Here is a 55,712-nt window from a genome sequence, read left to right on the forward strand (position 1 = left end):
CGCACAGCCTTGCGCAACGTACTGGCGCACAAGCTGCGCCTCCTGATGACCATGCTGGCGGTGCTCCTCGGCGTCGCCTTCGTGGCCTCGTCGTCAGGTCCGTGCCGCTGTCGCGGCTACGCGGACTTGCGCGCGTCGCGCGGATGCACCGCGAGGTTCATGCCGCCCGAGCGAAGGACCGCCAGGCGCTCGGCGAGCACCTCCTCCAGCTCCTCGCGCGTACGCCGTTCCATCAGCATGTCCCAATGCGTACGGGCCGGCTTGGTCTTCTTCTCCTCCGGCTCCTCGCCGTCGATCAGCAGCGCCTCGCTGCCGCAGAACCGGCATTCCCACACGTGGGGGATCTCGGCCTCCACGGAGAACGGCACCTCGAAGCGGTGTCCGTTCTGGCATGCGTACTCGACGGTCTGGCGGGGCGCCAGATCGATACCGCGGTCGGTCTCGTAGCTGGTCGCCCCGAGTCGCGTGCCGCGGAGAGCTCGCTCACTCATGAATCGTGCCTCCCGGGCTCTTGGCCCACAGGACTGGATGTCGCTGTCTTCGTCGATCCGTACAACGCGCGGCAATCGTCGAAGATTCCCGCGGTAAGCGCGCAAAACGCGCGACCTTCGCCGCACACCCGCACCGCACCTGTTTGTACCCATCGGCGTCCGATTTGTCACATCTGCAGGCAGATATCACCCTCTGTTGGCCCGCAGTTCCCATCCGTCACGAATCCGCAAGGACATCCGCAACGACATCCGTGTGGTGGCCGTCACATCCTCACGAAATTGACGGCACCGGATTGCCGACCGCCTCGATCGCCCGGCGTACCGGAACGCGCAACAACAGCAGGAAACCGATCGCGAAGAAGACGAGCAGCGAGATGATGGCGATCCGATAGCTTCCGGTCAGCTGGTAGGCGAGCCCGAAGACGAGCGGGCCCATCCAGCTCGTGCCGCGGTCGCTGATCTTGTAGAGGCTGAAGTACTCCGCCTCGTGCCCGGCGGGGATCAGGTGGGAGAAGAGCGAGCGCGACAGCGCCTGGCTGCCGCCCAGGACCAGCCCGATGGCGGCGGCGAGGGCGTAGAACCAGACAGGCTGGTGCCCGGGCATCACGTAGCCGAAGGCGAGCGTCACCACCCAGGCGACCAGCGAGCCGAGGATGGTCTTCTTCGCCCCGTACCGCCGCGCGATCCGCCCGAGCAGCAGTGCGCCGCCGATGGCGACGATCTGGACCAGCAGCACGCCCGCGATCAGCGTGGTCTGGCTCATGCCCAGCTCCTGGCTGCCGTAGAGGGAGGCCTGGGAGATGACTGTCTGGATGCCGTCGTTGTAGCAGAGGAACGCGATCAGGAAGAGCAGCGTCAGCGGGTAGCGCCGCATCGAGCGCAGGGTGCCGACCAGTTCGCGCAGGGTGCCCCCGGCGTGCTCGTCGACCGGGCGGGCGACGGGGGCCGTGGCCGGGCGCTGCGGCAGGCGCAGCATCGGGAAGAGGGTGAACGTCGCCCACCACGCGCCCGCCGAGGCCAGGCAGAGCCGGACCGCCGTACCGGACGACAGGCCGAGCGCGCTGTGGCCGAGGAAGAGGCCGAGGTTGACGATCAGCAGCAGCCCGCCGCCCCCGTAACCGAACGCCCAGCCCTTGGACGAGACGGCGTCGCGGTCGTCGGGCGCGGCCAGGCCCGGCAGGAACGAGTTGGCCAGGGCCGCCGAGACGGCGTAGCAGATGTTGGCCACGACCAGCAGGCCACCGCCGAGCAGGTAGTGCGAGCCGCCGAGGAAGAACATCCCGAGCGTCGCGGCGGCGCCCACGTAGGCGAAGGTGCCGAGCAGCGTCTTGTGCCGCCCGGTCCGGTCGGCCGCCGCGCCGGCCAGCAGCATCACGGCGACGGAGATCAACACCGAGAACGAGACGGTGTAGGGGAAGAACGACCCCGCCTTGACGGGGATGGCGAAGGGGTGCACGTCGCCGTGGGCGTCGGCGGCCTTCTTGGCGATGTCGGTGAGGTACGGCCCGAGGAAGACGGTCAGCACGGTGGCCGAGAAGGCCGCGTTGGCCCAGTCGTTCATGTACCAGCCGAACTGGGTGCGTTTCAGGGCGGCGGGGTCGGCTGTCGCCGGAGAGGTGGCGGCAGTGGGAGAAGAGATCAAAACCAGGCTCCGCGCTCGATCAGGACATCGCGAAGGACATCGATGTGATCCGCCATGATGCCATCCACGCCCAGATCGAGAAGATCACGAATGCGTGACGGTTCGTCCACCGTCCAGACGTGCACCTGGAGGCCCATCCGGTGCGCGGTGGTCACGAACGCCCGGTCCACCAGGCGCAGTTCGGTGCCCGGCACGGTCTCCGGCACCTGGACGCAGACCGCCTGCCGCCGGACGGCGCGGGCGATCGGCGCGTGTCCGCCGGTCAGCGAGCGCAGCTTCAGCGCCATTACGCCGCGCGGCCCGGCGGAGGTGGCCAGGCGCGGCCCGGCGACCTGCCGCAGGGCGCGCATCCGCGCGTCGGAGAAGGAGCCGACGCAGACCCGGTCCCAGGCGTTGGTGCGGCGTATCACGTCGACCAGCGGGCGGATCGCTCCCGGGGCCTTGACGTCGATGTTGAAGCGCGTGGTCGGGAAGGCGTCGAGCAGTTCGGCCAGCGTGGGGATCGGCTCCCGCCCCGCGATCCGGGCTGCGGAGACGGTCCGCCACGGCAGTTGGGCCACCGCCCCGGTGCCGTCGGTGACCCGGTCCAGCTGGGTGTCGTGAAAGGCGATCAGGACGTTGTCGGACGTGACGTGGACGTCGGTCTCCAGATAGCGGTACCCGAGTCTGACCGCGCGTTCGAACGCGGCCAGCGAGTTCTCCGGTCCGCCCAGGCTCCCGCCCCGGTGGGCGAAGGCCAGCGGACCGGGGTGGTCGAGGTAGGGGTGGCGGACGAGTCGGCTGGTCAGGCTGCGGGTCACGCGGAGAAGTATGCCCTGTGGCGGCTGTGGCGCGAAGGGACGTGTGTGGCGCCAATTCACGGCAATCGGTTGACTGGCATAGTCCGAAAGGCTGAAATGAATGCCACTGGTCCGCGTCAGGGGGTTGTCGGCCAGGCGTTCCGTCCTGTCGTCGACGCGTATTTCGCATGCCGTTTTTTAGGACGGCTCTGCGCATCGTCTGATCGAAAATGATAGGTAAATGTCAGATCGAGAGCATGAATCCCGGGCGCCGGCGAGTGCGGTCGCCGTCGGGAGTCCGGGCACGTCGGGGGTGTCGGCGCGGCAGCCGGGAGGCGGCCCGACGGCCACGGGGGAAGCGGACGCTATTGTTCCGCCGGTGGTCCCGTCGATGCCACGCGGGGTTCCGCGCGCGAGCGGCGCATGAGTTCCGCTCCGTCGGGCGCGGTGGTGGCGCCCGGGGCACTGGAGAGTGCGATGCGGATTCCCGGTGCGGTGGCCGTGGAATTCGGCGACCTGGTCACCGGTCGCGTGCTCGGTTCCACCGCCCGACCGGCACTGGCCTCGCAATTTCCGCAGCTCTGCGGAAAAGCGGCGGTCGCGCTCGGTGCGGGCTCGTGGGAGGAATTCGCGGAATCCGGCGAACGGCAGACCGTCGAAGAGGTCATCATCACCGGCCGGAGATATTTCTGCATGCTCCAGGCCGTCCGTCCGCCCGGCGGGATCTCGCACGCCTTCATCCAGGTCTCGCTCGACCGCTCGCTGGCCAACCTCGCGATGGCCCGGCTGGACCTGCGCGCGATCGCGGAGTGCCTGCCGGGCGTCGTCGAGCACGAGTGCCGGACCGCCGCCGCGCGGGAGTCGGCGGACGCGGACGCGACGGAGGACTGCCTGCCGCAGGGCGACGTGGTCGAGCCGGAGCTACTGCCCCAGCGACTCCCCGGGCAGCAGCTCCCGGGATCCATGGCCGCCCGTCCGGCGGTGATGGTGGGGGAGCCGCTGCTGCGTCAGATTCTCGCCGCGCTGCACCGCTACCGCTGATCGTCCGTGCTCAGAAGCGGGTGTCGGCCCCCAGCGCCAGGCCCTTCCCGGCCAGGGCCAGGCGGAGCAGGCGCAGGGCCTTCGGCCCGACGCCCGGCAGGTGGCGCAGGGACGCCTCGGGGATGCCGTCCAAATCCTCGAGACAACGGTAGCCGGCCCGGTCGAGCGCCTCGCGGGCCGGGGCGGCGAGGCCGGTGGGGAGCGGGGTCATGCGGGTCCTTCCGGCGGGAGCGGGCGTCGCGGGGAGGTGTCCCCGCAGCGGTTGGTACCCGCTCCCGCCGGTCGGGTCACGCGCCGCCGAGCTCGCGCTCGACCGCCGCGAGTTCCTCCACCGAGCCCTGGACCTTGGGCCCGACGAACCACCTGCGCGCGGACAGCAGCCACCAGCCGCCCGCGAAGCCCAGCACCACCAGTACCGCGATCGGCGCGTAGTTGAAGGTGTCCCGGGTGATCGGGTTGGCGGTCGGCAGCATGAACAGCACGGTGATGATCGCGACCCAGACCACGGCCACCGTCCCCACCGGGCGGCTCCAGCGCCCGAGTTGCCACGGACCCGGCCGGAACGCCGAGCCCAGCCGCAGCCGCAGGAAGGTGGGGATGACGTAGGCGATGTAGAGCCCGATGACCGAGATCGACGTCACCGCCGTGTACGCGGTGTTGTTCCACAGCGCCGGCAGCCCCAGCACGAACGCGCCGCCCGCGGCCAGCCAGACGCCGTTGGTGGGCGTCCTGGTCCGCGGGTTGATCCGGTGCCACAGGGCCGAGCCCGGCAGCGCGCCGTCACGCGAGAAGGCGTAGATCATGCGGGAGTTGGCGGTGACGGAGCTCATCCCGCAGAACAGCTGCGCGCCGATGGCGATGAGCAGCAGCAGCTTGCCGCCGGTCGAGCCGACCGCGTCGATGAAGATCTGCGCGGGTGCGACGTGGGTGGGGGTGTTCATCTCGCCGTTGTAGTCCTGGATGGCGAAGGTGATGCCGATCAGCAGCACCCAGCCCGCGACGAGCGACACCAGGATCGAGATGATGATCCCGCGCGGCCCGGTCCGAGCGGCGTCGCGGGTCTCCTCCGTCATGTGCGCGGAGGCGTCGTACCCGGTGAAGGTGTACTGGGCGAGCAGCAGCCCCAGCGCGGCGACGTAGAGGGAGCTGCCCCAGCCGGTGGTGTTGACGAAGTGTCCGAAGACGAAGCCCGCCGACTCGTGCTTGGACGGCACGATGCCGAGGACCGCGACGATCACCACCACGCCCAGCACGTGCCACCAGACGCTGACGTTGTTGAGCATCGCGACCAGCCGCACGCCGAAGGTGTTGAGCGCGCCGTGGAGCAGCAGGATCAGCCCGAAGATGATCACGGTGTGGGCCTGCGTCGCCGAGAACCAACCCTGCAGGTCCAGCAGCGCGTTGATGAACTGCGCCGCGCCGAAGTCGATCCCGGCGGTCACGGCGACCTGGCCGAGGAAGTTGAACCAGCCCGTGAACCAGGAGAACAGCGGGCCGTTGCGCGGGGAGAGCTTGGCCGCCCAGTAGTAGAGGCCGCCCGCCGTCGGATAGCTGGAACAGACCTCGGCCATGGCCAGGCCGACCAGCAGCGTCATCAGGCCGACCACCGGCCAGCCCCAGACGATGACGGCCGGGCCGCCGGTGCCCATGCCCGTCCCGTAGAGCGTCAGGCAGCCGGACAGGATGGAGATGATGGTGAAGGAGACAGCGAAATTGGAGAAGCCCGACATGGTGCGGGCCAACTCCTGTGCATAGCCGAGCTCGTGGAGGCGTTGCTCGTCACTGGTCGATCCCGGAGCGGTTGCGTCCGGGGCGAGGGCTGAGGGCTCTGGGGACGACATGCGCACCTCTGGTGTGTGGGTGCGGACCGCTCAATGGTATGAAGGCAGTCCATTGGCGCACCATTGAGCACTGGTTCCGGTGGTGCCGTCAAGGGGTCGTCAGGAATGCGGACACGACGACGCCCCCTGCCTGTTCGGACAGGGGGCGTGCGGTCGGCTTGCGCGGCGACGGTTCCCGAAGCAACGGTTCAGCAAGCAAGGGCTCAGCAAGGAAGGGCTCAGGAGAAGCGGGGGGCCTCGGTCGGCAGCGGGGGCAGCGTCGGCATCGGCGGGAGGTCCGGCGGCAGTTCGACCGGGGGCAGGTCGACGGGGGCCATGTCCCTGGAGTGGCTGTTGGAGCGGTCCTTGCTCAACAGGTCCTTGCCGAGCAGGTCCGTGCCGAGGTTCAGCTCCGTCGTCGTCTCGGTGCGGGTGTCCGCGTGGGGGAGCAGGGCGATGACCGCGTCGCGCTGGTCGGTCGGCGCGTCCTCGTCCAGCGGGTCGGGCGTCGCCGGGACCTGGAGCCGGATCGGTGCGGAGTTGCCGAGCCGGGCGTAGCCGCGGCCGGGCGGGGTGTGGCTGGACGGGGTGATGTCCAGCGGCGCGCCCAGCGCCTCCAGCGCCGTCTCCTGGCCGATCGGACCGAGCACGACCCGTGCCCGGCACGCGGTCCTGACCCCGGGCCGGATCCGGTCCAGCGCCTCCAGTCGGTCGACGACCACCACCGTCACGTGCGCGGTGCGGCCGTGACGCAGTGGCACCTCCAGCAGCTCCTGCGGGTCGGTGCGTCCCTCCGCCTGGGCCAGCTCGGTCAGCTCCGAGGGGTGGTCGAGCAGCAGCCAGAGCGGACGCAGGGTGTCCGCGGGTGGGACGCCGCCGGAGCGCTTGGCCAGGTTGTGCGCGTCGAGACGGCGCTGCGTCTCGTTGGCCGCCCACTCCAGCGCGGCGAGCGCGCCGTGCAGGCTGGTCTCCACCGTGTGCACGCCCGGACGGCCCACCAGGCAGGCGTGTTCCCCAGTGCCCGCGCCGTCGATGACGGCGATGTCGCCGTACTGCAGCGCCTGGAGCGCGAGCGAGCGCAGCAGCGTCGAGGTGCCGTAGCCGTGCGCGCCCAGAGCCAGCAGGTGCGGCTCGGCGGAGCGCGGACCGGTGCGCCAGAGCACCGGCGGCTGGTGCGCCTGACCGCCGGCCTGACGGACCGGGATCATCCGGTTGGTACTGGTGGTGTCGGTGAACCCCAGCACCAGTTCGCCTGCGGCGGTGACGAAGGTCTGTGCGGCGATGTCACCCGGCAGCGGCGGCAGCGCGCTGACCTGGAGGCGGTTGACCTCCTGGTCCCAGGTGAACCGGTACTCGCGGCTGCGGCCGACCTTGCCGTGGATCACCTGCTCGATCCGGGCCCGCGAGTGGGGCTCGGTGTCGGTGAAGTAGGCGGGGTAGCGCAGGTCCAGCGAGGTCAGCCGGCCCTCCTCGTCGAACTCCCAGCCGGTGAACGCGTCCTTGAAGTCGCCGCCGTGCGCGTAGAGCGGGCTCGGGTCCGACTCGTGGACCAGATACGGCGTCAGCGCGGTGTACACGGCGGCGAGTTTGAGCTGGCTGGTGTCGGGCGCGGGCGGCGCGGGCTCGGTGCGCGAACGTCCCGCCCAGGCGGCGCTGCCCATCAGGGCGAGCAGGGCCAGCAGCGGGCCGTAGGGCAGCAGGGCCACGGCGGCCACGACGGCCACCACCAGGAAGAGCGCGGGCCCGCGCTTGTCCTTGGGGGTGTTCGCCCACCAGTTCTTCGTCCACTGTGCGTGGGCGCGCAGACCACGGCCGATGGTGATCAGCGGGCCGAACATGTCGGCCGCGTGGTCACTCGCGGTACGTGCCAGGTCGCGCCCTCGGGTCAGGTGCTCGGTGAAGGTCATCGATGTGCTCCGGGGCAGGTTCGGGGGCGTCAGAACTTGATGCCGCCGAGCAGGCTGGCGAGGCTCGCGCCACCGGCCTTGATGCTGGGGGCGATCGCGGTTCCGGCGAGATAGAAACCGAACAGCGCGCAGACCAGAGCATGGGAGAGCTTCAGGCCGTCCTTGCGGAAGAACAGGAACACGATGATTCCCAGCAGGACGACTCCGGAGACGGAGAGGATCACGAGGGTCTCCTCGTAGTAGGGACAGCGGGCTGTGGTGGGCCTGGTGGGACAGGCCTTCCTTACTTACTCGTCACGCAATGTTGAACCATCGTGACAAAAAGTAATAACCAATGAATAGCAGCAAATGGGTGGTTTTGCCGGGTGCGCACCCGCCTCGCCCGTGATCGTGTCTCCGATGGCCCGCCACCACGCGGCGGCGCGCGGGTGATTCGCCCGGATGGCTGACACCCGGTCGGGGACGGGTGTCGCACCCGTCAGGGCGACCTGAGGGACCGTCCGGGGAGCTGTCCGGGGACCTGTCCGGGGAGTGGAACGCTGCCGCGTCACCCTTCGTGCGGGTGGCCCGACGGCGTACGCTCGCGCTCGCCGACCCCAGTCGGGTCGGCGCGGCCGTCGAGAAAGCGAACGAAGACACCTATGACTGATCAGAACGACGCCACGGGCGGCGCCGACGCCGTCGACCCCGAGGTCGCCGCGCTCGCGGGCAAGGTCTTCGACCTCGCCCGCGCGGGCGACGCCGCCGGGCTCGCCGCCTATATCGACGCGGGCGTTCCGGCGAACCTGACCAACGAGAAGGGCGACACGCTGCTCATGCTGGCCGCGTACCACGGCCACGCCGAGGCCGTCCGCACCCTCGTCGAACGCGGCGCGGACGCCGACCGCCCCAACGACCGGGGTCAGACCCCGCTGGCGGGCGCGGTCTTCAAGGGCTCTGCCGACGTGATCACCGCCCTCCTCGCCGCCGGCGCCGACCCCGACGCGGGCCAGCCCTCGGCCCGCCAGACGGCCCAGATGTTCGGCCGCACGGAGCTGCTCGGGCAGTAGCCCGGCCTTGGTCCCATGCCTCCGCCGTCGGCCGGGTCTTCCCGCCGGCGGCGGAGGCGCGTCCGGGGGTGGCTGCGGACGTGGCTCCGGGCGCCCGTCCGGAAGGGCGCGGGCGCTGCGTAGACTCGAAGGCTGCCGTCGCCGCTGCCGTCGCAGGTCAGGCCGGTGGCGGAGGCGTTCGGAAGAGCAGATCGGTCAGAGCGGAGGCGGAGCACGCGTGGAGCGGATACGAGTCGTCGGGTACGGGCACCCGGACGCGCAGCTGTTGATGGCCGAGGTCCAGCAGGAGTACGTGCGGCGCTACGGCGGCCCCGACGAGACGGACCTCGTCGAGGACGATTTCGCGCCGCCGCTGGGGGCCTTCGCCGTGCTCTACGACCTGGACGGGTCGCCGGTGGGGACCGGCGCGTGGCGGGCGCAGGAGTCAGGCGAGATCGGCCTGGCCGACGGGGACGCCGAGATCAAGCGGATGTACACGCGTGCCGCCGCGCGCGGACGCGGCCTGGCCCGGCGGATGCTCCGGTTCCTGGAGGAGGACGCCCGGCGGGCGGGACGCCGCCGGATGATCCTGGAGACCGGTGACCAGCAGCCGGAGGCCCTGGCGCTGTACAAGTCCGAGGGCTACGAGCCAGTCCCGAAGTTCGGCTTCTACCGCGAGTACGACTCCTCGATCTGCCTGGGCAAGGCCCTGGCCTGAGGCCTCCGGGAGCGCTGCGGTGACGTCGCGCGCCGGTCAGTTCGCGCCTCGCCCAGGTCGCGCGCCGCACCGCTCCCACGGGTGGGCTAACCAGGAGGGGCCGGGCCAGGGGTTTCGGCGAAGACTGGTGCTGGACGAACTGGACGAACGCTCCCTCGCCGGAAGGACTTCCTCATGCCGTGCCTGCCTCGCAAGGATCTGGGACTGCTGGTGCTGCGCGTCGGGACCGGCGGCGTGCTCTTCGCGCACGGCGCCCAGAAGCTGTTCGGGTGGTTCGGCGGCGCCGGTCTGGACCGGACCGCGCAGGCGATGGAGGCGATGGGCTTCCACCCCGGCCGCCAGAGCGCGCTCGCGGCCGGGCTCGGTGAGGCCGGTGGCGGGGTGCTGCTGGCCCTCGGCGTGGCCACTCCGGCCGCCGGTGCGGCTGCGGCGGGTGCCATGGCGGGCGCGGTCGCGGTGCACCGGCCCGCCGGTTTCTTCGCCCAGTCGGGCGGCTACGAGTACCCGGCCTACCTCGGGTATGTGGCGGCGGGCCTCGGTCTCGCCGGGCCGGGAGTCTTCTCGTTCGACCACATCAGCGGCAACTGCCTGAACCGTCCGGGCATGGTCGTGCTGGCCTTCGGCGCTGCGGCCGCAGCCGCCGCTGCCGTCGTCAGCAAGCGCGAGGCGGCGGTCGCCGCGGCGCAGCTGGCCAAGGACGAGGCGGAGCGGGGCCAGGGGCGGCAGGAGCCGGACGGCACGGCGGGCTCCGCCTGATACCGACCCGTCGTTGGCAACGAAGCTACTGGCGAGTAATATCCGGTCCATGACCAACGCCATGCCGTCGATCGCCGAACTGCTCCCCCAGACCGTTCCCATGGTCCGGACCCTCAACCTCACCTTCGACGAGTGCACCGCGACCCGCGCGGTGCTGCGCCTGCCCGATCAGGCCGAGTTCCACAACCACGTCGGCGGCCCGCACGCCGGCGCGATGTTCACCCTCGCCGAGTCGGCGAGCGGCGCGATCGTCCTGTCCGCCTTCGGTGACCAGCTGACGCGCGCCGTGCCGCTCGCGGTCGACGCGAAGATCGCCTACCGCAAGCTCGCCATGGGCGAGGTCACCGCGACCGCCGAGCTCGGCCGTCCCGCCGCCGACGTCGTCGCCGAGCTGGACGCCGGGCAGCGTCCCGAGTTCCCGGTCGAGGTGACCATCCGACGCGCCGACGGCGCAATCACCGGTGAGATGACCATCACGTGGACCCTGCGCCCCAATCGCTGACGCCCTGACCGCTGACCCACAGTCAGGGACGCGGCGGCGCCTGGTGGTCGACTGTCGTCGAACACGCCTCGTTGATGGACGGTGACCATCCGTCACTGTCCGGATCGGGGCCGATCGGCTTCGACCACGTGGAGATCCTGTGACCCGCCCAGCACGGTTCGCGCGCGCGTGGATATGATCTGCCAGCGCACTATCCGGGGCGGGGACGGTCCACCAACAGCTCGTCGCCTTGGCGTGCCGAGACAAGGCCCCTTTGGGGGCCTACTTCGACGCAGACCATCGCGGGAGGGCGAGCGGGCGTGTCAGCACCCATAGTCGATGCCGTCGCGCCGCCGGATGCGCGCGTGGTGTCACCCAGATCAGGAGAGCAGTCGGCGACGCGGGACGGCGTCGCCGACAGCCGGAGCGGTTCCGACGGCTCGGGAGGCTCCGGCAGTACCGGGGCCGCCGAGGCCACAGCGACACCCTGGGGGGCCATAAGCCTCTCCGTCGCGGGTGTCCTGCTGATGGCCTTCGTGGCCTTCGCCGCCCCCAACGACCACACCCTCGACATCGCCGTCAGCTCGCTACGGCTGCCGAAGCTGCCCGGTCCCGCCTCGACCTACCTGACCTGTGCGGCCATAGCTGCTCAGGGCGCGGGGCTGATACGGATGCTGGCCGCCAACAGGCGCGGCTGGTCGCCGTCGCCGAAGCGGCTGGTGGGGCTGGGCGCGTTCGGCGCGCTGCTCCTCGCCGTCGGGACCCCGGTCGGTTCGGCCGACACCGCCAGTTACGCGGCGTACGGGCGGATCGCGTCCCTCGGGCTGGACCCCTACCGCACGCTGCCGGGTGAGCTCGGCGGCTCGTACGCGCACCTGGTCGGCAACAACTGGCTCTTCACGCCGTCCGTCTACGGACCGCTCGCCACGTTCGTCCAGCAGCTGGCCGCCGACATCGGCGGCAGCCGCCTCACGCTCACCATCACCGTGCTGATGCTCGCCAACGCGGCGGCCTATGTGCTGACCGGGCTGGTCCTGGTCCGGATGGCGCGCGACCGCAGCCGGGCGGCGCTGCTCTGGGCGGCCAACCCGCTGCTGCTGTGCCTGCTCGTCGGCGGCGGACACCTGGACACCTACATCGCCCTGTTCAGCGCCTGCGCCGCGTACGCCGCGCTGCGGGTGCGCGAGTCGCCGGCCAGCCACGAGATGGTGGTCGGCGCGCTCCTCGGCATGGCCTGCGGCGTCAAGATCAGCGCCGCACTGGTCGCCGTCGGCCTCTCCTGGCCGCTGCTGCGCGAGCGCGAGTGGAAGCGGCTGATCGTCCGCACGGTCAGCTGCCTGGTGCCGCTGGCGGTGATGTACGTACCGATCGGCATCCACGGGCTGGACCCGCTCTCCCAGGCCTCACAGCTCGTCTCGTCCCCGTCGGTCTGGGCGCTGGTCGACCTGCTCGGCCGCGTGACCGTGGGCCAGGGCGTCACCGAGGCCGTCATCACCCTGGCCTGGCCGGTGGCCATGCTGGCGATGGGCTGGATCTTCTACCGCCGCACGGTCGGCCACCCGGCCGAGCTCGGCCTGGAACAGCCGCGCGGCGCCTACGCGCTGGCCCTGGGCTGGCTGCTGGCCGCGCCCTGGTGCATGCCCTGGTACGCCGCGCTGGTCTGGCCCCTGGCCGCGGTCCTGCCGTCGCGCCGCCGCGCGGACCTGCTGCTGACGTGGTTCACCCTGGGGCTGGCCCTCTTCCACAACACCGGCGGGCACGGCTGGAGCTGGTGAGCCGGGCGACTCCGCCGTGGCAGGGGTGCCCGGTGGTCAGTCGTCCCAGTTGACGTGGCCGTCGGTGACCTCGAGCACGTGCGGCAGCAGCTCCTCGTGGAACCGGAAGTAGCCCATCCAGACCGCACCGTCCGTGAGGCGGTGGTGGGCTTCGAGGCGGTCGGCCAGCCAGCAGAGCAGCTCGCCGGCCTTCTCGAACTCGTCCGGATGTATCTCCCGGCGGGACGTCAGCGCCCAGCTGGGCCGTCGGTCGTCGTCGCGACGCTCCAGCGCCGCGCAGAGCGCGCCGCCCACGTCCTGGGCCGGGCCGTGCCCGGCCAGCAGCGGCTCGGGCGCGTTCTCGACGGCGGGGTTCCCCGCGTCGTCGAGGACCACGACGGGGAACTCGCGGACGATGGTCAGCTGCTCCGGTTGCGGGCCGAGGCCGAGATGCCAGCGCAGCTCGGCCAGCTCCGGTTCGGAGAGTTCGTCGCGCAGGTCGGCGGTGACGATGAGTTCGAAGGTGTCGCTCATGTGCGGCAACGTAGCGGGCCGCACTGACAGCGTTCGGTGCGGCTACGTCGTCAGGGGGCGCTCACGGGTGGTCGCGCGGGGTTGCGGCGCAGGTGGGCGCCGATCCAGCCGCCGATCACGCCTGCCAGTGCGCCCCAGAGGGCGCCCAGGAGGACGCCGCGGAGGAGGTCGGGGATCAGGGTGACGCTGCCGGTCAGGGCCTTGGGGATGCCGGTGCCGCCGATCAGGTTGCCGAGCAGGCCGGAGATTCCGCCGGTGCCGCCGACGCCGAGGAGGGAGAGGCCGTAGGCGGCCGAGACCCGGGTGAGCAGGCCGACCAGCAGCATCGTCAGCGCCGTCGTCAGCCCCAGACCGACCGCGTGCCGCCACGCCGTCGTCCTGCCGCCGGTCCGGCCCATGGCGATGCCGCAGCAGAGCAGGGCAAGGCCCGCGAGGACCGGTAGCCACCAGACGCGGCCGTCCTGCTGGGCGAGCGTGCCGAGGCTGACCGTCCGGTCCTGGGTGCCCGCGGACCGGAGCACCTCCGACAGGACCTTCGGCATCGGCAGCCCGATCGTGGCGTTCAGGTGCCCGTGCCAGGTCGCCCCGAGGCCCAGGCCGAAGGCCAGCCAGGCGAGGTTGGGCAGGGCCAGCAGGATCACGGCGAAGGTGTCCCTGGCCGGGCCGTGCACCACGGCCGTCACGACCCCCGCGACCAGTGCGACCAGCACGTACCCGACCAGCAGCACCACCATCGCCGACACCGGCGGACGCACCGCGCCCTGGATCCGCAGCAGCCGCGCGGGCAGCGGCGCGGCGCGGGAGACCGCGAACGCGAGCAGCAGGACGACGGCCAGCCAGAGCAGCCCGTACCCGATGGCCGACCCGAAGTCGACCCGGAACCCGACCGTGGGCGAGGCCCCGAGCGCGCCGGTGATCTGGTCGGTGATCGAGTTCCCGGTCGAGACCACGAAGCTGTGCCGGGCGGCCCACGCCAGCAGCGCGACCGCGCCCGCCCACAGCGCGGCGGTCAACAGCACCCGGCCGAGCAGCTCCCGCCCCTGCACGGCGGCCTGCCGGTCCTGCCGGTCCTGCCCGTTCTGGTCGGCACGCCGGCGCAGCGGCCGTAGGAAGGCGTACCCCGCGACCAGGGCTCCGGCCAGGCTGAGCGACAGCGGCATCGCCGCCACGCCCGCGCTGCCGCTCGCGATGAACCCGGCCGACCCTTGCACGCTCGCCGGCGCGCCCAACGCCATCAGCATGGTCGCCGCGAGCACCGACCCGAACGAGTCCCCGGGCAGCGTGTTCGCCTTGGCCAGCCAGAGACCGAGTGCCCCGAGCACCCCCATGGCAAGCAGCGCGCAGACCACCACGCCGATGGCCGCGTTCCAGTTCCGCAGCAGGAGGAGGCCCAGGCCGGGCCTCGCTTCGTCGGAACGTCCGCCCGAACCCGGATGCATCGCGCCTCCCGGGACGCAGTGAAGCCGACCCCTCCTCCAGCCTCCGCCTCCCTCGTGGCGGGCGCGAGCGGTGACCGGCGCGGCGGGCCGCGGCCCGCGACCGAGAGCCGCTCGTGCCGGACCGCGCGCGCCGCTTCGTGCCGGATCGCGATCTCGTCGCCGAGCCCGGCGGCCGGGGTGCTGGACGGCGTCCAGGCACATGATCCGGCCGATGTTCCGGGCGGGGGCACGGGGAGGGCGGACTGACGCTGACGTGCCGTCAGGCTAGGCGACGGGTTCAGCCGCGCGGGTGGCGTCCTCGGGCTCCGACGGGTGGGTGTGCTGTTGGAGGCGCTCGCCCTCGATGTCGAGGTCGGGCAGGGTGCGGGCGAGCCACTTGGGGAGCCACCATGCGGCACGGCCGGTCAGGGCAAGGACCGCTGGGACGAAGGTCATCCGGATCACGAAGGCGTCGATCAGGACCCCGACCGCCAGGGCGAACGCGATCTGCTTGAGGATCATGCTGTCGGTGCCGAGGAAGGACGCGAACACCGAGATCATGATCAGTGCGGCGGCGGTGACGACTCGTCCGCTGTGCCGCGCGCCGCTGTGCACCGAACCGAGTGGGTCACGGCTGCGGACGTAGGCCTCGCGCATCCGGGAGACCAGGAAGACCTCGTAGTCCATCGCGAGCCCGAACAGCACCGCGAGCAGCAGGATCGGCAGGAAGCTGCTCACCGGGCCCGTCGTGTCCAGGCCGAAGAGGCCGCCCAGATGGCCGAGTTGGAAGACGCCGACGACCGCGCCGAGGGTCGCCCCGATCGACAGCAGGAAGCCCGCCGCGGCCTTGAGCGGCACCACCAACGAGCGGAACACGAGCAGCAGCAGGAGCAGCGAGAGTCCGACCACGACGGCCGTGAACGGCACCAGCGCGGCGTTGAGCTTGGCGGCGACGTCGATGCTGACGGCGGTGCTGCCGGTGACCTGGATGCTCGCGCCGGTCTGCTGCTGGATCGTGCCCTTGTCCGCGCGGATGGTGTTGACCAGCGTCTTCGTCGCCTCGTCGCTGGGCGCGCTCTTGGGGATCACCTGGATCAGGGAGGTGTGCGTCGCCGGGTTCGTGACCGGCTTGCCGACCGCGGCGACGTCGGGGAGCGTGCGCAGCGTCGTGGCGATCTGCTGGGTCGCGGCGGTCGGGTCGCTGCTCGCGCCGGTGTCGGCCAGGACGAGCAGTGGGCCGTTGAAGCCGGGGCCGAAGGCGGAGCTGATCTCGTCGTAGGCGACGCGCTGCGAAGAGCCCGCCGGGGCGGTGGAGTTGTCCGGCAGGGCCAGCCGCATGCTGTGCGCGGGCCAGGCCAGCGCGCCAAGTGCCGCGACGACGACGAGCAGGGTCAACAGCGGCTTGCGGGTGACCAGTCGGAACCAACGCTCGGCGGCGTTGGCCGACTTGGCCGACTTGGCGGGGGTGCCGGGGGTGCCGAGGTTGGCGGACGCGGTGTCGCGCTCGGCCGCGGCGATGGCCTGGTCGCGGCGGACCGCGCGCGAGCCAGGCTTCGGGGTGAGGCGGCGGCCGGCGAAGCCGAGGATCGCGGGCAGCAGGGTCGTCGCCACCAGCACGGCGGTGAGCACGGCGCCTGCGGCGGCCAGGCCCATCGCGGTCAGGAAGGGTATGCCGATCACGGTCAGCCCGGCCATGGCGATGACCACGGTCAGCCCGGCGAAGACCACGGCGCTGCCGGCCGTGCCGACGGCCAGTGCGGCCGACTCCTCCGGGTCCATGCCGTGGGCGAGTTGGGCACGGTGACGGCTGACGATGAAGAGCGCGTAGTCGATGCCGACGGCCAGCCCGATCATCAGGGCCAGGCTCTGCGCGGTGGACGAGATCGAGGCGACGCCGGTCAGCGAGAGCAGCCCGAAGATGGCGGTCGCCACCCCGAAGATCGCGGTCACCATCGGCACTCCGGCTGTCAGCAGCGAGCCGAAGGTGAGCGTGAGGATGAGCAGCGCGACGCCGACGCCGATCACGTCGGAGTTCGACTTCGACGGCGCGTTGCCGAACGCCGAGCCGCCGACGACGACATCGACGCTGCTGGCACCTGTGGCCGGGTTCGGGGAGGCGTGTGCGACCGCGGCGTCGACGGACGACTGGAGGCTGGTCAGCGCGTCCGACTGGAGGCCGCTCTGGGGCACCTCGTACTGGACCTGGGCCACGGCGGTGCTGCCGTCCGGCGAGACCGTGTGCGCCGCGAACGGGCTGATCACCTTGGCGACCTGCGGTGCGGACTGAGCGGCGGTCACCGCCGCGTCGATGGCGGCGGCGTCAGTGGGGTCGGTGACCTTCTGCCCGTTCGGCGCGGTGAAGACGAGTTGGGCGCTGGTGCCCGAGGAGGCCGGGAAGTCGGTCTTCATCCGGTCCAGCGCCTGCTGCGACTCGGAGCCCGGGATGGTGAAGGTGTTGTCGAACTTCCCGGACCCGCCGAAGGCCACGGTGCAGGCGACGACGGCGGCGACCGCCGCCAGCCAGAGCGCCAGCACGCTTCGTCGGTGCCGGAAGGCGAACCTGCCGAGACGGTGCAGGTAGGTGGGCATGAGGGTGCTCCGTGGTGCGTGCGTGCGTGTGGGCGCAGGCGGCGAGGGCACATGGGGCACCTTGGCCTGCCGACCTGGGCTGCCGAAGAAGTGGCAGTCCTGCCAAAATAGCAAAGTGGCAGAACTGCCAGAATCATCCCTGAGGCTGAGATGCCCGAGGCTGGGATACTCGTCCCGTGGACACGGCAGCGACCGCGCACGCGGCGGAGGAGACGGCGACCGAAGCGACGGCCGAAGTGACGACAGAGGCGACGACCGAGGCGACGTCCGAGCCCTTGGGCCGACGCGAGGAGAACAAGCGGCGCACCCACGAGGCGCTCGTCGAGGCCGCTGCGCAGCTGTTCCAGGAGCGCGGCTTCGCGGCGACGACGGTCCGCGACATCGCGGCGGCGGCCGGGGTGGGGGAGCGGACCTTCTTCCGCTACTTCCCCAGCAAGGAGAGCCTGGTCCTGCAGCAGGTCGTGGACCTGATCCCGCTGCTCGGGGCCGGGGTCCGCGCCCGCCCGGCGGACGAGCCCCCGCTGGTCGCGCTGCGTGAGGCACTGCTGGAGCTGGCCCGGCGGCACGAGACCAATCCGGCGATTCTGCTCGCCGTTCCCGGCCCGTTGCAGTTGGAGGCGCAGGGGCGCCTCGACGTCCCCGGCCGTGGCGACCGGTTCCTGCTCTACGACCTCGAAGAGGCCGTGGCCGCCGCGTTCCGGGAGCGGCTGGGGGCAGCGGAGGGAACGGGTACCGGGGTCGAGGGGGCTGCGTTTCGGGCGAGCGTGCTGAGCCGCGCGGGTGTGGGGGTGCTGCGGGCCGTGCGGCTCGCCTACGGGCGGCTCTCGGAGGCGGAGCGGGAGGCGGTCGACCCGGTCGAGTTGCTCCGGACCGGATTCGCCGCGCTGGAGGGCTGAACGGCTCGGGCGCTGATCGTCGGAGGCCGTCGGCGTGCGAAGCGTCCGATCCGGTAGGTCGCCCCCGCCCGGGGAGCGCCCAGGAAGCGCGCGTATGCTCGCTGGGACAGCGCGGTGTCCAGCAGCGCGGCGTACAGCAGGAGGATGTGCCGGTGGCCGGGGAGATGGTGATCCGGGCGGAGGCGCCTCCGCTGCGGACTGCGAGCGTGCTCGGGGTTCTCGTCGACGGCGAACGCGTGGGCGAGGTCAAGCAGGGCAGTCTGGCCCGCTTCCCGCTCGACGCCGGATCGCACACCGTGCGCGTCACGGCCAAGGGCGGTCGGTCCAACGACGTCGTGATCGAGATGCCCGAGGAGGGCGCGTACCGGGTGCAGGTCACCAGCACGGGCATGTCGCTGCTGGTCGGCATCCTGCCGTTCCTGTATGTGGTGTTCGGCTTCGTGCCGGGCCTGCTGATGCGCGTCGTCGCCCAGGGCGTCGTGGCCGAGGGAACTCCGTCGCAGGCTGCGGCCGAGGCCGTCGATCCGGGCGAGGCGGCTCCGAACGGCCTCTGGTGGCAGGCCGACCCAAAGCTGGCCAAGCGCTTCCAGAGCTGACGGCCGTCCCGACGGTGAGCCCGTAGCATCGGCGTATGGATCAGCGCCGGATGGATCACCGGGACGTCGACGCTGCGGTCGCCGAGATGCTGCGTGTGCTGGGGCCGCACACGTCCGAGGACTGGTCCGGCCCGGCGGGCACGCTCAGCTGGAGCTGCCGCGAGACGGCCGCGCATGTGGCACATGATCTGTTCGCCTACGCCTGCCAGTTGACGGCTCGTCCGGACGACGCCTACCTGCCGCTCGATCTGACGGTCCGTCCGTCCGCCTCCCTGACGGAGGTGTTGCAGGCGGTCTCGGCCTGCGGCGGGCTGCTGTCCGCCGCGTTGGCCGCAGCCCCGCCGGAGGCGCGGGCCTGGCACTGGGGTCCGACGGACCCGACCGGCTTCGCGGCCATGGGCGTGACCGAGACCCTGGTCCACACCCACGACATCACCACCGGTCTCGGCCTGGTCTGGGAGCCGCCCGCCGATGCCGCCGCAGCGGCCCTGATCAGGCTGTTCCCGGACGCGCCGAGCACCGCCGAGGGCGCGGTCACGCCGGGGCAGGCGCTGCTCTGGTGCACCGGGCGCACGACCCTTCCTGGCTTGCCGCGCCGGACCTCCTGGACCTGGCGGGCCGCCGTCGCGGAGGAGTGAGTGCCGTGACGGACTTCCGCGTACGCGCCGCCGGTGCGGGGGACCGCGCGTGGATCGCCGAGTTGCTCGGTGCGTGGTTGGTGACCACCAATGACAACCTCGACGCGCTGCGGTTCTACCAGCGACGTGGCCTGCGGATCGTCGGCGTTGCGCCGGGTGCGGTGGACGCGGCGCGGCGCTTCAAGCCGTCCATCCCGGTGACCGGCGAGTACGGCATCCCGCTGCGCGACGAGCTGACGCTCGAACTGCGCTGGTAGCGACCGCTCCTGGGGCTCACTGTGCCGCCGCCGCGTCGGTGGTACGGCCGCTGGTGCCTCCGCCGCTGGAAGGGTGGAACTGCGCGTACAGGACGGTCGCGTCGTCGTGGCGCTTGCCGCGGAACGAGCCTTCGGCCAGGTCGAGTTCGTGCTTGCGGACGGCGTCGACGAGATGGGACGGGCCGTCCGTGCCGAGCGCGTCGAGGAGTCCGGGCCAGGTCCAGCCGAAGCGGTCCACCAGGCGGCCGATGCCGTCGGAGAGCGCGGCCACGTCACGGACGCGGGAGAGGGAGTGGGAGGCGGTGACCGCCTGCTCCGCCGCCTCGGGGCGGGCCGAGGCGACCCAGAAGCCGCCGGGGGCGTTGCGCAGGCGGCTCACCGACTCCCGGTCGTAGGCGGGCAGATGGTCGATCCGGTCGTCGGCGTGGACCTCGACGCGGCCGTCCACGCCGCGGACCACGATCGGGGAGTCGGCCAGCACCAGGCAGTCCAGCCGGTCCGCGTCCGGGGCGACGCGGAGCAGTGCCACCGTCGCTGACGGACTGTCAGGGTTGTCGAGGTCGCACTGCGGATGCAGGTCCCGGGTGCGCAGGATCGCCTGGCGCAGCACCTCCGGCAGCGGCTCGTCCGGATGCGACAGCAGGAAGCCCGCCAGCTCCGCGCCCAGCCGCTGGACGAACCACGCCACGTCGTGGACGCAGCCGGTCGGCAGGCCACTGGCGGTTGCCCCGTCCAGCACGAGCGCGAACAGTGGTCCGGCGATGACGAAGTCCTCGTTGGCGGCGGTGTCCGGGCTCGGCTCGCAGGCGTAGCTGATCTGCACGGCGCTGGGGCTCCTTCAGGCTCTCTGTTGCGCGATCTCCGTCGGTGCTCTTCCCCGATCATGCCCGTCCTCACGTGTCCCGGCCCAGCGACACGGGCGCTGTGCCTAGGCTGTCGTGCATGGACCGCGACTTGGAGCACGGGCACGCGCACGGCACGCCGGCGAGCACCGCAGACCCCGGCGTCGACGGCATCGGGCCGAAGCGCCTCGACCCGCCCGCAGCCGCCGCGTTGCTGCGCCTGGCGGCGCGGGTGGAACGCGATCTGTTGGCCGCCGGTCTGGAGGCCAAGCCGTACGAGGTGACGCCCTCCACCCGCGCCGGGGCCGAGGTCGAGGTCGACGCGTTCGACGACGCGGTGGGTGGCGTGTGGCTGCACTGGCGGGTGCACCCGGACGTCGACGCGGAGACGGAGGCGGGCGGATCGGTCCGGATCGTCATGGCCGAGGCGCTGGTCCGCACGCTCGCCGCCCTCGGGTACCGCAGTGAGCACGGGCAGGACAGCCTGCGGCCGTACGCGGTCCGCGTGCTGTCGGGACCGCCGGAGGGGCAGGCCGGGGCCGGCCGGTAACGCGTTGCCGGAGTCGTGGGGCGTGTACTAACGTCGGTTCTGTGACTGCCGGGTCGGCCATGGGCCATGCACGAGACAGGCGCCCGGCAAGGGCGTGAGCGCAGGGTGGGCCAGGGGCCCACCGCTTCTTCGAGATCCCGTCCTTCGGGGCCCCTTTCTTCGGGCCCGTCCGAACTTCGATCCGGAGAGCACACTCTGATGACTGATCAATTCCCTGGCACCACCAGCACTGGCACCACCACGGTCCAGCTCAACCACACTGCGGTCCTGGCCAAGGACCGGCAGGTGTCCGCCGAGTTCCTGGCCGAGATCCTCGGCCTCACCGTCGGCGCGCCGTTCGGCCCGTTCCTGCCGATCGAGCTCGGCAACGGCGTCACGCTCGACTACTACGAGCTGCGCGACCAGCCCGTCCAGAGCCAGCACTACGCCTTCCTGGTGCCGGACGAGGCGTTCGACGGCATGATCGCCCGCCTGGAGGCGGCGCACGTGACCTACTACGGCGACCCCCAGCACACCCGGCCGGGCGAGCTCAGCGCCTACTTCGGCGGCCGTGGGGCGTACTTCGAGGACCCCGACGGCCACAACATGGAGATCCTGACCCGCCCCTACACCCGCTGAATCAGCCGGCCTCTCAGGCGGGAGCGACGACGCGCAGTCGCCTCACGCCGGGGTCCTCGGCCCCGCGCACGTGGCCGCCCGGCGTGGCGGCGGTGTCCCGCAGGAAGGCGACCAGTTCGGCGGTGACCACCTCGCCGGGCAGGACGTTGGGGATGCCGGGCGGGTAGGCGGCGAGGGTGGCCGCCGAGACCCGCCCGACGGCCTCGTCGGCCGGGACGGCGCGGCTGGGCGCGAAGAACGCCTCGCGCGGTGTCATCCGCATCTCGCCGGGAGCGGGGAGCTTGAGATGCTCACGCTCCTGGCGGGGTGCCGGCTGGGGCGGCAGCGCGTGCAACGCGTCGACGAAGCGGAGCGCGTCCGGAGCCGCGCCGGCCCCGACCACGGCGACGATCGCGGAGTCGGTGGCGACCTCGACCAGGACCTGATGGTCCGTCATGAGAAGCTGCTGCGCCTCGTGACCGGTGATGCCGCCGATGCGGGTGTCGACGGCCACGCGCAGCGGGTCGGCGGCGGCGATGTCGGGGAACTGGCCGAAGCCGTCGCCGACCACGGCGAAGCGTCCGCGCGCCCGTATCTGATCGCGCATCAGATCGGCCGCCCGCAGCGACGTCTCGACGAGTCCGGGGTCGGTCGCCAGGCGGCGGCGGGTCAGGTCCAGGGAGCCGATCAGCAGGGCGCTCTCGCTGGTGGACTGGGTGAGGTGGAACGCCCGGTCCAGCACGGGTTCGAGGGCGTCGGCGAACGGTCCGTCGCCGAGGTGGAGCATGGCCGACTGGGTCAGGCTGCCGCCGAGCTTGTGGGTGCTGGAGATCACCAGATCCGCGCCCAGGGCGAGGGCGTTCTGCGGGAGCGACGGATGGAATCCGAAGTGGGCTCCCCAGGCCTCGTCCACCACCAGCGGCACGCCGGCCGCGTGGGCGGCGTCGGCCAGGGCGCGGACGTCGGCCACCGCGCCGAAGTAACTGGGCGTCACCACATAGGCCGCAGCCGCGTCCGGGTGCTCGGCGAGGGCGACGGCCAGGTCGTGGGCGGTGACGCCGTGGGCGATGCCGAGGTCGTGGTCCACGCTCGGCTGGACGAAGGCGGCCCGGAAGCCGGACAGCACCAGCCCGTCCACGACGCTGGAGTGCACGCTGCGCTGCACGACCAGCGGCGCGTCCTCGGTGTGGCGGCTCAGCGCGCGGAGGGCGAGCACGGCGATGCGGTTGCCCTGGGACGCGCCGTTGGTGAGGAACCAGGTCCGTCGCGCGCCCCAGGCCTCGGCGGCGAGCCGCAGCGCCTGGCTGCGCGGGTTGTCCGCGCCCTTGTCGATCCCGTCGAGCAGCGGTGGGACGTCCAGGCGCAGTGGGGCGTCGCCGGTGAAGGCGGCGAGTTGCGCGAAGGCGTCCGGGTCGGCGGCGTGGCCGGGGACGTTGAGCCGGAGCCAGGGCGTGCGCGCGTGGGCGGTCAACGCGTCGGCGTACGGCGCGGCGGACTGGGCCAGGGGCTGGGCGAGGAGCTGGGCGATGGACAGGGTGCGGGCGCGGTTCTCGGTGGACACGGGTCGAGAATGACACCGAGTCATCGGCAGAGGAATACTGGAAAGATCTGCCTCCCTCCATAGAGAGTATGGTGATCGACGTGCTGGAACTGCGCCAGTTCCAGGTGCTGCGGGCGATCGCCCGCGAGGGCTCGCTCGCGGCGGCGGCACGGTCGCTGCACTACAGCCAGCCGACGATCGCGCACCATCTGGCGGCCATCGAGTCGCACTTCGGCGCCCCGCTGGTGCACCGAGGCCCGCGCGGCGTGCGGCTCACCGAGGCCGGACGGCTGGTACTGCCGCACGCGGAGGCCGTGCTCGGCCGGGTGGGGTTGGTCGAGCGGGAGGTGCGGGCCTTGGTCGAGCAGGGCGCGAGGTCGCTGCACGTCGGCACGTTCCCGACCGCAGGCGCACTCCTGCTGCCGCCCGCCGTACGGGAGTTGGCCCAGGAGGGCGTCAGGGTCCAGCTCGTGGAGGGGGAACTGCCCACGGTGGTCGAGGCGTTGCGCACCGGGGCCGTGCAGATCGCGCTGGTCTACTCCCAGCCGGGCGAACCGCTCGACCTGGGCGAGGAGTTCGCGCTGCACCACCTCCTCGACGACCCGCTGCTGCTCGCCCTGCCCGCGGACCATCCGCTGGCCGCTCTGGACCGCGTCCCGCTGGGGGAGCTGCGGGACGAGGGCTGGATCATGGGCGCGAGCGACTGGGATCCGTGCGACCGGGTGCTCAGCTGGGCCTGTGCGCAGGAGGGCTTCGAGCCCGTCCGGGTCATGCGCACCGACGACTACGGCATGCTCAAGGGCTTCGTCGCGGCGGGCACGGCGGTCGCCCTGATCCCGCGACTCGCGCTGACCGGACAGGAGTCGGCGCTGGACCTGGCCGTCCGCCCCGTCGCCGGGCCGGCGCTGGCGAGGCGGGTCAGCGTGGCGATGCTCCGCGCCACGGTCTCCGACGCCGCCGAGACGCTGCGCGAGGCCTTGAGCGTGCAGGCGCGGACGATCGAGGCGGCCTGGCGCGCGCATCCCCTCCGAACTCCGAACAGAGCGGTAGGGCGGTAACAGGGGGCGTCAGCCGCGCTTGTCGGCGGTGACCAGGTAGTAGTCGAGAATGCCCTGCTCGTAGGCGGCCAGGAAGTTGCGCGGCCAGGTGCCCGGGTCCCACCACCGCGAGAGCCAGCGGTCCCAGCCGGGCCAGACGTCCGCGCCGATCGACGTGGCGCGCACGTCGGTGAGCCCGGCCGCGGTGGCGGCGTCGGTGAGGGCGGTGACCGGGTGGGCGATGTCCAGGCCGTTGGCGAAGGTGTCCAGCAGCGCGGCGAGCTCCGCCGGGCGGCCGGGGGCGGCGTCGGTGGTGAAGAAGCTGGTCACGGCCATCCGACCGCCTGGTCGAAGCACCCGTGCGGTCTCCCGCGCGAACGCGGTGAGGTCCGGGAAGTGCTGGGCGGCCTCGACGCTGACGACGGCGTCGAACCCGCCGTCCGGTAGCGGCATGCGCTCCGCTGCTCCCTGGACGAACCGCAGCGGTCGGGGCCCGTCATGCCGGGGATTGCCGTCGAGCGGCTCGCCCCGCAGCAGCTCGGCCTGTGCGGCGCGGGCGCGGGTCAGCTGGTCGGGGTGGATGTCCATCCCGGTGACCGTTGCGCCGTCGTGTTCACGCACGGTCAGCGCGCAGCCCGTGCCGAGCCCGCAGCCGACCTCGAGGACCGTCGGCGCCTTGGGCAGCGCGGCGGCGTCGAGGACGAGTCGGTAGAGGTCTTTCTGGCTGCGGATCCGGTCGGTCTCGGTGAGCGGGCGGTCGGGGGTGAGGTTGATGCCGTGCCAGTGGCCGAAGTTGATGAAGCCTCCCGCGAAGATCGGGAGATTGCCCAGGTCGACGGGGCCGTAGGTCTCGCGTACCGCCGGACGCATGGAGGGAGCGTCCTGCTGCGTGTCGGTGGCTGCGTCCGCTGCGTCTGTCATGGACACCGACTGTACGCCCGGCGTCGCTCAGTGTGGCGCAGGCGAGGGGCGTGCGCGGCGGCGCGCGTCATTGGAGGAAGCAATATTAAACAAAGTGTTGACGCAAGGTTCTTTGGAGGCTTAGCTAGGCGACAAGCAAAAGCAGCGAAGCCGGTCGTGCCACCCACACACGGTTTTTGCTGCGCGGGCACTGACGCACCGTCAGCCGCATTTCGGCCCGGCCTCTGCCGCCGAGGCCGTTTCGCACCACCATCATCGCACCGCGCCGCCCTTCCGCTCCTGTGTGCCGGAAGGCACGCCGAGCCTGGAGGGTGAATTCCGCATGCCCGCACAACCCCGGTCGCACGACCCACAGCCAGGGAAGAGTCCGGAAATCGGACAAGGTAAAGAGGACGGGCAGGCCGAGGAAAACAATTCTCACCTCGATATCGCCGTCCATCCGGTCGACGAGAGGCTTTCCTTCCGGAAGATGGTCCCCGCCGCGTTGCAGCACATCGCGGCCATGTACGCCGGAGTTGTCGCGCCGCCGCTGATCGTCGGCCCGGCCTGCGGTCTGAACGCGCGGGACGAGACCTTCCTGATCGCGGCGAGTCTGCTGATCGCGGGTGCGGCCACGCTGTTGCAGACGCTCGGGGTGAAGAACCTGGTGGGCAACCGCCTGCCGTTCGTCAACGCAGCGTCCTCGGCCGGGATCGGGCCGATGCTGGCGATCGCCGAGCAGAACCACGGCGCCCACCGGCTGCCCAGCATCCTGGGCGCGGTCATGATCGCGGGTGTCTTCTGCCTGCTGGTCGGACCGTTCTTCGGGCGGCTGATGCGGTTCTTCCCGCACCAGGTCATCGGCGTGGTGATCACGCTGATCGGCGTCACGCTGATGCCGGTCCCGGTGGAGTGGGCGCGCGGCGGCAGCGCGAGCGTGCCCGGCTTCAACTCGCCGAGCAATCTGGCGCTGGCCGCGTTCACGCTGATCGTCATCGTCACCATGCAGCGGTTCTTCACCGGCTTCCTCAAGCAGATCGCGCTGCTGCTCGGCATGGTGATCGGCACGCTCGCCGCGATCCCGCTCGGCAAGGTGGACACCCACTCGTTCACCACGGCCGCCACCTTCGCGCTGCCGACGCCGTTCCGCTTCGGGACACCCGAGTTCCAGCCCGCGGCGATCGTCTCCATGATCATCGTCATGCTGGTCCTGATGACCGAGAGCTCCGCCGGCATGCTCGCCATCGGGGAGATCTGCGACCGCCCGGTCGACCGCGCCACCATCACCCGCGGGCTGCGCACCGACGGTGTGGCCACCTTCCTCGGCTCGATGTTCGGCTCCTGCGCGACCAGTGCGTTCGCCCAGAACGTGGGAGTCGTGTCGCTGACGCGCGTGCGCAGCCGTTACGTCGTCGCCATGGCGGGCGCGGTGCTGGTCACGCTCGGGCTGTTCCCCAAGCTGGGCGCGGCGGTCTCGCTGGTGCCGATGCCGGTGCTGGGCGGTGCGGGGATCGTGCTCTTCGGGACGATCGCGGTCAGCGGCATCCGTGCGCTCGTCAAGATCAACCTGGACGACGCGCCCAACATCGTCATCATCGCGGTCTCCCTGGCCGTCGGCGTCATTCCCTTGGCCGCGCCGGACGTCTACGACGCCCAGGGGCACCTGGTCACCCCGGGGATCTACCACGACTTCCCGTCGTGGGCGCAGACCATCCTCGGCAGCGGCATCAGCTCGGGCGCGCTGACCGCCGTCGCGCTCAACCTGCTCTTCCACCACGTGGGCGCGCGCCGTCGGCGCAGCCTCGAACAGGCAGCCCTGCTGCGGTAGCTGGAGCCCCGGCTCGCACCAGCAGGGCACCGCGCCGCCCGGCCTGACTCCCCTCCCCAGGCCGGGCGGCGCCCTTGTGTCGGGTGCGCGTTCTTGATCGAATGCGGGATGACTTCGATCTGGATCGGTGAACGGGTACGGCTGCGCGGGATCGAGCCCGAGGACGGGGGCGAACTGATGCGCATCGCCCAGGACGAGGAGGGGCTCGGGGATCTGATCGGCCCGCCGCGCTCCGCCGAGCACTTCCGTGGGCGGGCGAGGGAGGAGGCGGCGACCTCGCCGGACGCCGAGCGGTTCCCGCTCGCGATCGAGGCGGTCGACGGTGGAGCACTGGTCGGGGTCATCGGGGTGCACCAGGCCGATCCGCGGGCCGGATGGTTCGAATACGGCATCAGCGTCGCCGCGGCGCACCGCGGGAAGGGCTACGCCGGGGAGGCCGCCGTTCTGCTGCTCCGCTTCATGTTCGGCGAGCGGCGCTACCACCGGTGCGAGGCACGGGTGTTCGCGCACAACGAGGCCTCGCTGGCGCTCCAGCGGCGGCTGGGCTTCGTCGAGGAAGGGCGTATGCGGGACCGGGTGTTCCAGGGTGGGCGGCACGGCGACCTGGTGGTGCTGGGTCTGCTTGCCCACGAGTTCGCCGAGCGGTGGCCGCGCTGACCCCGCTGACCCGTCCGTCCTCGCTGTCCTCGACGTCCTGTCACCCGAGTGGCCGATCGCACACGTCCTCAGCTGGTCGTGTACTGACCGTCAAGGTTCACACTGGTGGCGGCAGCTGACGCGGCCCAAGCGGGGCGCGCGTGGTTGCTATCTCAGATCTGAGATAGTGTGACCCGTGTGACAGATGACTACCTCGTCCGTATCGGCAAGCTCATCCGTACCGCGCGCCAGCACAAGGGGTTGACCCAGGCGCAGCTGGCAGAAGCACTGACCACCAGTCAGAGCGCGGTCGTGCGGATGGAGCGCGGCCAGCAGAATCTCAGTCTTGAGATGATTGCCCGGATCGGCGACGCCCTGGACAGTGAGATCGTCTCGCTCGGCTACGCCGGGCCGATGCACCTGCGCGTCACCGGCGGACGCCGGCTGACCGGGTCCATCGACGTGCGCACCAGCAAGAACGCCGGAGTCGCGCTGCTCTGCGCGTCCCTGCTCACGACCGGCAAGACGACGCTGCGCCGGGTGGCCCGGATCGAGGAGATCTTCCGGATCCTGGAGGTGCTCACCAGCATCGGTGTCAAGGCCCGCTGGATCAACGACGGCACCGACCTGGAGCTGACCCCGCCGTCCCGGCTCGACCTGGACGCGATGGACGCCGACGCCGCCCGCCGCACCCGCAGCGCGCTGATGCTGCTCGGCCCGCTGATGCACCTGGAGTCGCACTTCAAGCTTCCCTACGCGGGCGGCTGCGACCTCGGCACCCGGACCGTCGGCCCGCACCTGGCCGCGCTGCGCCAGTTCGGCCTGCGGGTCAACGCCACCGACGGGCACTACCACGCCGACGTCGAGGCGGGCGTCGTGCCGACCCGGGCCATCGTGCTGACCGAGCGCGGGGACACCGTCACCGAGAACGTGCTGCTGGCGGCGGCCCGGCACCCCGGCGTCACGGTGATCCGCAACGCCAGCCCCAACTACATGGTCCAGGACCTCTGCTTCTACCTGGAGCGCCTCGGCGTCAAGGTCGAGGGCGTCGGCACCACGACGCTGACCGTGCACGGCGTCGAGCGGATCGACTGCGACGTCGACTACGCGCCCGCAGAGGACCCGGTCGAGGCGATGAGCCTGCTTGCCGCCGCCGTGGTGACCTCCTCCGAGCTGACGATCCGTCGGGTTCCGATCGAGTTCCTGGAGATCGAGCTCACCGTCCTGGAGGAGATGGGCCTCGACTACGACCGCGGCGACGAGTACCTGGCCCGCAACGGCCGCACCCGGCTGACCGACCTGACGGTCCGTCCGTCCAAGCTGACCGCCCCGGCGGACAAGATCCACCCGATGCCGTTCCCCGGCATCAACATCGACAACGTGCCGTTCTTCGCCGCGATCGCGGCGGTCGCGCACGGGGACACCCTGATCCACGACTGGGTCTACGACAACCGCGCCATCTACCTGACCGAGCTGGGCAGGCTCGGCGCGGACGTCAAGCTGCTCGACCCGCACCGGGTGCTGGTCCAGGGCCCGACCACGCGGTGGCGCGCGTCCGAGATGATGTGCCCGCCCGCGCTGCGCCCGGCGGTCGTCGTGCTGCTCGCGATGCTGGCGGCGGAGGGGACCTCGGTGCTGCGCAACGTCTATGTGATCAACCGCGGTTACGAGGACCTTGCGGACCGGCTCAACTCGATCGGCGCGCGGATCGAGACCTTCCGCGACATCTGATTCGATCGCTTGGTTCGATCGCTGGGGCGATCAGATGATCACTCGCTCGGGTCGGCCGCCGACCATTCGATCAGCGGTGGCACGACCCGGGCGCAGAGCGGGTTGCCCTTGGGGTCGGTGAGGGGGAGTCGGCCGACCAACGCGCCGCGGCGCAGTGCATCGGCGAGCACGTCGGCCGGGACGCCGCTCAGCATGATCTTCGCGCGCCGGAACAGCTTCGGCGGCTGCGGGTCCGGCATTCGGTCGACCCAGGAGAGGTAGACGAACCGCCCGCCGAGCCGGTTCTGGATGTAGGGGCCGGAGATCTCGCCAGACGGCGTGACCTTGCACGGCAGCGTCCAGGAGGCCGACGGCGCGTCACCCGGTTGCAGGTCGAGCAGTTCGGCCGGGCGGTCCCGGCGTTGGACGGCGACGTGGATGTCGTGCGCGCCCGGGAAGTCGGGGCCGACACCGCATGAGCGGCCGGGGAGGGTGTGGCCCTCGATGCGCAGTTGGAGAGAAGTGCGGGGACCCGAGGAGTCACTCATCGCGTGCTTCCCGGGTTCGGTGACCAGAGCGGGAGGGCGAGGTCGAGGCCCTCGCCGTCGTCGCCCGTCCGGGCCAGCGCCTTGGCGACCGGGTCGGGCAGTGGCCAGTGGCCGAGCAGTCCGCCGACCGTGAGCGCCGTCAGCCGGTGCCAGGCGTTGGCACGCCGCAGCATGGCGTGGTCGCTGCCGGGGATGACGCAGCGCGCCACCGACGCGCCCGCCGCACGCGCCCGCCGGGCGAGGTCGAGCGACTCGTCCGGCGGCGTGGTGCGGTCCACGTCGGAGTGGATGATGACGATCCGTCGGTCCGCGAGCTGTTCGACCGGCTCGCCGTGCGGGCACCACGGTGCCAGCGCGACGATCCCCGCCACCGACGGATGGCCGCCGACGCGCAGCGCCGCGCGCCCGCCCATGGAGTGGCCGAGCAGGATCACCGGCGTGGCCGCGCCGACGTCGCGGACTGCCAGTTCCAGCGCCCGCTCCGCGTCGACTGCGGCCTCCGCACGTGTGCCGTTCCAGCCCCGGTGCCGGTAGCGGACCTCGGCGACGGCGATCGTCTCGCCGAACGGCGCCCGCCGCACCGCGCGTTCGAACGGGCGCAGGCGCTGGATCGGCGGGTTCAGCCACGACGGCGGACGCTCGTCATGCTCCTCGCCGCCGTGCATGGCGAGCAGCACGGCGCCCGGTCGAGCCGGTCGTTCACGCCAGACGAGGGTCACCGAGGACTCCGCAACCGAGAGAAGAGGCAGGGACAGTTGAGGGGAGCCTACTTCGCCAGGCGGCCCATCAGCATCGAGGCACAGGTGACGCCCAGCGCGGTGGCCAGTGCCAGCACTCCGAAGTCCGTCAGCAGGTGGGCGGGCGTGCCCAGCAGCAGGCCCCGCAGCGCGTCGACCTCGTAGCTGAGCGGGTTGGCGCGGCTGATCGGCTGCAGCCAGCCCGGCATCACCGAGACCGGGTAGAGGGCGTTGGAGCTGAAGAAGAGCGGCATGGTGATCGCCTGCCCGATGCCCATCAGCCGGTCGCGGGTGCGGACGATCCCGGCGATGGTCATGGAGAGGCAGGAGAAGAACGCCGAGCCGAGGATGACCACGGCCGCGACGCCGATCAGCTTCAGCGGGTTCCAGGTCAGCGCGACGCCGAGGACGGCGGCGATCAGGATCACCACGACCGCCTGGACGACGGCCTTCACCCCGGCCGCGAAGGCCTTGCCGGTGACCAGCGCGGCCCGTGGCGTCGGCGTGACCAGCAGCTTGGTGAGCACGCCGGAGTCGCGCTCCCAGATGATCATGATGCCGTAGAAGATGGCGATGAACATCGCCGACTGGGCGATGATCCCCGGTGCCAGGTAGTCCAGGTAGGGGATGCCGCCGGTAGGGATCGCCCGGATGTGGGTGAAGGTCTCGCCGTAGATCAGCAGCCAGAGGGCCGGCTGGACGGCGCGGGTGTAGAGCTCGCTCCGGTCGTGCCGCAGCTTCTGCAGCTCGACCATGCACATCGCCCCCACCCGGGCGAGCAGCAGTCGCCAGGCCCGCCGCGCGGGCGGCGGGGTGAGCAGCAGGCTGAGCTCAGCGGACGCGGTTCGCGGCGGCGCGGGTGCGACGGACATCCTTGAAGTTCCCTCCCTCGTCGGTGCGTTCGCCGCCCACCAGGCCGGCTCCGGCATGGTGGCGGAACACGTCTTCCAGGCTCACCCGGTCCAGGTCCGCGTCGGTCTCGGCGGCCAGGTCGGCGCGCAGCTGCTCGGGCGTGCCCTCGGCGCGGATCGTGCCCTTGTGCATCAGGGCGATCCGGTCGCAGTGCTCGTTGGCCTCGTCCATGTAGTGCGTGGTGACCAGCACGGTCATGCCGGTCGCGGCACGGACCTGGCCGATGCACTCCCAGACGCTGGCGCGGGCCAGCGGGTCAAGGCCGATCGTCGGCTCGTCCAGGATCAGCAACTTCGGTGCGCTGACCAGGGCCTGGGCGAGTTCGAGGCGACGGACCATGCCGCCGGAGTAGGTGGCGGCCAGCCGGTCGGCGACGTCCAGCAGGTCGACGGCGCTCAGCGCCTCGGCGACGCGGGCGCGGCGCTCGGAGCGGGAGACGTCGAAGACGCGGGCGAAAAGCTCGACGTTCTCACGGCCCGTCAGGCCGCCGTCGGCGGAGAGCTGTTGCGGCACGTAGCCGAGCATCCGGCGGACCCGCATCTTCTGGGTCGCGCAGTCGAGGCCGAAGACCTCGATCTTCCCGGCCGGGACCGGCAGCAGCGTGGTGATCGCGCGGATCGCCGTCGTCTTGCCCGCGCCGTTCGGACCGAGCAGCCCGAAGGCCTCGCCCTGGCCGACCTGCAGGTCGATGTGGTCGACGGCCTTGGTGGTGCCGAAGGAGTAGTCGAGTCCCGTGCAGCGCAGGGCCGGTGGCACGGCACCGGCCGCCGGGTCGGGCGGGGGTATCGGCCCCTGCTCGGGAAGGGTGGTCGCGGTCTCGGTCATGGCGCGCTCTCCTCACGCAGTCCCTCGGCCAGGCGGCGCAGCGCGGGCAGCGCCGCCGTGAGCGCCTGGTGGTCCGAGTCGTCCAGGCGGTCCAGCTGCTCGGTCAACACCGCACCGCGCCGCCGGTCCCAGTCGGTCAGGCGGACGACCGCCTCCGGCTCGGGGTGCAGCAGTGCCGCGCGCCCGTCCTGCGGGTCGGGCTCGCGGCGCAGCAGACCGGCCTTGACCAGCTGGTTGACGAGTGTGGACACCGAGTTGCCCGCGAGGAACAGCTCCTGGGCGGCCTCGCTCACGCGCAGGCCAGGACGTGCGACGACCAGGCGCAGCAGTTCGGTCTGCGCCCCGCGCAGCCGCGGGTGCGGCGTCTGGGACTGGAGCCTGCGCCGGACCTGCCGCTGGATCGCGGGCAGCAGCTCTGCCAGTTCGGCGATGGGATCTTCGATGGTCACGCTTCAATTACCTCTCAGTGAGAGGCAAATGTCCAGAGGCTGGGGAGCTGAAGATCGTAAGAGCGGATCGTAAGAGCCTGGCGGCGGGTTGACTGGCCGTGCGGAGACTGTGTGACCACCTGTGTGACCGCTCGCGCGGCGACTGCGCCACCGCCTATGCGACCGCCGCGCCCGCCCGGTCGGCGGCGATGTGCACGGCGAGGGCGGCCAGCACGGTGCCCATCACGTAGCGCTGGACGCGAAGCCAGGCCGGCCGCCGGACGAAGAACGCGGCGATGGCGCCCGCGCCGAGCGCGATCAGGCCGTTGACCGTGATCGCGATGGCGATCTGGGTCAGGCCCAACACCAGGCTCTGCTCGGGGACGTGGCCGCGGGACGGGTCCACGAACTGCGGGAGCAGCGAGATGTAGAGGATCGCCAGCTTGGGGTTGAGCAGGCAGGTCAGGAAGCCCATCCCGTAGAGGCGGCGCGGCGGGTCGGCGGGCAGGTCCTGGGGCGCGAAGACGGCAGTGCCGCCCGGACGGACCGCGCTCCAGGCCAGCCAGAGCAGATAGGCGGCGCCCGCCAGCTTGATCGCGGTGTAGAGGAGCGGGACGACGGCGAAGACCGTGGCGATCCCTGCCGTCACGGCGGCCAGGTAGACGAAGAAGGCGGTGCCGACCCCGGCCAGCGATACCAGCGCGGCGTGACGGCCCTGGGTGATCGAGCGGGAGACCAGGTAGATCATGTTCGGTCCGGGGGTGAGCACCAGGCCCAGGGCCACTGCGGAGATGCCGAGTTCGGCGTGGAGGGTGACGGCGTGCAAGGCGGCGACTGCGTCCATGGCCCGAGGCTAGGGTGGGGCGAGAGCTCGGTGCAATAATTATCTTGCCCTCGGTGCAATAGTGGCTGATTGTGCCGCGTGTGCCGCGCTCAGCCGGGAAGGGAGAGCACAGCATGACGGACGGGGGAGCGGGCGACGACTACCGGCTGATCGCCGACGAGTTCGCCGCCGCCATCGCCGACGGACGCCTGCGCGCAGGGGACCGGCTGCCGCCGCAGCGGATCTTCGCGAAGCGGCGCGGCGTCGCCGCCTCGACGGCCGGGCGCGTCTACGCGGAGCTGGTCCGGCGCGGCCTGGTGGTCGGTGAGGTCGGACGCGGCACCTTCGTCCGCGCGGCTCCCGCGGTGCCGGGCGCGGGCCTTCCGCTCGGCGAGCCGTCCCGGGCCCGGATCGACCTGGAGCTCAACTACCCCGTCGTCCCTGGGCAGTCCGTGTTGCTGGCGGAGGGCCTGACCCCGCTGCTCCGCGCCGACGCGCTGGACGCCGCGCTGCGTCCGGCCCGCGCGGCCGGGACGCCCGCCGCGCGGGAGGCCTTCGCCACGCTGCTGGGGACAGGCGCGCGTTGGCGTCCCGATCCGGAGTCGCTGCTCTTCGCGGTCGGCGGGCGGCAGGCGATCTCGGCGGTGCTCTCCGCGCTGGTCGCGCCGGGCCAGCGGCTCGGCGTCGAGGCGCAGACGTATCCGCTGGTCAGGGCCATCGCGCAGCGGCTCGGCATTGTGTTGGTGCCGCTGGCCATGGACGAGCACGGCATCCTGCCGGAGGCGCTGTCCGCCACCCACCGCTCGTCGCCGCTGCGCGCGGTCTACCTGCAGCCGCGCGTGCAGAACCCGCTCGGCGTCACCATGCCGGAGCAGCGACGGGCGTGTCTGGCAGGGGAGTTGGACCGCCTGGACCTGTACGCCGTGGAGGACGGGATCTGGTCCTTCCTCGAGCCCGACGTCCCGCCGCTGGCCGTGCTCGCGCCGGAGCGGGTGGTGCTCGTCGACAGCCTCTCCAAGCGCCTCGCCCCCGGCCTGAGCACCGGTTTCGCCGTCGTGCCGGACGCGTTGCGCCCGTCGGTGGCGACCGCGCTCCGCTCGGGCGGCTGGATGCCGAGCGGCTTCGCCCTGGACGCGGCGGTGCGCTGGATCGGGGACGGCACGCTCGCCCGCATCGCCGACCTCAAGCGGGCGGACGCGACGGCACGCCAGCTGCTGGCGCGCGAGCACCTCGCCGGGCAGACGCTCCGTGCGCACCCGAGCTCGTACTTCTGCTGGTGGGAGCTGCCGTCGCTGTGGCGGGCCGAGACCTTCGTCGCGGCGGCAGCGCGCGAGGGCATCGGCATCACGCCCGCGGCGGCCTACGTCGCGGGCGACCGCGCGGCACCCGCGGCGGTCCGGATCGGCCTCGCGTCGCCGGAGCTGCCGGTGTTGGCGCAAGCCTTGGACACGCTGCTCCGCATCGCCCGCAGCACGCCGGAGGAGTACGCGGACTGACGGACGGGATGGACTCGCGGTCGGACGGGCCGTCAGGCAGGAGCGGGCGCACTCGGCTGGTCGCCTGAGCCGCTGCCCGAGTCGGCCGCGCTTCCCGCGCTCCCGGCCTTGCGCGCGGCGAGGGCGCCTGCGACGGTCGCCGCGCCGATGCAGATCAGCGCGCCGAGCAGCAGGGCGGCGGCCTCGCCGGGCGCGAGCAGGTGGAGCTGCGTGCCGAGCGTCGCCGCCGCGACCGGGACGCCGAGTTGCGCGGAGGCCAGCACGCCGTAGGCCACCGGCTGCCCGGTGAGGCGCATCAGTCCGTGGGCGACCACGGAGGAGACGCCCAGCAGCACGCCGAGCAGGATCGCCGACGGATGGTCGACGAGCTGGCTGAGGTCGAGCGAGGCCCCGAGCCAGACGAAGAAGAGCGGCCCGAGGAAGCCCTCCGAGAGCGCGAACAACTGCTTGGCCAGCCGCCGGGGTTCGCCGGTCCCCGCGACGGCGAGGCCGAAGGAGAACCCGGCCAGCATGATCGACACATGCGTGTGGGTCGCCAGCGCCGCCAGCGCGAACAGGATGGTCAGGCTGATCCGCAGCTCCAGGGCGAACTTGCGGTGCTGGGACAGCCGGTGGATCCGCCGCCGCAGGCCCGAGCGCTCTCCCTGGCGCAGGATCAGGAAGACCACCAGCGCGCAGGCCAGGACCGCCACCGCACCGACCGCCGCGCGTGCGGCGTGCGCGGGGTCCACGGCCAGCGGCAGCGCGACGATGCAGAGCGTGTCGGCGAGCGCGATCTGCGGCAGCAGCTCCAGCGTCTGCGGGCCGCCGAGCCGGAGCGAGTCGATGATCGGTAGGATCAGCGCGGCCGACGACGAGGCGATCAGCACCGCGTACATCGCGGTGTGCCCGGTGTGGAAGCCGCGCGAGAGGGCGAAGGCCGGGCCGACCGCGATCGCGCCGATCGCCGCGGCCCGAAGGAAGCCCTTGCCCAGGCCGCTGCGCAGCGCCTGGTCGCGGACCGGGACGTGCGCCCCGGCCACGAACATGATCAGCGCGAAGCCGATGTCGGCGAGGAAGGCGAAGGTCGGGTTGCTCGCGTCCAGGTAGCCGAGGAACGTCGGCCCCAGCACCACGCCGGCGACCAGTTCGCCCAGCACCACCGGCAACCGCCACTGCGTCGGCAGCGCCAGCAGGGGGCCGAGCAGCGCGACCGCCGAGATCACCGCCAGGGTCGTGAAACTCACGTCGCGTCAGCCTCCGCCGGCGCTTCGCCGGTATCTCCGTCGATATCTCGCAGATATCTCCGCCGATATTGAGTGAGGAGCTTAACCGGGCGGCGCGGCGGCTCGCGTCAGGCGCAGGCGCGGAAGATCGGCAGGTGTCCCTGGTCAGCGGGGTCGGCCAGGCGGACCCGGGTGCCCTCGGGCACGGTGCCGGGCAGCGCGTCGTCCAGGGAGGCCTGGACGGTGAAGCCCTCGTCCATGACGACCAGGCAGTGCGTCTCGTAGAAGCCGAACTGTCGGTGACGCGGCGTCAGCACCCGGTGCACGGTGCCGGTTCCGGCGCTGACGCGCTCGACCAGCTCCGGGCAGCCGCAGATCGGGCAGAGCAGCGCGGCCCGTCCGGTGGCCGAACCGCACCAGGGGCAGCGGTGGTAGCGCAGCTCCGGCTCGTCGCACGGCAGGTCGGCGAGAGGCGCGAGGGACGGCAGGGTCAGGGTTGCGGGCATGAGGGCTCCAGCGAACGGTGAGGGGAGGACGTTCAGCGGCTGATGCCACGCCGACTGTATGGCACTGAGTGCCTCCCGTAAAGGCACTCAGTGCCCTCGCCCGCTTCGCCCGGTTCGTTCCCTTGCTCTCGGGTGCTTCGCTCAACTGCCGCCGAGCGCATCCTCCACGTCGCGGACCACCCGCCACAGCGGCGTGCCCTTGCGGGCCAGCAGCACCACGACCTCCTCGTCCGGGTTTTCGCCCCTGACACCGCCGCCGCTGACGCTCGCCGCACCGCCGGCATCAGCGCTCGCGTCGCGCGGCTCCGCCGTGTCGGAGAAGGCGCGCGCGACGTAGCCGAGCGCCTCGTTCATCGCCGCCTGCACGTCGCCCTCGCCGTCCGCGCGCAGCCACGTGCGCAGGGCGTGGTTGTGCGCGGCGACCACGGCCGCCGCCACCACGTCCGCCCGCAGCGCGCCGTCGGCACGTCCCGCGCCGCGCTCGCGCAGGTGCTCGGCGAGCGCGAGCTCGTAGCGCCAGACGACGGAGAGTTCGTGCGCGCGCAGCCCTGGGACCTCGCGGGTCAGCCGGTAGCGCTGCACCGAGAAGAGCGGGTCGGCCGCGTACATCCGCAGCACCAGCCGGGCCGCCTCGCAGACTTGCTGCACCGGATCGCCGTCGGCGGGGGCGTCGCGCAGGTACTCGGTCATCTCGACCAGGCAGCCCTCGTGGTCGGGGAAGACCACGTCCTCCTTGCTGGGGAAGTAGCGGAAGAACGAGCGTCGGCCGACGCCCGCGAGGGCGACGATGTCGTCGATGGTGGTCTGCTCGAAGCCCCGGTCGAGGAAGAGCTGGAAGGCGGCCTTGACCAGCGAATCCCGCATGGTCGGAGCCGGTTTGGTCGCGTCTGCTCCCGCTGCTGCTGCACCCATGTGCAGAACGTAACACTGGAACCCGGCACTGAGCTCCCCATGGGGGGTACTGAGTGTGCATAATCGAGGGTACTGAGTGCCATCACCTTCTCGGGAGCCACCGTGAGCGCAGACTTCGACCTGTACCAGATCTCCGAAGAGCACCAGATGCTCCGCGAGACGGTCCGGTCCCTGGCCGAGGCCAAGATCGCCCCGTTCGCGGCGGATGTCGACGAGCACGCCCGGTTCCCGCAGGAGGCGCTCGACGCGCTCACCGCCGCCGAGCTGCACGCCGTGCACGTCCCGGAGGAGTTCGGCGGCGTCGGCGCCGACGCGCTGGCCACCGTCCTGGTGATCGAGGAGGTGGCCCGCGTCTGCGTGTCCTCCTCGCTGATCCCGGCCGTCAACAAGCTCGGCTCCCTGCCGGTCGTGCTGTCCGGCTCCGAGGAGCTCAAGCGCAAGTACCTCTCCCCGCTGGCCGCGGGCGAGGGCATGTTCTCCTACTGCCTCTCCGAGCCGGACGCGGGCTCCGACGCCGCGGGCATGAAGACCCGCGCGGTGCGCGACGGCGACTTCTGGGTGCTCAACGGCGTCAAGCGCTGGATCACCAACGCCGGCGTGTCGGAGTACTACACCGTCATGGCCGTCACCGACCCCGAGAAGCGCTCCAAGGGCATCTCCGCCTTCGTGGTCGAGAAGGGCGACGAGGGCGTCTCCTTCGGAGCGCCGGAGAAGAAGCTCGGCATCAAGGGTTCGCCGACCCGCGAGGTCTACTTCGACAACGTCCGCATCCCGGCCGACCGCATGATCGGCGCCGAGGGCACCGGCTTCGCCACCGCGATGAAGACCCTCGACCACACCCGCATCACCATCGCCGCCCAGGCCCTCGGCGTCGCCCAGGGCGCGCTGGACTACGCCAAGGGCTACGTCCAGGAGCGCAAGCAGTTCGGCAAGGCGATCGCCGAGTTCCAGGGCATCCAGTTCATGCTCGCCGACATGGCGATGAAGCTGGAGGCGGCCCGTCAGCTCACGTACGCGGCGGCGGCCAAGTCCCAGCGCGTCGACTCCGACCTGACCTTCTTCGGCGCGGCGGCCAAGTGCTTCGCCTCCGACGTCGCCATGGAGATCACCACCGACGCGGTCCAGCTCCTCGGCGGCTACGGCTACACCCGTGACTACCCGCTGGAGCGCATGATGCGCGACGCGAAGATCACCCAGATCTACGAGGGCACCAACCAGGTCCAGCGCATCGTCATGGCGCGCAACCTGCCGTAACAGCACGTCAGCAGCTATGCGTAGGAGGGCCCTGCCGATCTCTCGGCCGGGCCCTCGGCGTATCAGAATGCTGCGTTGGCACCGCGCCCGCTCGGGCAAGCCAAGGCGCCCCCGCCGCCTGCCACGCAAGGGCGGCCCCAACCGGACCGCCACCCTGCCGTTTCGTCCCGCCGACGGCCCGATCACGGTGCCGACGTGCTACCCGGACGTTTCCCGGCAGCAGTCCCGCGTGATCCAGCGTCAGCGGCACCGCCGCTTGTGCAGCAGGAGCAGCGCGGCGACCGCGTTCGCGGAACGGATCTCGCCCTTCTCGACCATCTCCGGCACCCGAGCCAGCGGAACCCACTCGCGGCGCTCGGATTCGAAGTCGTCCTGCGGGTGACCGACGTACTCCGCGCCCTCGGCCCAGAACACGTGGTGCCGGGCGTCGGTGAGCCCGTTCGACGGCTCGACAGTGAGCAGCGGGTGCAGAGGGCCGATGCGCCAGCCGGTCTCTTCCAGGAGCTCACGCGCGGCGGCCTGCTCGATGGTCTCGCCGTCGTCGACGACACCGGCCGGGAGCTCCCAGCCCCAGGAGTCGGTGATGAACCTGTGCCGCCACAGGAGCAGCACCTCGTCGTCCGCGTTCACCGCGGCGGTCAAGGCGACGGGGCGTAGCCGCATCAGGTAGTGGTCGAGGTGGCGTCCGTCTGGGAGCTCAACGTCAGCAAGGTTGATCTTGAACCACTGGTTCGCGTAAACCGTCTGTTCGCCGAGGTTCTTCCACACCGACACGCCCGTGCTCCCGCCCTTGCCACCCGGTTCTGGTGGCCCCGACGCTACCGCAGCCGCCTGCGGCTACATGGGTACGGACAGGGAAGCGTCGATTTGCTCGACGACATCTGTCGCCGCCCTGCCGCCGTTGCGGACCAGCTTGAGGCGCAGCGCGAGGAACGGGTCCCGGAGCCGCTGCGACTCCATGCCCGCCGCGGCGTCCAGGGCCTCGACGGCGTGTGCCGCAGCCTGCTCGGCGTCACCTCGGCCGAGGTCCACCGTGGTCAGGGTCGCGAGGCGGTGCACGCGCCCGCGGGCGTGCGCCTGGGTGCGGACGGCCTCAGCGGCGTAGGTGTGCGCGGGACTCCAGTCCTCCATGCTGATGAGTGCCTCCGCGAACTGCGCCTCGACCAATCCCGGCTGCACGTACCCCGTCTCCGGTGGCTCCTCACGCGTGCCGATACGGGCGGCGGCCTGCTCGGCGCGTTCCATGGCCCGGCGAGCGCTGCCGATGTCGCCCATCCGGGCGAACGCCTTCGCCTGCATGGCGTGTAGGTCCGTCGCCAGCGCCGGGCTGATGTGGGCCCCCGCCGTGCGCAGGCCTGCCTCGGCGAACGCGACAGCCTGGCGGTAGTCCTTGAGAAAGACAGCCTGGTTGACGAGCAGCGCGATGACGTAGCCGCCGAACGCCCGGTCCCCGGAGGCCTTCGCGAGGCGTAGCGCGTGATGGAAGTAGCGTTGCGCCAGGCCCTGGGCGTCACTGTCGTAGGCGCAGATCCCGGCGATCGCGGCTAACCCGCCGGACGCGCGGTAGAGCTCCCGGCCGACCTGGTCGCTGTAGCAGCCACGCAGCAGCGGTGCAGTGTGCCCGGTCAGGAACCCGACGACACGACCCTTGGTCGCGACCCCGCCGGCGGACCGATACATGTGCTCGTACCGGGTGCGGGCGGCTCGCAGCATGTCCACGTCCGTCGTGTTGGCCATGGGTGGCGGGCCTGGGCTGGCAATCTCGCCTTTCCAAGGCCTTGTACGCTGTCGCCTCATCCTCGACCGAGAGCGACCAGCAGGAGGGCAGCATGCCGAACGCCCTGAGCCAGCTCGCGAAGCTGTTTCCGCCCCCTGCTGTGCCGGTGGCTTCCCCTCCGTGGGAGCGGTCCCGGGCAGAGATCGGCATGGACTTTCCGTCGGACTACCGGGCCTTCGTCGACCTCTACGGTGCGGGCGGGTTCGGCACGCCTGATTCTCTGGCCTGCCACGTGCACGCACCCACCTCATGTCTGCTTCCGGGACGGCACGAGACCGGCTTCAAGGGCTACGTCGAGTGGCATGCCTCGGAAATGGACGACCTCTTCGGCTCGGAGCTGGACGAGGAAGACGACACCAAGCCGGCGTACCGGATGTTCCCGGAACGCGAAGGCCTGCTGATCTGGGGCGAGAACGAGCAGGGCGACCTGTACTTCTGGCTCACTTCGGATGGCGATCCCGATCGGTGGCCGGTGGTGATGTGGGCGCGTGGGCTCGTGACTACCTATCGGTTCGAGATGGGTATGGTCGACGTTCTGCTCGGGAGCGCACGAGGCGAGATCCCGAACGTTCGGGCGATGCGCTCCCCACAGCGCCGTTGGACGATGAAGTCCGACTGGCGTCACGACCGACTGAGCATCTCCGCAGGCCCGGCGTCCGGCTAGGCGATTGCGGCGCTCGGGGCACCGAGGCCACCCCCGCGGGACGCGCTCCACGCCGCAACTGGCCTGCTGGATGAACTCAAAGCGGTTGCCGTGCCGATTCTCTTGCACGGTGAAGACGCCAGCGCCTGGCCGATCCTGCGACTTGCAGCCTCCCGCCGCCTGGATGCCCGTATCGGCTTGGAAGATGTCCTCCATCTCCCCGACGGCACCTCCGCCTCAGGCAACGCCGCCCTCATCCGCGCAGCACGCCAGATCATCCAGCACACACCGCAGTTGGATGAATCAAGCTGATTAGGCAGGCCGGGGCTTGTAGAAGGTGCCGTCGCGGACCCAAGAGCCAGCCAAAGTAGCCCGGGACTTGGACGCTGGTGGGGGACGGCCACGACGAGGAGGACTGGGTCTTTCGCCGGCGGGTCGAAGCAACAGACGACCGCGAGAGGCATTTCTGCTGGTCAGGGCCTTGGCTTGGGCCAAAAGCCCGGGCCGAGGAACCCCACCTCGAAGACCACCCAGATCTACGAGGGCACCAACCAGGTCCAGCCCATCGTCATGGCGCGCAACCTGCCGTAGGGATAAAAGAGCAGGTCAGTGGCCTGATTGCGTCAGTCGAACAGGCGCCCTTCCGAGCCCGGAAGGGCGCCTGCTCAGTCGCTACCACGCCGAGAACCTTGCCCGGGCCAGATGTCGGGGTGGTCGTCCCAATGGACCTCGGCCGGGTTCTGGGGATCGACGTCGGGGCGCTCCTGGGTCACGTGGCGGACGAACTCGGCCTGGGTGGCGCACGGGTAGGGCTGGCCGACGGAGCCGTTCGCGCGCATGACGCGGACGTACCGATACCGCAGGTTCGGGATCAGGGCGGAGACCTGGACGGGGCAGTCGGGGTTGGGCCAGGTGGTGTGCTCGGTATGGGACCTGGTGCGGACCCGACGGGTCGGCGGCGGCGGGAGGGGAAGGTCGCCGAGGCCGGGCGGCAACAGGGCGGGTGCCTGCTCGGCGGGGGGATCGGGCCAGGTCACGTCGAGCACGGTGGCGCTGCCGACGGCTCGTTCCCCGTCGCGCATGGTGATCACATCGCCCGGCATCAGGTTGTGCCAGTCCGCTTCGTCCAGGGGGAGCAGCCGTCCGAAGGCTCGGCCACCGCTGCGAAGGGGCTCGTCGCCCTCCTCCAGCCACAGCGCCGCCACGCGCACCGCGCGGTAGCTGCTGACGGCCTGCTCGCCCAGGTCCCACTGGGGTTGCAGCCCTCGTCCCGGTGGGATCGGCGCGATGCCGGCGTCCGTGACGAGGGTGAGCTCGATGCGCAGTTGCCCGCGAAGCGCCTCGGTGGTGCGCCAGCGGTACCACTCGGCGTCGGGTTCGCCGGGCAGTTGTTCGGCGGCGTCGGTGAGGAACTCCCAGAAGCGCGACGGTGCGGGGTACTGGTCCGCGGCTTCGGCGAGGGCACTCAGGGCGGCAGCGTGGTCGCCCTTGGCGACGAGGGCACGGGCGACTTCGGCTCGGCCGCTCGGCAGTAGCTCTGCGGCGGATTCGAGGACGTCTTCGATGTGCACGTCCGGCCCCTGTTCGGTTCGGCTGTGGTCAGGATCGGTCGTGGCCGGTGCAGGGACGTGGCCGGAGGGTTCCTGCGGCGGCGGGCCCGGCTTCGCGGTCACGGCTCAACCGTAGCGACTCAGGCACCACCTCCATGACCACCCGGATCTGATTGCGTTCGTCGCGAGGGCCCCCTTCCGCTCCGGAAGGGGGCCCTCGCGCGTTGCTGCGGGACGGCTGCGCGGGGGCGCACGTCAGGAGTCGGGCTGCAGCGAAGGCACGTCTCCGAGCCTGCGCAGAAGCAGTACGAGGCGGCGCATGTCGTCCGGGCCGAAGAGTTGCTCAAGGTCTTCGATGAGCCGGGCCATCTTGGGGGTGGCCTCGTTCAGGCGTGCCCGCCCGGCGTCCGTCAGCGTGACGATACGGCGGCGGCGGTTGGTCGGCTCGACGGCCTTGCTGACGAGTTTCTGGGTCTCCAGCCGGTCGAGCAGGGTGCTCAGGGTCGAGCGGTCCATGGCGGCGAGGGCGCCGAGAGCGGACTGGTCGAGCGAGCCGTGCTCGTCGAGCAGGGCCAGCACCGCGTACTGGGGCGTGGTCAGTTCCTGGAAGTGCTGCTGCCACATCGTGGTCCACGCCTGCATGCCGCGCCGCAGCTGGTGCGGCAGGGCGTCCTCCACCTTCATCTCGTTCTTCGTCCCGTCCGGGGTTGTCTCCGTAGCCATGAACCGATTATATTCAGTACACAGACGCTCAGTCCACTGAAGGTTGTAGAAGGAGACTAATATGCGGCTCATCGTCGGGATGACCGGGGCGACGGGGGCCGTGCTGGGTGTGCGGCTCCTGGAGGAGTTGCGCGACCAGGACCATGTGGAGACCCACCTGGTGCTGTCCCGTTGGGCACGGGCCACCATCGAGCTGGAGACGGGTCTGAGCACCCGTGACGTGGCCGAACTGGCCGACGTCGTGCACACCCCGGACGACCAGGGGGCGTCCATCTCGTCCGGCTCGTTCCGCACGGACGGGATGGTGATCATCCCGTGCAGCATGAAGACGCTCGCCGGGATCCGCACCGGGTACGCGGACGGCCTGGTCGCCCGCGCCGCGGACGTCACGCTCAAGGAACGCCGCAAGCTCGTCCTCGTGCCCCGCGAGACCCCTCTCAGCGAGATCCACCTGGACAACATGCTCGCGCTCGCCCGCATGGGCGCCTCGATCGTGCCGCCCATGCCCGCCTTCTACAACCACCCCGCGACAGTCGACGACATCGTCGACCACATCGTGGCGCGCGTCCTGGACCAGTTCGACATCAAGGCTTCCCGAGCCCGGCGTTGGGAGGGCATGCGCTCCGCAGCCACCCACCGGCCCACGGCGCAGGGAAGGAACGTCAGAGAGGAAGTTTCACGGTGAACCGCCACAAGGATCTCCGCGAGTACATCGCGGCACTCGAAGCCATCGGCGACCTCACGCGCGTGCGGCGCGAGGTCAGTTGGGACCTGGAGGCCGCCGCCATCACCCGCCTGGGGTGCGAGCGCACCGCCCCCGCCTCGTTGTTCGAGAACGTCGCCGGCGTCGAGCCGGGCTTCCGCCTGTTGGGCGGGCCCGCGGCGCTCAGCTCCGTCCCCGGAAAGCCGCTGGCGCGCGTCGCCCTGTCCCTGGGCCTGTCCCCGGACCTGACCCCCGCTCAGCTGGTGGACCACCTCGTCGAGACCCGCGACCTGCCGCCGGTGCCGCCGAAGCTGGTCTCGCGGGACGAGGCCCCGTGCAAGCAGAACGTCCTGACCGGTGACGACGCCACGCTGGACCGCTTCCCCGTGCCGCGCGTGCACGAGCAGGACGGCGGCCGCTACGCCAACACCTGGGGCGTCCTGGTCGCCCGTACTCCCGACGGCGGGTGGACCAACTGGTCCATCGCCCGGGTCATGATGATCGACGGCAAGCACATGACCGGCATGGTCACGCTGCCCCAGCACATCGCCCTCGTCTGGCAGGAATGGGTCAAGATCGGCAAGCCCATGCCGTACGCGCTCGTCCAGGGCGGCGACCCGGCGATCCCCGTCGTGGGCGGCATCTCGATCCCGGAGGGCATGGACGATGCCGGCTACATCGGCGCGCTGTACGGCGAGCCCCTCGAAGTCGTCACGTGCGAGCTGTCCGACCTCAAGGTCCCCGCGAGCGCGGAGATCGTGATCGAGGGTCACCTGTCCGTCGAACGTACCGCCGTCGAGGGCCCCTTCGGGGAGTTCGCCGGCTACATCCCCCTGGAGACGGCTCTCCAGCCCGTCTACACCGTGGAGTGCATCACCCACCGCGACGACCCGATCTGGCCGATCGTCCCCGAGGGCCGCCCGGTGGACGAGTACCACACCGTCACCGGCACCGGCATCGCCGCCGAGGTCCTCCACGACCTGCGCGCCGCCGGCCTCCCGATCACCACCGCCTGGTCCCCGCTGCGCGCGGCGACCCACTGGCTCGTCGTCACCGTCCCCGAGAACTGGCGAGAGCTGCTCCCCGGCGTCGACTCCCAGGAGTTCACCCACCGGATCGGGAAGGTCGTCAACGAGGAGGCGCGCACCGGAAGGCTCAACTCGCGGATCTTCGTCTTCGACGACGACATCGACCCGGCCGACGACGCCGACCTGCTGTGGGCCCTGGCCACCCGCATCCACCCCACCCAGCGGGCCGAGACCTGGAACGGCTTCGTCTTTCCGCTGCTGCACTGCTACCTCGACAGCGAACGGGAGGCCGCGACCGGCCCCGTCGTCGTCCACGACGGGCTCGAACCCGCCCGCGGACAGGGACGCATGCCGCAGAGCTCGTTCGCCGAGGCGTACCCCGCCCACATCCGCCAGCGTGTCCTCGACCACTGGGACACCAACGAGTAGCACCCACACCCGCACAAGCCCCGCCCCGCCTCGCACCACCGGTGGCCGTCCCGGTCGAGAACGTTCGCGGGAACGGCCCTGGAAGTACGTCATTTGACGCAATCGACGGCGAGGTCCCGCTGTCTACCGTGGCACTGACTCCCACTCAGATGGAGGAAGTGCTGTGAGCGCAGGTCAGGAAGCCAGGAACGTCGTGCTGGTGCACGGCGGGTTCGTGGACGGGTCGGGCTGGCAGGGCGTCTACGACGCGCTGGCCGAGCAGGGGTACCGGGTGGCGGTGGTGCAGAACGCGACGGTCTCGCTGGCCGGGGACGTCGCCGCCACCCATCAGGTGCTGGACGGTCTGGACGGGCCCGCCGTGCTGGTCGGCCACTCCTACGGCGGGGCCGTCATCTCCGAGGCCGGCAACCACCCCAACGTGGCCGCCCTCGCCTACATCACCGCGTTCGCGCCCGACAAGGGCGAGTCGGTGAACACGCTGATCGCCGACCCCGCGCCAGGCGCGCCGGTGCCGCCCATCCTGCCGCCGCAGGACGGCTTCCTCTTCCTGGACCGGGAGAAGTTCGCCGCCTCTTTCGCCGCCGACGTCCCCGAGAGGCTGGCCGCGTTCATGGCCGACTCCCAAGTGCCGTGGGGCCTGGAGGCACTGGGTGGCGTGGTCTCCGAGCCGGCTTGGCGGACCAAGCCGTCCTGGTACCTGGTCGCCGCCGACGACCGCATGATCCCGCCGCCCGCGCAGCGCGCCATGGCCGAGCGTGCCGGCTCCACCGTCAGCGAGGCCCCCGGCAGCCACGCGATCTACGTCTCCGACCCGGCGACCGTGGCCGCGGTCATCGTCCGTGCTGCGGGAGGCAAGTGATGGCCGACGACCTCACCCGCCGCAGAGTGCTCGCCACCGGCGCGGCGCTGGCCGGATCGGCCGCCGTGATCGGGCAGTTCGCCGCTGCTTCTGCGGCTTCTGCCGCCTCCGCCACCTCCGCCGCCGAGGCACCCCGCAGTGGTGGCGGCAGCCCCGCCGCGAAGCCGACCGTCGTGCTGGTGCACGGCGGCTACGCCGATTCGTCCTGCTGGAACGCCACCATCCAGGAGTTGCAGGACCAGGGCTACACCACGGTCTGCGGGTCGAATCCGCTGCGGGGTATCCCGACCGACGCCCCGTACATCGGGAGTCTGCTCGACTCGATCAGCGGGCCGGTCGTGCTGGTCGCACACTCCATGGGCGGCACGGTCATCACGAACGCCGCCGCAGGGAAGGCCAACGTGAAGGCGTTGGTCTACATCGCCGCGTTCGTGCCCGACGTGGGCGAGACGCAGGGGGAGCTCATCACCAAGTTCCCCGGCAGCGAGGTCGAGCCGGTCAGCGTGCCGGTCCCGTACACGAAGGCCGACGGCACGACCGGAACCGATCTGTACCTGAGCAAGGACGGCCAGGCGGCCTTCGCGGCCGACCTCACGACCGCTGCCTTCCGGGTCCTGCAGGCCACGCAGCGGCCGTTCGACGCCGACTCGTTCGTCTACCCGACCACGGCGGCAGCCTGGAAGACGATCCCGTCGTGGGGGCTGGTCGCCGGACAGGACAAGGCGATCCCGCCGGCGTGCGAGCGCTGGATGTACAGCCGCGCGAACGCGCGCAAGGTCGTCGAGGTGCCGCTCTCGTCCCACGTCGCGATGATCAGCCACCCGAGGATCGTCGCCGATCTCATCGTGGAGGCCGCCGAGGCGATCAGCTGAACGGACCTAATCCAGGCCGGGAGTTCTAGTCGACCGGTGCCGGGTGGGCCACATCGCGCCAGGTCTGGGCGTAGAGGTCGGGCGTGAAGGGGCTGTCCAGCGGCAGGGGGTGGTACAGACGCAGTTCGGCGACCCGCCCTTCCTTCCGGGACATGACCCAGGCCAGGGCGGGCGGGCAGTGGTCCGGGGCGTCGGCGGGGTTGATCATGTCCATCTCCCACACCACCACGGAACTCCCGGCTGCCACGCCGACCGGCTTCTGGCGCACCCCGGCAGCCAGGGAGCCGTCCATGGCGTCGCGGACCAGCGCCCGGTCGCCCAACCGGGTCAGGCCGCTCATCAGGGACGCGTCGGGGGACCAGTGCGTGTCGACCACTCTGCCGAAGTGCCCGGCTTCGGCGGCGGAGAGCATGTCGAACGCCTCGTCCCAGCTGGCTCCGGCGCGCATGCGGGCGTCGCTGTGCGCGGTGGCGGCCGTCGCCGCCAGGGCTTCGGCGAGTTTGGCCCGCCCTTGGCTCAGACGGCTGCGCACCGTTCCCAGCGGCACCCCGCACACCTGGGCGATGTGCTGGTACTCCGTCAGGCCCTCGGTGAAGTAGCGTAGGACCATCGGCAGACGCAGGGCGGGCGACAGTTCCTCGATGGCCGCCCACACCCAGTCGCGCATCGCGTGGTGTTCGAGCAGTTGCTCCGGGCCCGCGCCGGGGTCCGGCGGCGGCGCCAGTGTGTCGAGCGGCACGTGCCGTCGCGCCTCGCGGAGCGCGTCGCGGCACCGGTTGCGCACGACGGCCCGAAGCCACGCACCCACCGCCTCCGGGTTGCGTACGGTCGCGATGCTGCGCAGCGCGATCAGTGCCGCTTCCTGGAGAGCGTCCTCTGCCTCCGGGCCGGGACCGAGGATGCTCAACGCCACCGCGCGCATCCCCGCCCGGTGCTCCTCCAGGAGCAGTCCCAGCGCCACGACATCGCCGGCCTGGGCCGCCCGTGTCAGTGCCGAATCCTGATCCGCTGTGCCCGCACCCGAGTTCTGGCGCATCGCCACCCCCTCTTCCTCGCCGCCTTGCCGCTGCTTCCCAGGGCCGGAAGCCGGCTGCACGGCACGGTCTCGAGGACCAACGGTAGGACACGTGCGGGCACCGGGGATTGAGCCATTCGACGTAGTCTCGATCCGCGTCGACCGAGCCCCAGATCCATTCAGCCGAGCTCCAGTTCCTGCAGTGCGTCGCGCAGGGCGGCTCTGGAGGTCACCCCCAGCTTCGGGAAGAGCTGGTAGAGATGGGTGGAGACGGTGCGCGGCGAGAGGAAGAGCCGTGCACCGATCTGCTTGTTGGACAGGCCGGCTGCGGCGAGGCGCGCGATCTCCCATTGCTGCGGCGTCAACGGCGTCAACGGCGTCAACGGCGTCAACGGCGCCGGGCGCGGATCGGACGACGGAAGCCCTCGGCCACCGCAGGCGCGCAGTTCCTGCCGGGCGCGCTCCGCCCAGGGCCGGGCACCCAACCGGACGAAACCCTCTGCTGCCGCGGTCAGTTGGTCGCGTGCCCTGGCGACGGCCTTGCTCCGGCGCAGCTGCTCGCCGTAGTACAGCTGGATGCGTGCAAGGTCGAACGGCCAGCGCGCGCCTCCGTCGACAGTCAGGGCGTCGGTGAAGCCGGGGTGGTCCACGTCACCGGAGGCAAACGCGGAGGCAGCCGACTGCAACATCCGCAGCCGGGGCGAGAGTTGTTCGATGCGCGCCTCCTGCGCGGCGGCGACATGCTCCCGCGCCTCCCGCTGGCGTCCGCTGCGCACCGCCGCCTCGACCAGGTCAAGGACCAGCCACAGCGCGTGCGGTACCAGAGCCGGCAGCTTTCCGGCCGGCGCGACGAGAGCCGCCTGCCGGTATGCCTCCTCCGGATCCCCTTGGGTGAGCGCGGCGACGGCGCGCACGTGGGCGGCGTAGGAGCGCACCACCTCGACCCGCCGGGGTCCGGCCCACTGATCCATCTGATCGGTCAGCTGACGGGCCGTCGACCAGTCGCCGCACGCCGCAGCGGGGAAGGCCAGGACGAACCTCCCGACCCAGGCGAGCATCGGGTAGTCGTATTCCTCGCACAGCTCCAGCCCCTCGCCCGCGACCTCACGCAGCCGCTCCCACTGCCCGGTGTGCATCAGATGGTTGCCCACCAGGAACAGGGCGTTGATCGCGGGTACCACCCCCTCCCCGCTCCGAGCCGAGCGGACCACGCGTTCGAGCGGCTCCATGCACCCGTCCAGGCGGTCGAGGTAGGCCGCGGCCGTGGCGACCCTGACGATCCGCATCGGATCACCCTCCCCGGACAGCTCCGCGATCGCCGCGTCCAACTGCCGCAGGTCGCCCGGCCGTGCGCGTGCCGGGTCGCCGAACGTGCTCCGCGAGAGCGTGAGCAGGGCAGGCGGGTCGGCACACCTGCCGAGCGCCTCGTCGAACGCCGACCACATGTCGGGCCTTCCGCTGAAGAAGCACACCATCATCAGCGTGTACAAGGCCTCGAAGAGCGTCGCGTCGTCCGGTCCGGGCGGTCCGGGCGGTCCTAGCGGTCCGTCCGGTCCCAGCGGCTCGGGCGCCAACGCGACGGTGCCGGAGAGCAGTCGGTGCGCGGTGTCCAGATCGCCGGATCCGTTGAGGAGGTACGCGGAGCCGGCCACCGCCGCGACCGCCGAGCCCGCTCCGGGCGCGGCCCGGCGCGCATCGTCGAGCAGCCGCGGCACGTCGCGAAGGTCCCCGGTGATGTTCGCGCTCAGGTACGCCGCCTCCGCCAGCCGCCGCGCCCTGGCTCCCGGCTCGGGGCTCAGATCGGCGGCACGCAGCAGCGCCGTGACCGCCTCCTGACCGTCCCCGCGCCGCCCGGCCGAAGCGGCGGCGCCTTCGAGCAGGACGGCAATGCCCTCGTCCGGCGCCGTCGCGGCCTGCGCCAGGTGGCGCGCCTGACGCTCCGGGACCGCCGCCCACGCGTCCGCCAAGGCGCGGTGCGCGCTGCGCCGCTGGTCACTGCTGGACAGCTCCACCACGGCGGCACGGGTGAGCGAGTGCCGGAAGTGCACCCGCCCGGAGGCATCGTCGACCAGGACCAGCCGCGCGCTCTCGGCCGGGGCGAGCTGCTTGAGGTGGGAACGCCCCGCGACCGCTCGCCGAAGGACCTGAAGATCACCGCTCCCCTCCAGTGCGACGATCAGCAACAGGTGCCGCGTGGCCGCCGGCAGCGCGGTGACGCGGGAGGCGAACGCGTCCTGAAGCCTGCGGCTGAGCGGAAGCCGCTCGGGCAGCGGCCGGGAGGCGGCGCACTGGGAGTCGGTCAGGGAGACCGGCAACTCCAGCAGCGCCAACGGATTGCCCTGCGCCTCGGCCATCAGCCGCCGCCGCACCCGAGGGACCAGCGCCGGGAACCGGTGCGCCAGCAGTTCCTCGGACGCGGCATCGGCGAGCGGCCCCAACTCGTGGACAGGCAGGCCACGGTGATCGAAGAAGGTCTCCGCGCCCGGCCGGGCCGCACAGAGCATCCCGACCTCCGTGCCCGCCAGCCGACGCGCCACCAGACCCAGGACCACCGCGCTGGCGCGGTCCAGCCACTGCACGTCGTCGACGACCAGCAGCACCGGCTGAACCCGCGCCAGATCCGTGACCAGTGACGCCACGTCACGGGCGACCGCCTCGTACTCCGGCGAGGCGCCGGTGTCCGAACCGAGCGCCACCGCGAGAGAGCCGCCGAAGCCGCGGTCGGCCTGCCCGCCGCCCACCGAGTGCAGCAACTGCGCGAGGGCGCAGTAGCCGGGCTGGGCCAGGTAGGGCACTCCGGAGGTGTACAGCACTCGTCCGCCCGCTGCCGCCTGCTTTCGGCCCACCTCCGCCAGCAAGGCGGTCTTGCCCAGGCCTGGCTCTCCCAACAGCACGAGCGGGCCGACCGGCAGCGGGCCCCGGGCGAGGTGTCCCAAGACCCGGGCCAGGTCCCGCTCGCGGCCGAAGAGGGGTTCGGCGCCGACAAGGGGTTCGGCGCCGACAGCGGTCGAGCCGAGGGGCGTCATGGCGTCCGCCGAACTACGATCACCGGCCGGCTGCTCCACGGCCCTGCCCCTCTGCACGTGCCTGCTGCGCGCCCGTGCGCCCGGCCGTCAGGAAGCGCTGCGGGGTGTCGACCAGCATCGTCTCGATCTGCTTCTCGCCGACGCCGGCCGCACGCAGCGCGGGCAGGACCGACTGGTGGATGTAGCGGTAGTTCCAGTTCGGGGCGATCGCCTCGCGCACCCCCGGCGGGAACCAGTCGATGTGACAGGAGGCGTCGTGCGAGAGCATCATCCGCTCCGCCAGGCCCTCCTCCGCGAGCCGCGCGACCGTCGCGACGCGTGCGTCGCCCGGCAGCAGCAGATCCAGACCGAACCGGTCCATGCCCACGTACGACCCCCGGTCGACCAGCCTGCGGACGTAGTCCACATCGGCTGTGTCGCCGCTGTGGCCCAGGACCACGGCGCCGAGATCGACGCCCTCCTCGCGCAGGACGTCCTGGGCCACCAGCCCGGTCCGGTGGGCGGCGCTGGTGTGCACCATGATCGGCGCGCCGGTGATCAGGTGCGCCCGCGCGACCGCCCGCATGACGCGCTCCACGCCGGGCGTCAGTGACTCCTCGATCGCGCACTTCAGGAACGCCGCACGGATGCCGGTCCCCGCGATTCCTTCGGTGAGGTCCTTGACGAACATCGCGACCATCGGCTCCTCGCCCCCCAGCAGTGTGCCCGGCCCGTGGTAACGGAAGAGGTTGGGTACATCGTTGAGGGTGTAGAGGCCCGTGGCAACCACGACGTGGATGTCCACCTGCGCGTTGACCCGGGCCACACGCGCGACGTCGCGGCCGAGGCCCACCACTGTGGGATCCATGATCGTCGACACTCCCAGCCGGGCCAACTCACCGAGCTTCTCGACCGCCTGAGCGACGATCTGCTCCTCGTCCCACAGCTCCGGGTAGTTGCGGTGGACCTCGCCGTCGAGGACGAAGACGTGCTCGTGCGCGAGAACCGTGCCGAGCTCCTCGGCCGCAACCGGCCCTCGCACGGTTTCCACGGTCTCGGTCCCGGTCCCGGTCTCGGTCCCGGCAGTCTCGCTTCGAAGCGGAGACGACATGACTGCTCCCTCTGTTCCCTCTGGTCGATGGCCTACGGCACCGCCAAGACGAGAGGAAGCGGGGGAAGTTCGATCGTTCCGGCGTGACGTGGGTCACATCATCGGGTTCGTGGCGGGCGCAAGCCAGGGCGGGAGGGCGGGGCGTCGAGGAAGCATGAGGGATCGCCTGGTGCAGATGAACGGCTGCTCAGGTCTTGGGCTTCGACGTCTGCCGCTACTGGCCGCGCCCCGCCGGGGCCGCGGGGCCGGTGCTGGCGCGGACGATCAGGGTCGGGCGCAGCAGTTGGAGCGCGTTGGTCGGGGCCTCGGATGTGGTGACCGCGCGCATCAGCACCTCGATGGCCTGGCGGGCCATCTCCCGCTTGGGCAGGGACACCGTGGTGAGTGCGGGGCGGCTGAGCTGCCGTGCCTCCATGGTGTCGTCGTGCCCGACGACGGAGAGGTCGTCCGGTACCGAGCGACCGGCGGCTCTCGCCGCCTCAAGGGCGCCGAGGGCCAGCAGGTCCTCGGTGGTGAAGAGGGCCGTCAGGTCCGGATCGGCCGCGAAGGCGGCGTTCGCTGCGGCGATTCCGCCGGCCGGGGTCGGCTCGGGGGCGAAGTGGACGGCACGGTCGGGCACGGTGATGCCGTCCTTGGCGAACGCGCGCCGGAAGCCGGCGATGCGGGGCGCGTGGGCCGGGTGTCCGAGGACGGCCACCCGTTCGTGCCCGAGCTCCCGCAGGTGGCGGCCCGCGAGGAAGCCGGCCCGCTCGTAGTCGATGGTGACCACGGGCAGCGTGTCGGGGGCCTCGCCCTCCCACGCGCACAGCACGACCGGGAAGCGCGCGTCCGCGAGCACCGGCAGGTGCTCGGTCAGGCCGACGTCGCCGGCCACCAGCAGGGCGTCCACCAGACGGCTGGTCAGGCCGGTCAGGTGCTGCTTGGCCCGCTCGCCGTCGAGCCGGGTGGTGCCCAGCAGCAGGTGGTAGCCGTGGACCGCGAGGACGTCCTCGACCTCCTCGGTCAGCTCCGAGTAGAAGGATCCGGTGACCGTCGGGACGATCAGCCCGACCGTCCGGGTGCTGCCGGTCGCCAGGGAACGGGCCACCAGGTTGGGCGTGTAGCCGAGTTCGTCGATGGCCGCGCGGACGCGCGCCGCCGTCGCCGGGCTGACGTGGACCCTGCCGGTGATCACGTTGGACACCGTCTGCTTCGTGACGCCGGCGCGTTCCGCGACGTCCTTCATGGTCACCATGGGGCCCCAGAGTTTGACCGGACAAATGAAGTTGCCCTGCAAGCTAACCATCTGCCCGGGTGGGGTCAAGTCCGAGTGAGGGGTGGCGGTTGGCCCTCTGTGCAGGTGGAGCCACTGATCCGGCCGGAGCCGCGCCGGTTCGCTCCGGATTGGCCGCGCCTTTGCTCTTGTTTTAGCGGTCAAATGCCCACTACCGTTCACCGCCAGCGGCAGACAGGTCGCACCGGAGCCGAGGAGTCCCGTGATGGGTAGAGCCATGTACACCGCCAGGCGCGCGGCCTGGATCGCCGCCGCTTCCGCGCTCGTTCTGGGCCTGAGCGCCTGCGGCAGCGGCGGCGGGACGTCGTCGGGAGGCGTCGCCAAAGCCGGAAGCAGCTTCACGTACTGGTCGATGTGGCGTGCGGACGAGCCGCAGGCGCAGGTGCTCAAGGCCGCGATCGCCGACTTCACGGCCTCCACCGGCATCAAGGTCAACGTCGACTGGATCGGCCGCGACATCGCCAAGAAGATCGGACCGGCGATCGCCGGGCACCAGGCTCCGGACCTGTGGGACGAGTCCAACGACGTGGTCTACGGCTCGACGGCCTCCGCAGGCCAGGCGCTGGACCTCTCCCCGGTCCTGTCCCAGCAGGTGCCGGGGGAGAACGTGCCGGTCTCCAGCGTGATCCCGGCCAAGTACTTCGCCATGCTGCCGAAGGACCCGAACGGGTCGAACCACTACCTCATCCCCTACGAGGTCGCGGTCAACGGCATGTTCTTCAACTCGGCCGACCCGGCGGTCAAGGCGGCGATGCCGACCGCGCCGACCGACTGGAACGGCCTGCTCAAGGCCTGCTCCGCGCTCAAGGCCAAGGGCACCTCCTGCATCGCCTCCGAGGGCGAGGACCCCTGGACCAACGAGCTGTACTTCGACTACCTGCTCAACGGGGCCGGGGTCGACTTCAACCAGCTGGCGAACGACAAGTCGGGCGCGGCGTGGGACAACCCGGCCGTGCTGAAGGCCGCCGAGGAGGTCGACCAGTTGGTCAAGGGCGGCGACCTGATCCCGGGCTACGACGCGACGAAGTACCCGGCGCAGGAGACCAACTGGGCCTCCGGCAAGGCCGCCTTCTACATGGACGGTGACTACGTCACCTCCGAGGTGTCCAAGGAGGTCCCGGCCACCTGGCAGATGTCCGCGATGCTGCCGCCCACCGCGACCACCCCGGACGTGGGCCTGTTCGGCTTCGCGATTCCCCGGCAGGCCAAGAACGTCTCCGCCGCTGAGCAGTTCATCGACTTCTTCATGCAGAAGAAGGAGATGTCCGGCATCGCGACGACCGCGCTGAACATCACCCCGCGCACCGACATCCCGGCCCCCGCCGACCTCGCCGACGCGCAGAAGCTGCTGAGCGCCCCCAGCGTCCGGCTTCCGTTCGACGGCATGGCCGGGGACTGGTCGCCCAAGGTCCTGGACGAGAACTACCTGAACCTGTGGCACGGCCAGCTGACGCCGCAGCAGTTCGTCGCCGCGTGCAAGGCCGCACAGGTCAGCTACTGGCAGACGCAGGGCTGAACATGGTCACCCTTCAGCGCCCGCCCCGGACCGCCGCCGTCCGGGGCGGAGCCCCCCGCGTTCCGAAGCGCAAGCGATCGGCCGACGGTCCGATGGAGCGTCAGCGCCGACGGATGTTCTGGCCCTTCACCGCCCCCGCTCTCATCGTCTACGCGACGCTCTTCCTCGCCCCGGTCGCCTTCGCCTTCTACACCAGCCTCTACCGCTGGGACGGCATGAGCGCGATGCAGTGGCGGGGCCTGACGAACTACCAGATGCTGTTCCTGGACCCCGACTTCCGCAGCTCGCTGGTCAACACCCTTGAGCTGATGGTCGTCGGCGGCGTGATCACCTTCGTCATCTCCTTCGCGCTGACCCTGGTGCTGCGGGAGATGCGGGCCCGGCTCTTCGCCCGCTCGGTGCTGTTCTTCCCCTCGCTGGTCAACGGCATGGTGTTCGGCATCGCGGCCGGATTCCTCTTCTCGCCCTCCGGTCCGGTCAACCACGCCCTGGAGTTCCTCGGGGTCACCACGCCGCCGAAGTGGCTGTCGACGGACAACCTGCTGCCGATGATCCTCGGCACCCTGGTGTGGACGGC

56 protein-coding genes and 1 pseudogene (1 of these 57 cut by a window edge) are annotated in these 55,712 nt (G+C 71.3%); 26 read left to right on the forward strand and 31 right to left on the reverse strand.

The genetic code is table 11. The features are described 5' to 3' along the window. Positions 1-116: 116 nt before the first annotated feature. The 3 genes from I2501_RS12955 to I2501_RS12965 all read right to left on the reverse strand — a co-directional run bounded on the left by I2501_RS12955 (position 117) and on the right by I2501_RS12965 (position 2,933). A complete protein-coding gene (locus I2501_RS12955; RefSeq protein ID WP_196194063.1) occupies positions 117-491 on the reverse strand; it encodes an RNA polymerase-binding protein RbpA in 375 nt (124 codons plus the stop codon). 271 nt (positions 492-762) lie between these two features. Beyond that, entirely contained in the window at positions 763-2,052 is a 1,290-nt protein-coding gene (locus I2501_RS12960) for an MFS transporter (protein WP_196194165.1), read from the reverse strand. A gap of 77 nt (positions 2,053-2,129) precedes the next feature. Further along, on the reverse strand, positions 2,130-2,933 hold the full coding sequence (locus I2501_RS12965) for a glycerophosphodiester phosphodiesterase (protein ID WP_328806342.1): 804 nt from the start codon (positions 2,931-2,933) through the stop codon (positions 2,130-2,132). Positions 2,934-3,335: 402 nt separating this feature from the next. Between I2501_RS12965 and I2501_RS12970 the strand changes: the two genes are divergently transcribed. Continuing rightward, the gene (locus I2501_RS12970; protein ID WP_196194064.1) at positions 3,336-3,953 is read left to right on the forward strand and encodes a hypothetical protein; all 618 of its coding nucleotides are present in this window, start codon (positions 3,336-3,338) and stop codon (positions 3,951-3,953) included. Between the two features lie 10 nt (positions 3,954-3,963). On the opposite strand, the gene I2501_RS12975 is transcribed toward I2501_RS12970, so the two are convergent. The 4 genes from I2501_RS12975 to I2501_RS12990 form a co-directional block, all read right to left on the reverse strand. Continuing rightward, entirely contained in the window at positions 3,964-4,164 is a 201-nt protein-coding gene (locus I2501_RS12975; RefSeq protein ID WP_196194065.1) for a DNA-binding protein, read from the reverse strand. A gap of 76 nt (positions 4,165-4,240) precedes the next feature. Next, positions 4,241-5,794: an amino acid permease gene (locus I2501_RS12980; RefSeq protein WP_236046167.1), complete on the reverse strand. Its 1,554-nt coding sequence runs from the start codon at positions 5,792-5,794 to the stop codon at positions 4,241-4,243. A 218-nt stretch (positions 5,795-6,012) separates the two neighbouring features. Beyond that, positions 6,013-7,680, reverse strand: coding sequence for a hypothetical protein (locus tag I2501_RS12985; RefSeq protein ID WP_196194066.1), 1,668 nt, complete (start codon positions 7,678-7,680; stop codon positions 6,013-6,015). A gap of 29 nt (positions 7,681-7,709) precedes the next feature. Beyond that, on the reverse strand, positions 7,710-7,904 hold the full coding sequence (locus tag I2501_RS12990) for a hypothetical protein (protein ID WP_037606139.1): 195 nt from the start codon (positions 7,902-7,904) through the stop codon (positions 7,710-7,712). 417 nt (positions 7,905-8,321) lie between these two features. Here I2501_RS12990 and I2501_RS12995 point away from each other — a divergent pair, with 417 nt between their 5' ends. The 5 genes from I2501_RS12995 to I2501_RS13015 all read left to right on the forward strand — a co-directional run bounded on the left by I2501_RS12995 (position 8,322) and on the right by I2501_RS13015 (position 12,438). Then, positions 8,322-8,729, forward strand: coding sequence for an ankyrin repeat domain-containing protein (locus tag I2501_RS12995; RefSeq protein ID WP_196194067.1), 408 nt, complete (start codon positions 8,322-8,324; stop codon positions 8,727-8,729). A gap of 268 nt (positions 8,730-8,997) precedes the next feature. Continuing rightward, positions 8,998-9,426 carry a GNAT family N-acetyltransferase gene (locus I2501_RS13000; protein ID WP_196194168.1) on the forward strand — a complete coding sequence of 143 codons (429 nt, stop codon included), beginning with the start codon at positions 8,998-9,000 and terminating at the stop codon, positions 9,424-9,426. A 174-nt stretch (positions 9,427-9,600) separates the two neighbouring features. Next, entirely contained in the window at positions 9,601-10,182 is a 582-nt protein-coding gene (locus I2501_RS13005; protein WP_196194068.1) for a DoxX family protein, read from the forward strand. A 49-nt stretch (positions 10,183-10,231) separates the two neighbouring features. Next, on the forward strand, positions 10,232-10,684 hold the full coding sequence (locus I2501_RS13010; RefSeq protein ID WP_236046168.1) for a DUF4442 domain-containing protein: 453 nt from the start codon (positions 10,232-10,234) through the stop codon (positions 10,682-10,684). Between the two features lie 299 nt (positions 10,685-10,983). Further along, positions 10,984-12,438 (forward strand): hypothetical protein, encoded by a 1,455-nt coding sequence (locus I2501_RS13015; protein WP_196194069.1) that lies wholly within the window; start codon positions 10,984-10,986, stop codon positions 12,436-12,438. Positions 12,439-12,474: 36 nt separating this feature from the next. On the opposite strand, the gene I2501_RS13020 is transcribed toward I2501_RS13015, so the two are convergent. The 3 genes from I2501_RS13020 to I2501_RS13030 all read right to left on the reverse strand — a co-directional run bounded on the left by I2501_RS13020 (position 12,475) and on the right by I2501_RS13030 (position 16,958). Next, positions 12,475-12,951 (reverse strand): hypothetical protein, encoded by a 477-nt coding sequence (locus I2501_RS13020; RefSeq protein ID WP_196194070.1) that lies wholly within the window; start codon positions 12,949-12,951, stop codon positions 12,475-12,477. Positions 12,952-13,001: 50 nt separating this feature from the next. After that, complete coding sequence (locus I2501_RS13025; protein WP_215909532.1) at positions 13,002-14,390, reverse strand: streptophobe family protein; 1,389 nt, start codon at positions 14,388-14,390, stop codon at positions 13,002-13,004. 264 nt (positions 14,391-14,654) lie between these two features. Then, positions 14,655-16,958, reverse strand: a complete 2,304-nt coding sequence (locus I2501_RS13030) for an MMPL family transporter (protein ID WP_196194071.1) — start codon at positions 16,956-16,958, stop codon at positions 14,655-14,657. A 176-nt stretch (positions 16,959-17,134) separates the two neighbouring features. Between I2501_RS13030 and I2501_RS13035 the strand changes: the two genes are divergently transcribed. From I2501_RS13035 to I2501_RS13050, 4 genes are all read left to right on the forward strand, one after another. Then, positions 17,135-17,854 carry a TetR family transcriptional regulator gene (locus I2501_RS13035; RefSeq protein WP_196194072.1) on the forward strand — a complete coding sequence of 240 codons (720 nt, stop codon included), beginning with the start codon at positions 17,135-17,137 and terminating at the stop codon, positions 17,852-17,854. 152 nt (positions 17,855-18,006) lie between these two features. After that, positions 18,007-18,450 carry a hypothetical protein gene (locus I2501_RS13040; RefSeq protein ID WP_196194073.1) on the forward strand — a complete coding sequence of 148 codons (444 nt, stop codon included), beginning with the start codon at positions 18,007-18,009 and terminating at the stop codon, positions 18,448-18,450. Between the two features lie 35 nt (positions 18,451-18,485). Then, positions 18,486-19,088: a maleylpyruvate isomerase N-terminal domain-containing protein gene (locus I2501_RS13045; protein WP_236046169.1), complete on the forward strand. Its 603-nt coding sequence runs from the start codon at positions 18,486-18,488 to the stop codon at positions 19,086-19,088. A gap of 5 nt (positions 19,089-19,093) precedes the next feature. Beyond that, positions 19,094-19,345, forward strand: coding sequence for a hypothetical protein (locus I2501_RS13050; RefSeq protein ID WP_215909533.1), 252 nt, complete (start codon positions 19,094-19,096; stop codon positions 19,343-19,345). A gap of 16 nt (positions 19,346-19,361) precedes the next feature. Here the strand turns inward: I2501_RS13050 and I2501_RS13055 are convergent, their stop codons facing one another. Beyond that, positions 19,362-20,168 carry a protein phosphatase 2C domain-containing protein gene (locus I2501_RS13055; RefSeq protein WP_196194074.1) on the reverse strand — a complete coding sequence of 269 codons (807 nt, stop codon included), beginning with the start codon at positions 20,166-20,168 and terminating at the stop codon, positions 19,362-19,364. A 119-nt stretch (positions 20,169-20,287) separates the two neighbouring features. Between I2501_RS13055 and I2501_RS13060 the strand changes: the two genes are divergently transcribed. Both I2501_RS13060 and I2501_RS13065 read left to right on the forward strand, forming a co-directional pair. Continuing rightward, complete coding sequence (locus I2501_RS13060; RefSeq protein ID WP_196194075.1) at positions 20,288-20,737, forward strand: hypothetical protein; 450 nt, start codon at positions 20,288-20,290, stop codon at positions 20,735-20,737. 198 nt (positions 20,738-20,935) lie between these two features. Then, positions 20,936-21,355, forward strand: a complete 420-nt coding sequence (locus I2501_RS13065; protein ID WP_196194076.1) for a VOC family protein — start codon at positions 20,936-20,938, stop codon at positions 21,353-21,355. A 13-nt stretch (positions 21,356-21,368) separates the two neighbouring features. On the opposite strand, the gene I2501_RS13070 is transcribed toward I2501_RS13065, so the two are convergent. Then, a complete protein-coding gene (locus I2501_RS13070; RefSeq protein ID WP_328806344.1) occupies positions 21,369-22,895 on the reverse strand; it encodes an aminotransferase class I/II-fold pyridoxal phosphate-dependent enzyme in 1,527 nt (508 codons plus the stop codon). Positions 22,896-22,963: 68 nt separating this feature from the next. Between I2501_RS13070 and I2501_RS13075 the strand changes: the two genes are divergently transcribed. Then, the gene (locus I2501_RS13075; protein WP_215909534.1) at positions 22,964-23,932 is read left to right on the forward strand and encodes a LysR family transcriptional regulator; all 969 of its coding nucleotides are present in this window, start codon (positions 22,964-22,966) and stop codon (positions 23,930-23,932) included. A 9-nt stretch (positions 23,933-23,941) separates the two neighbouring features. Here the strand turns inward: I2501_RS13075 and I2501_RS13080 are convergent, their stop codons facing one another. Together I2501_RS13080 and I2501_RS13085 are read right to left on the reverse strand one after the other, a co-directional pair. Then, a complete protein-coding gene (locus I2501_RS13080) occupies positions 23,942-24,832 on the reverse strand; it encodes a class I SAM-dependent methyltransferase (RefSeq protein WP_236046170.1) in 891 nt (296 codons plus the stop codon). Positions 24,833-24,956: 124 nt separating this feature from the next. After that, the gene (locus I2501_RS13085) at positions 24,957-25,271 is read right to left on the reverse strand and encodes a hypothetical protein (protein ID WP_196194182.1); all 315 of its coding nucleotides are present in this window, start codon (positions 25,269-25,271) and stop codon (positions 24,957-24,959) included. Here I2501_RS13085 and I2501_RS13090 point away from each other — a divergent pair. From I2501_RS13090 to I2501_RS13100, 3 genes are all read left to right on the forward strand, one after another. After that, complete coding sequence (locus I2501_RS13090) at positions 25,206-26,639, forward strand: uracil-xanthine permease family protein (RefSeq protein ID WP_328806350.1); 1,434 nt, start codon at positions 25,206-25,208, stop codon at positions 26,637-26,639. The genes I2501_RS13085 and I2501_RS13090 overlap by 66 nt on opposite strands. Positions 26,640-26,747: 108 nt before the next feature. Then, positions 26,748-27,296: a GNAT family N-acetyltransferase gene (locus tag I2501_RS13095; RefSeq protein ID WP_196194079.1), complete on the forward strand. Its 549-nt coding sequence runs from the start codon at positions 26,748-26,750 to the stop codon at positions 27,294-27,296. 177 nt (positions 27,297-27,473) lie between these two features. Continuing rightward, entirely contained in the window at positions 27,474-29,006 is a 1,533-nt protein-coding gene (locus I2501_RS13100) for a helix-turn-helix domain-containing protein (protein WP_196194080.1), read from the forward strand. A 38-nt stretch (positions 29,007-29,044) separates the two neighbouring features. Here the strand turns inward: I2501_RS13100 and I2501_RS13105 are convergent, their stop codons facing one another. The 6 genes from I2501_RS13105 to I2501_RS13130 form a co-directional block, all read right to left on the reverse strand. Continuing rightward, complete coding sequence (locus I2501_RS13105; RefSeq protein WP_196194081.1) at positions 29,045-29,533, reverse strand: DUF5990 family protein; 489 nt, start codon at positions 29,531-29,533, stop codon at positions 29,045-29,047. Beyond that, positions 29,530-30,252, reverse strand: a complete 723-nt coding sequence (locus I2501_RS13110) for an alpha/beta hydrolase (protein ID WP_328806345.1) — start codon at positions 30,250-30,252, stop codon at positions 29,530-29,532. The genes I2501_RS13105 and I2501_RS13110 overlap by 4 nt, the downstream gene beginning before the upstream one ends. Positions 30,253-30,299: 47 nt before the next feature. Beyond that, entirely contained in the window at positions 30,300-31,142 is an 843-nt protein-coding gene (locus I2501_RS13115; protein WP_196194082.1) for an ABC transporter permease, read from the reverse strand. Further along, the gene (locus I2501_RS13120; protein ID WP_196194083.1) at positions 31,102-32,007 is read right to left on the reverse strand and encodes an ABC transporter ATP-binding protein; all 906 of its coding nucleotides are present in this window, start codon (positions 32,005-32,007) and stop codon (positions 31,102-31,104) included. Before I2501_RS13120 ends, I2501_RS13115 begins: the two co-directional genes overlap by 41 nt. Further along, entirely contained in the window at positions 32,004-32,456 is a 453-nt protein-coding gene (locus I2501_RS13125; protein WP_196194084.1) for a MarR family winged helix-turn-helix transcriptional regulator, read from the reverse strand. The genes I2501_RS13120 and I2501_RS13125 overlap by 4 nt, the downstream gene beginning before the upstream one ends. 154 nt (positions 32,457-32,610) lie before the next feature. Next, positions 32,611-33,279, reverse strand: coding sequence for a LysE family translocator (locus tag I2501_RS13130; RefSeq protein ID WP_196194085.1), 669 nt, complete (start codon positions 33,277-33,279; stop codon positions 32,611-32,613). Positions 33,280-33,392: 113 nt separating this feature from the next. On the opposite strand from I2501_RS13130, the gene I2501_RS13135 reads away from it, so the two are divergent. Then, positions 33,393-34,754: an aminotransferase-like domain-containing protein gene (locus I2501_RS13135; protein ID WP_196194086.1), complete on the forward strand. Its 1,362-nt coding sequence runs from the start codon at positions 33,393-33,395 to the stop codon at positions 34,752-34,754. A 32-nt stretch (positions 34,755-34,786) separates the two neighbouring features. Here the strand turns inward: I2501_RS13135 and I2501_RS13140 are convergent, their stop codons facing one another. The 3 genes from I2501_RS13140 to I2501_RS13150 all read right to left on the reverse strand — a co-directional run bounded on the left by I2501_RS13140 (position 34,787) and on the right by I2501_RS13150 (position 37,377). Beyond that, a complete protein-coding gene (locus tag I2501_RS13140) occupies positions 34,787-35,980 on the reverse strand; it encodes a cation:proton antiporter (RefSeq protein WP_196194087.1) in 1,194 nt (397 codons plus the stop codon). A 107-nt stretch (positions 35,981-36,087) separates the two neighbouring features. Beyond that, entirely contained in the window at positions 36,088-36,465 is a 378-nt protein-coding gene (locus tag I2501_RS13145; protein ID WP_196194088.1) for a Zn-ribbon domain-containing OB-fold protein, read from the reverse strand. A 141-nt stretch (positions 36,466-36,606) separates the two neighbouring features. Then, positions 36,607-37,377, reverse strand: a complete 771-nt coding sequence (locus tag I2501_RS13150) for a TetR family transcriptional regulator (RefSeq protein ID WP_236046172.1) — start codon at positions 37,375-37,377, stop codon at positions 36,607-36,609. Positions 37,378-37,479: 102 nt separating this feature from the next. On the opposite strand from I2501_RS13150, the gene I2501_RS13155 reads away from it, so the two are divergent. Next, positions 37,480-38,631, forward strand: coding sequence for an acyl-CoA dehydrogenase family protein (locus I2501_RS13155; protein WP_328806346.1), 1,152 nt, complete (start codon positions 37,480-37,482; stop codon positions 38,629-38,631). 240 nt (positions 38,632-38,871) lie between these two features. Here the strand turns inward: I2501_RS13155 and I2501_RS13160 are convergent, their stop codons facing one another. Further along, positions 38,872-39,405, reverse strand: coding sequence for an NUDIX hydrolase (locus I2501_RS13160; protein ID WP_408022728.1), 534 nt, complete (start codon positions 39,403-39,405; stop codon positions 38,872-38,874). A 63-nt stretch (positions 39,406-39,468) separates the two neighbouring features. Continuing rightward, positions 39,469-40,386, reverse strand: a pseudogene (locus I2501_RS13165) (transcriptional regulator); the annotation flags it as partial. 74 nt (positions 40,387-40,460) lie between these two features. Here I2501_RS13165 and I2501_RS13170 point away from each other — a divergent pair. Then, the gene (locus tag I2501_RS13170) at positions 40,461-41,072 is read left to right on the forward strand and encodes an SMI1/KNR4 family protein (RefSeq protein ID WP_196194090.1); all 612 of its coding nucleotides are present in this window, start codon (positions 40,461-40,463) and stop codon (positions 41,070-41,072) included. Positions 41,073-41,162: 90 nt separating this feature from the next. After that, complete coding sequence (locus I2501_RS13175) at positions 41,163-41,363, forward strand: 3-keto-5-aminohexanoate cleavage protein (RefSeq protein ID WP_408022729.1); 201 nt, start codon at positions 41,163-41,165, stop codon at positions 41,361-41,363. A gap of 353 nt (positions 41,364-41,716) precedes the next feature. On the opposite strand, the gene I2501_RS13180 is transcribed toward I2501_RS13175, so the two are convergent. Continuing rightward, positions 41,717-42,724 (reverse strand): hypothetical protein, encoded by a 1,008-nt coding sequence (locus tag I2501_RS13180; RefSeq protein ID WP_196194091.1) that lies wholly within the window; start codon positions 42,722-42,724, stop codon positions 41,717-41,719. A 132-nt stretch (positions 42,725-42,856) separates the two neighbouring features. After that, on the reverse strand, positions 42,857-43,324 hold the full coding sequence (locus I2501_RS13185; RefSeq protein ID WP_196194092.1) for a MarR family transcriptional regulator: 468 nt from the start codon (positions 43,322-43,324) through the stop codon (positions 42,857-42,859). 61 nt (positions 43,325-43,385) lie between these two features. Here I2501_RS13185 and I2501_RS13190 point away from each other — a divergent pair, with 61 nt between their 5' ends. From I2501_RS13190 to I2501_RS13205, 4 genes are all read left to right on the forward strand, one after another. Further along, complete coding sequence (locus tag I2501_RS13190; protein ID WP_196194093.1) at positions 43,386-44,009, forward strand: non-oxidative hydroxyarylic acid decarboxylases subunit B; 624 nt, start codon at positions 43,386-43,388, stop codon at positions 44,007-44,009. Beyond that, positions 44,006-45,484: a UbiD family decarboxylase gene (locus I2501_RS13195; protein WP_196194094.1), complete on the forward strand. Its 1,479-nt coding sequence runs from the start codon at positions 44,006-44,008 to the stop codon at positions 45,482-45,484. The genes I2501_RS13190 and I2501_RS13195 overlap by 4 nt, the downstream gene beginning before the upstream one ends. Before the next feature lie 163 nt (positions 45,485-45,647). Continuing rightward, a complete protein-coding gene (locus tag I2501_RS13200; protein WP_328806347.1) occupies positions 45,648-46,343 on the forward strand; it encodes an alpha/beta fold hydrolase in 696 nt (231 codons plus the stop codon). Continuing rightward, positions 46,343-47,215 (forward strand): alpha/beta fold hydrolase, encoded by an 873-nt coding sequence (locus I2501_RS13205; RefSeq protein ID WP_196194095.1) that lies wholly within the window; start codon positions 46,343-46,345, stop codon positions 47,213-47,215. The genes I2501_RS13200 and I2501_RS13205 overlap by 1 nt, the downstream gene beginning before the upstream one ends. A 25-nt stretch (positions 47,216-47,240) precedes the next feature. On the opposite strand, the gene I2501_RS13210 is transcribed toward I2501_RS13205, so the two are convergent. The 4 genes from I2501_RS13210 to I2501_RS13225 all read right to left on the reverse strand — a co-directional run bounded on the left by I2501_RS13210 (position 47,241) and on the right by I2501_RS13225 (position 53,580). Next, entirely contained in the window at positions 47,241-48,251 is a 1,011-nt protein-coding gene (locus tag I2501_RS13210) for an RNA polymerase sigma factor (RefSeq protein WP_196194096.1), read from the reverse strand. Between the two features lie 158 nt (positions 48,252-48,409). Further along, on the reverse strand, positions 48,410-51,295 hold the full coding sequence (locus I2501_RS13215; protein WP_196194097.1) for a helix-turn-helix transcriptional regulator: 2,886 nt from the start codon (positions 51,293-51,295) through the stop codon (positions 48,410-48,412). Further along, the gene (locus tag I2501_RS13220) at positions 51,276-52,277 is read right to left on the reverse strand and encodes a phosphotriesterase family protein (protein ID WP_328806348.1); all 1,002 of its coding nucleotides are present in this window, start codon (positions 52,275-52,277) and stop codon (positions 51,276-51,278) included. The genes I2501_RS13215 and I2501_RS13220 overlap by 20 nt, the downstream gene beginning before the upstream one ends. A 283-nt stretch (positions 52,278-52,560) precedes the next feature. Beyond that, positions 52,561-53,580 (reverse strand): LacI family DNA-binding transcriptional regulator, encoded by a 1,020-nt coding sequence (locus I2501_RS13225; protein WP_196194099.1) that lies wholly within the window; start codon positions 53,578-53,580, stop codon positions 52,561-52,563. Positions 53,581-53,824: 244 nt separating this feature from the next. Between I2501_RS13225 and I2501_RS13230 the strand changes: the two genes are divergently transcribed. Together I2501_RS13230 and I2501_RS13235 are read left to right on the forward strand one after the other, a co-directional pair. After that, on the forward strand, positions 53,825-55,135 hold the full coding sequence (locus I2501_RS13230; protein WP_196194100.1) for an ABC transporter substrate-binding protein: 1,311 nt from the start codon (positions 53,825-53,827) through the stop codon (positions 55,133-55,135). 2 nt (positions 55,136-55,137) lie between these two features. Continuing rightward, on the forward strand, positions 55,138-55,712 hold the 5' portion of the coding sequence (locus I2501_RS13235; protein WP_196194101.1) for a carbohydrate ABC transporter permease. It continues 397 nt past the right edge of the window; only the first 575 of its 972 coding nucleotides appear in the window; it begins with the start codon at positions 55,138-55,140; its stop codon lies off the right edge, out of view.

It is taken from the genome of Streptacidiphilus fuscans (assembly GCF_015690355.1).
GTDB lineage: Bacteria > Actinomycetota > Actinomycetes > Streptomycetales > Streptomycetaceae > Streptacidiphilus > Streptacidiphilus fuscans.

Excerpts from the sequence above, each read along its gene's own strand:
- I2501_RS12955 (WP_196194063.1), bottom strand. The coding sequence starts at position 491 with ATGAGTGAGCGAGCTCTCCGCGGCACGCGACTCGGGGCGACCAGCTAC.
- I2501_RS12960 (WP_196194165.1), bottom strand. The coding sequence starts at position 2,052 with ATGAACGACTGGGCCAACGCGGCCTTCTCGGCCACCGTGCTGACCGTC.
- I2501_RS12970 (WP_196194064.1), top strand. The coding sequence starts at position 3,336 with ATGAGTTCCGCTCCGTCGGGCGCGGTGGTGGCGCCCGGGGCACTGGAG.
- I2501_RS12975 (WP_196194065.1), bottom strand. The coding sequence starts at position 4,164 with ATGACCCCGCTCCCCACCGGCCTCGCCGCCCCGGCCCGCGAGGCGCTC.
- I2501_RS12980 (WP_236046167.1), bottom strand. The coding sequence starts at position 5,794 with ATGTCGTCCCCAGAGCCCTCAGCCCTCGCCCCGGACGCAACCGCTCCG.
- I2501_RS12985 (WP_196194066.1), bottom strand. The coding sequence starts at position 7,680 with ATGACCTTCACCGAGCACCTGACCCGAGGGCGCGACCTGGCACGTACC.
- I2501_RS12995 (WP_196194067.1), top strand. The coding sequence starts at position 8,322 with ATGACTGATCAGAACGACGCCACGGGCGGCGCCGACGCCGTCGACCCC.
- I2501_RS13000 (WP_196194168.1), top strand. The coding sequence starts at position 8,998 with ATGGCCGAGGTCCAGCAGGAGTACGTGCGGCGCTACGGCGGCCCCGAC.
- I2501_RS13005 (WP_196194068.1), top strand. The coding sequence starts at position 9,601 with ATGCCGTGCCTGCCTCGCAAGGATCTGGGACTGCTGGTGCTGCGCGTC.
- I2501_RS13010 (WP_236046168.1), top strand. The coding sequence starts at position 10,232 with ATGACCAACGCCATGCCGTCGATCGCCGAACTGCTCCCCCAGACCGTT.
- I2501_RS13020 (WP_196194070.1), bottom strand. The coding sequence starts at position 12,951 with ATGAGCGACACCTTCGAACTCATCGTCACCGCCGACCTGCGCGACGAA.
- I2501_RS13025 (WP_215909532.1), bottom strand. The coding sequence starts at position 14,390 with ATGCATCCGGGTTCGGGCGGACGTTCCGACGAAGCGAGGCCCGGCCTG.
- I2501_RS13030 (WP_196194071.1), bottom strand. The coding sequence starts at position 16,958 with ATGCCCACCTACCTGCACCGTCTCGGCAGGTTCGCCTTCCGGCACCGA.
- I2501_RS13045 (WP_236046169.1), top strand. The coding sequence starts at position 18,486 with ATGGATCAGCGCCGGATGGATCACCGGGACGTCGACGCTGCGGTCGCC.
- I2501_RS13060 (WP_196194075.1), top strand. The coding sequence starts at position 20,288 with ATGGACCGCGACTTGGAGCACGGGCACGCGCACGGCACGCCGGCGAGC.
- I2501_RS13065 (WP_196194076.1), top strand. The coding sequence starts at position 20,936 with ATGACTGATCAATTCCCTGGCACCACCAGCACTGGCACCACCACGGTC.
- I2501_RS13075 (WP_215909534.1), top strand. The coding sequence starts at position 22,964 with ATGGTGATCGACGTGCTGGAACTGCGCCAGTTCCAGGTGCTGCGGGCG.
- I2501_RS13080 (WP_236046170.1), bottom strand. The coding sequence starts at position 24,832 with ATGACAGACGCAGCGGACGCAGCCACCGACACGCAGCAGGACGCTCCC.
- I2501_RS13085 (WP_196194182.1), bottom strand. The coding sequence starts at position 25,271 with ATGGACGGCGATATCGAGGTGAGAATTGTTTTCCTCGGCCTGCCCGTC.
- I2501_RS13095 (WP_196194079.1), top strand. The coding sequence starts at position 26,748 with ATGACTTCGATCTGGATCGGTGAACGGGTACGGCTGCGCGGGATCGAG.
- I2501_RS13105 (WP_196194081.1), bottom strand. The coding sequence starts at position 29,533 with ATGAGTGACTCCTCGGGTCCCCGCACTTCTCTCCAACTGCGCATCGAG.
- I2501_RS13115 (WP_196194082.1), bottom strand. The coding sequence starts at position 31,142 with ATGTCCGTCGCACCCGCGCCGCCGCGAACCGCGTCCGCTGAGCTCAGC.
- I2501_RS13120 (WP_196194083.1), bottom strand. The coding sequence starts at position 32,007 with ATGACCGAGACCGCGACCACCCTTCCCGAGCAGGGGCCGATACCCCCG.
- I2501_RS13130 (WP_196194085.1), bottom strand. The coding sequence starts at position 33,279 with ATGGACGCAGTCGCCGCCTTGCACGCCGTCACCCTCCACGCCGAACTC.
- I2501_RS13135 (WP_196194086.1), top strand. The coding sequence starts at position 33,393 with ATGACGGACGGGGGAGCGGGCGACGACTACCGGCTGATCGCCGACGAG.
- I2501_RS13145 (WP_196194088.1), bottom strand. The coding sequence starts at position 36,465 with ATGCCCGCAACCCTGACCCTGCCGTCCCTCGCGCCTCTCGCCGACCTG.
- I2501_RS13150 (WP_236046172.1), bottom strand. The coding sequence starts at position 37,377 with ATGGGTGCAGCAGCAGCGGGAGCAGACGCGACCAAACCGGCTCCGACC.
- I2501_RS13170 (WP_196194090.1), top strand. The coding sequence starts at position 40,461 with ATGCCGAACGCCCTGAGCCAGCTCGCGAAGCTGTTTCCGCCCCCTGCT.
- I2501_RS13185 (WP_196194092.1), bottom strand. The coding sequence starts at position 43,324 with ATGGCTACGGAGACAACCCCGGACGGGACGAAGAACGAGATGAAGGTG.
- I2501_RS13190 (WP_196194093.1), top strand. The coding sequence starts at position 43,386 with ATGCGGCTCATCGTCGGGATGACCGGGGCGACGGGGGCCGTGCTGGGT.
- I2501_RS13205 (WP_196194095.1), top strand. The coding sequence starts at position 46,343 with ATGGCCGACGACCTCACCCGCCGCAGAGTGCTCGCCACCGGCGCGGCG.
- I2501_RS13210 (WP_196194096.1), bottom strand. The coding sequence starts at position 48,251 with ATGCGCCAGAACTCGGGTGCGGGCACAGCGGATCAGGATTCGGCACTG.
- I2501_RS13225 (WP_196194099.1), bottom strand. The coding sequence starts at position 53,580 with ATGGTGACCATGAAGGACGTCGCGGAACGCGCCGGCGTCACGAAGCAG.
- I2501_RS13230 (WP_196194100.1), top strand. The coding sequence starts at position 53,825 with ATGGGTAGAGCCATGTACACCGCCAGGCGCGCGGCCTGGATCGCCGCC.